The following is a 57,671-nucleotide window of genomic DNA, read 5'->3' on the forward strand; positions in this document are numbered from 1 at the left end:
ACCGTATAGACTGCCCGGTGTTTCCTGCTAACCCGGAAAGCGCTGAACAGGTGATTTGTGCAGCCAAAGATGTCGAACAGGAAACCGGATTACCTGTTCGTCTGATTGTACTTGACACCCTCGCCCGTTGTTTTGGCGGCTCAGACGAAAACACCGCTAAAGATATGGGCGCGTTTATTCAGGGTTGCGACTATATCAAAGCCAAAACAAAAGCCACCGTACTTGTTGTGCACCATTCCGGCAAAGACCAGGATAAAGGCGCAAGAGGCTCCAGCGCCTTTCGGGCAGCACTGGATGCGGAGTTTAATATCCGCCGTGAAAATGATAAAGAAGCGCTGATATTAAGCTGTACTAAAATGAAAGATGCTGATGAACCGCCACAAGTCGCTTATGACCTGCATCCGGTCAGCATTTGTATTGACGAAGATGGCGAAGAGATTACCTCTCTGGTGTTGTCAGATCAGCCCAGACAACCACGGGATGCCGCAGCCGGTGATATCGCACTGGCCCATGTCCGGCGTCTGTCAGGTAATCATCTAGCCCTATGGGAATCTGTTCGTAACCGAACAGCCCAAAGCGATTCCTGCACAAAATCACAGGTGCGGGATGACTTACGAGCAAAAGGCATCGATGTATCAAAGAAATTCAGCCGTTGGCTGGACAAACTGGAAAATGATGGCTTATTGACCGTATTGGGTGAAGATATCCGCATTAATCAACGCCATTCCAATACGGGGGAATAAATGGTAAATGTGGGGGATATTGTCAGAAATCCGGCAATACTCCCCACTTGCCACTTATTAAGTACACCTAAAAGGGGGAAGCACGTGAAACCCTTATTCTGTCTGACCTTAAGCGATTTTAATAATATCAATGTGGGGGCAATAAAAATCCATATATCGTGGGGGATAAAACGGGGGAAACATGGGTATATTTCTTCTATGAATACATCGTTATTTAACCCGTTCATAATATAATATCTAAAACAATCCTATTCAGTGACATTCAATAGAATATTTACATTGTTCTGTAATTATAAAAACGCCTTTTTTTATTTAAAGGGAATGAAATGGGTAATGAATGGGGGAGTTCCATTTAAACGGGGGAATAGTAAAATAATAGTATTTTTTAACTTTAACTATTTACAGATAGAGTCCATGAAAGGATAATTATTTTATGTCACCACTCAGGGGAATATAAAATATGATTCAACAAGATTGGCATCCAGCCGATATTATTGCCGGACTAAAAAAGAAAGGAATAACATTAGCTGCTTTATCAAGGAGCGCTGGATTAGCTTCATCTACACTAGCCAATGCATTGACACGTCGCTGGCCTAAAGGAGAAAGAATTATTTCTGATGCGTTAGAAATTTCGCCAGAAATTATCTGGCCTTCCCGTTATAAAAGGTAACAATATTAAAGTATCCATGTCAGAGAGATTTTATAACTCTTAAAAAAACATCACTAACTCAAGACATCTATTGCCCACTATTCAAAGTGGGCTTTTTTACACAGTGAATTAATATGTTTCTATATGACTATTTACTATTTTTATTTGAGAAAACGTAAGGAGCAATAAATTCTTTTTTACATTGATCCAAATAATCCGCCCACCACTGGATCATTAATCGCCGCTCCTCCAAATGTTCAGATGTATGGATATAAGCAGCTCGGACACCATTACGCTCTGTGTGGCTCATTTGTCTTTCAACTGCATCTTTTGACCATAGTCCTGATTCAACTAAAGCGCTACAAGCCATCGCTCTGAAACCATGCCCACATACTTCCGTTTTTGTATCATATCCCATTACTCGTAACGCATTATTTACCGTATTTTCACTCATGACTTTATTAGGATCATGGTCGCCGGGAAAAAGCAGCTCATTGTCCCCACTAAGCTCTTTAAGTTGCTGTAAAACATCTATTGCTTGATTACTGAGCGGTACAATATGGGCTGATTTCATTTTCATACCACGGTAAGAATAACGAACCCCTTCGATTGGGTTTCGTTGGCCGGGGATCTGCCACACAGAGATATCAAAGTCAATTTCATCCCATCGTGCAAAACGTAACTCACTAGAACGCACAAAAGTGAGTAAAGTCAGTACTACCGCTAAACGTGTAATTTTCCTGCCACGGTAACGATTTATACGTTCCAATAATTCAGGAAAGCAATTAGATGGCAATGCAGGATAATGTTTAGTTTTAGGCATGGTCAGCGCCCCGGCCATATCTATAGCCGGATTACTGTCGATAATGTCATTTTGTACAGCATAGCGCATGATAGCTGTTACCCGCTGCTGGAGCCGTTGAGCCACATCATGCTTTCCTGCATCATCAACCACTCGGATAGGAACTAATAGATGACTAGTCTTTAACTGACGAATATCAACTTTACCAATATGAGGAAAGATGTATTGTTCAAGGCTGCGCAGTACACGCGCCCGGTTATAGTCACCCCACCGCTTATTACTGGCGTGCCATTTCCTAGCAATAGTTTCAAAATTAAATTCGCCAGATACCTCAGCTTGTGCCTCTTTCTGTGTTGCTTTGGGATCTACACCACTGGCTATAAGTTTTTTAGCCTCATCACGTTTAGCTCTGGCATCAGCAAGAGAAATTACCGGGTAAACACCAAATGCTAACCTGTCTTCTTTTTTATCTGTTGGTCGGCGGTATTTCATACGCCAGTATTTTGAACCTCGCGGAGTAATTTCCAGATACAACCCTCCACCATCAGCGAGTTTATAAGCTTTATCTTTTGGCTTTGCTGTCTCTATTTGCCTAGCATTGAGTTTCATTTTGGGGGCACATTCTTAATCGAATCGGAAGATGCCCCTAATTATGCCCCCACAGATATGTGGATTGCAACGGACGATAATAGACCTTGATAGACTATTTTGTTTGATTTATAAGGAGTTTTCTTAGATAACTGGACTTTAATGAACTGCTATGAACATAGCAATGGTGCCGAAGGCCGGACTCGAACCGGCACACCCGAAGGCGGTTGATTTTGAATCAACTGCGTCTACCGATTTCGCCACTTCGGCACTGAAGTAGTATGCGGAGAACGGGGCTATTATACCTGTCAGTGATCTGTTAGCAATAGTTATCCTACTGATTTAGTTTAACCGCCGAAAAAAAGATCATTTCCATCCGTTCAATACAAATTCACGCTCAATTCTTAAACATAAAAACCCCAAGCGAGTATAAAGCATACTCAGCAATATCTTTTCAACCGGAAATTAATCTTCCTGCTCAGAACCAGCTCACAACCGAAAAAAAACCTAAAACAGTTTTATATCACTATAGTTGGCTGAAACACCTGACGCCGATAGACAACTTATAATCACCTTATATAATCTGGATGATAATTCACTATGAGGTAAATGGTTATGACGATTATTAGCTGGATTGGTGCCGGTATCTTTTTGGGCATTGTCATTGGCGCGTTGATGATGCTGTTTAAAAAGAATAAGTAACCGTATTTTGATATCTCTATCCTGTCCGTAAGTTCACTGGAAGTATGCCTGATTGGTTAATTCAAAATGAATAAACAGTTTTTTAAGATCTTCCCTGTTTCTGCCATGGTGTTGGCTCTCGCAGCCTGTTCTTCTTCCGATAAAACCTATTCGCCAAAGTTTCTGCAACCAAAGAAGCAACCATTGAAATGGGAGGTGTTTGAAGGAAACGCGAGAACTAAAAAGTTAGCTTCGCAATTGGTTGATCAGTACGCTCAGGATATTTTCAATGGCAGCAATGCCCAAGGCATGGCGATGGTGGTGATTGATAATAATCAGGTAGTTTACCGCAGTTTCGGTGAAACCCGTCCGGGAAACGGCATCCGTCCTAAGCCTGATGCCGTTATCCGCATCGCCTCGCTGACTAAGCTGATGACCAGTGAGATTATGATCAAGCTGGAAGAGGATAAGATTCTGCGTTCCACCGATCCATTGCAGGATTACAGCTATTATGGCGTGAAAGTGCCTCAATACAGCCCTCTTCAGCCTATCCGGTTGTTCCACCTGGCAAGCCATACCAGTGGTTTACCTCGTGAACAACCAGGGGGTCAATGGGCGCGCCCTGTTTTTGTCTGGCCTACACAAGCCAATCGCTGGACTTGGTTGAAAACAGCTCAATTAGATGTATCTCCAAGCACAACTGTATCCTATTCCAATCTGGCTTATGATTTATTAGCGGATGCGCTCTCTAAGGCCGCAGGTAAGCCATATACCCGCTTGTTGCACGATAAGATCACCGGCCCTTATTACATGAAAGACACCACACTGACACCAAGCCGCTCTCAGTGCGCCCGTCTGATGGAAAGTGATAAATCCAGCCCATGCCTTAACACTGTTGCAGCAGCGGGTAGTGGTGGAATTTATTCAACGCCAAGAGATATGCAACGCTGGATGCAGCAGTTTTTGTCATCAGACAGTCAGTTACGTAAGCAGACCGCCAGCCGCGAGCAGGGAGTTTATTTTAAGCGTTCCGATCTGGCTTCAATTAAAGGGATGGATGTTGCCGGTCAGGCAGATGGCGTCGGCCTTGGCTGGGTTTACATGAACGCCCGTGGTGATGTACCGGGCATTTATCAGAAAACCGGTGGTGGCGGTGGGTTCAATACGTATATGGCAATGATCCCCGAGCAGAATATCGGCGTATTTGTGGTGATTACCCGGAAGCAACGCAGTAAGTTCAGCAGTGTAACGACCGGGGTTAATCAACTGGTAACCGCGTTGTCAAGGAATCACAAACAAGTTTGAATCTGAGTTTTATAAATCGAGATACCTGGGATGGAGTTTCCCGCTTAGTTCTCCATCCCTGCTGCTCCTCTAATATCTGGTTCCCATCACCCACACCACAATTTCTAAAAGTTACTGTCTCTTAAGCAGTAAATAAACACTCACAGTAAGGAACAGAAAACTTGGTAGCAGCGCTGCCAAAACTGCCGGCATACTGTAAACCAGACTCAGAGGGCCAAAGATCTCGTTGAGGACATAAAATAAGAAGCCAAAACTAATCCCTGTTAATATCTTAATACCCATCGGTACGGTACGCAGCGGCCCGAAGATGAAAGAGAGCGCCATCAACATCATTACCGCAACTGAAAGTGGGGCAAATATCTTTTTCCACATATTCAGTTGATAACGCCCTGATTCCTGCTCACTCTGTTTGAGGTACTTGATGTACTGATACAAACCACTGATGGAAAGCGCTTCAGGGTCGAGCGCAACAACACCCAATTTTTGTGGTGTCAGCAGAGTTTTCCAGTCACCAGAGATACTCTGTGATCCCGTGATTTTTTTGTTGTCTGTCAGGTCAGATTCTTCCACCTGAGAAAGCTTCCACAAGTCACTATCTTCATCATAAACAGCACTGGCTGCATATCTTACAGAGAGTAGTTTTTTATCATCATCAAAATGATAGATATTGACACCTTTAATCTCTGTATCACTCGTTAACTGCTGGATGTAGATAAAATCGGCACCGTCTTTCGCCCACATACCTCTGGTTGTTGAAACCAAAGATCCACCAAATATCTTCTGAGCCCGGTAGTTACGTGCCATCTGTTCACCTTGTGGCGCAACCCATTCACCAATAACCATGGTCAGGATCACCAGCGGAATTGCCGTTTTCATGACTGAGCCAGCAACCTGCATACGGGTAAAACCAGAAGCCTGCATAACCACCAGCTCGCTGCGGGTTGCCAGCGTGCCAAGCCCCAATAAGGCCCCAAGTAAAGCGGCCATCGGGAAGAATATCTGAATATCTTTCGGCACACTTAGCAAAGCATAAAGACCAGCGGAAAGAGTGGTGTATTCCCCCCGCCCCACTCTTCTCAATTCGTCAACAAACTTAATAATGCCGGAGAGTGATACCAGCATAAAGAGTGTCATCAGAATAGTTTGTAGAATAGTTCGCCCAATATAACGATCCAATACACCAAACATCAGGCTACTCCTCTACCTTTGAAACGGGCCCGAATTCTGCGCATCGGTACGGTATCCCAGATATTGAGAATCAGCGCCAGCATCAGATAAGCCCCGTTAACCGCCCACATCCAGATCATCGGATCCAATTTGCCCTTGCTACCGTTAGAACGCAGGGAACTTTGCAGTAAGAAGAAGATTAGGTAAAGCAGCATCGCAGGCAACATACTGAGTACCCGGCCCTGACGTGGGTTCACCGCACTTAATGGTACAACCATCATGGTCATAATCAATACCGAGAGCACCAGGGTCAAGCGCCAATGGAACTCAGCGCGGGAATCTTTATCATCATTTTGCCATAATTGAGTCATGGACTTTTGTTCAATTTTATCACCATCTACAGTCGAAGCCTGATGCCCAATAACCGCTTGATAATCATTGAATTCGGTAATTCTGAAATCCCGCAGCATTGCAGTACCTTCGTAACGGGTACCGTGGTTAAGGACAACCATCTGTTTACCATCAGGCCGCTCCACCATATGACCGCCATCCGAGATCACAACTGAAGGGCGCTGGTTATCAGCCGGACGAAGCTGGGCAAGAAATACGTTTTCGAATTTGTCGCCGTGCACGTTGCCAATATAGAGCACCAAGTTACCGTCATTGGAAGGTTTGAATCTTCCTTCCATTATCGCCGCCAAGCTTGGGTTAGCCCTGGCGTCAGCCAGCACATGCTCCTGATATATTGAGGACCACGGCATTGCCCAAATGACATTCACCGCCGCCAGCGCGGAAGTCAACAATGCCAGAATAAGTGCTGAAACCACTAACACGCGTTTGCCCAAGCCACACGCATGCATAACAGTAATTTCACTTTCAGTATAGAGTTTGCTGAAAGTCATCAACACCCCGAGAAAAAGACTCAGGGGTAAAATAAGCTGCGCCATTTCAGGCACACCCAGTCCTAACAAGGATAAAACCAAATTTGCCGGGACTTTTCCTTCCACTGCTGCACCCAGAATTTCTACTAATTTTTGACAGAAAAAAATCAGTAAAAGGATAAAGAGTATCGCAACTTGGCTTTTCAGGGTTTCCCGTACCAGATATCTAATGATGATCACGCTTATTACGCCTGTGAAAACTTGTCTTTTTGCAGGAAAATGGCTAACTTCATTGTATATCTACTATTTATTATATGCATCAGTTTGGCTTCCCTATTGCTAAAATGTTCTCGAAGCATTTCATATTTATTTAGGTTCCCAATCAGAACATACTTAAATAGTTAGCTAAACAATTATTAAGTAGTGCGTTTAGCTTAACATAAAGAGTGAACTTTCTATGGGGTAGATTAATGCGGAACGCTATATTTTAACGATAGCGTCCGTCTTTGTCTTTAAGATTCAGGAGAACGCATGGAATTTAGTGTAAAAAGCGGTAGCCCGGAGAAACAGCGCAGTGCGTGTATCATTGTCGGCGTTTTCGAACCCCGCCGCCTTTCCCCTATTGCCGAACAGCTCGATAAAATAAGTGATGGTTATATCAGCGCCTTGCTGCGCCGTGGTGAACTGGAAGGCAAAGTTGGTCAATCTCTGCTGCTGCATCATGTTCCCAATGTGTTATCTGAACGTATTTTGCTCATCGGCTGCGGTAAAGAGCGCGAACTGGATGAGCGTCAGTATAAACAAATTGTCCAGAAAACGATCAATACCCTTAATGAAACAGGTTCAATGGAAGCGGTATGTTTCTTAACAGAGTTGCATGTTAAAGGCCGTAATAATTACTGGAAAGTGCGCCAGGCGGTAGAAACAGCCAAAGAGTCTCTCTATGTTTTTGACCAGCTTAAAAGTAATAAAAATGAGTTGCGCCGCCCACTGCGTAAAATGGTCTTCAATGTACCCACTCGCCGGGAGCTGACTAGCGGTGAACGTGCAATCCAACACGGTCTTGCTATTGCTGCCGGTATCAAAGCGGCCAAAGATCTTGGCAATATGCCGCCAAATATCTGTAACGCAGCTTACCTGGCCTCTCAGGCACGCCAACTCGCAGATTCTGCCAATAGTCATATTACAACCAAAGTCATTGGTGAAGAGCAGATGAAAGAGCTGGGAATGAACGCCTATTTGGCTGTTGGTCAGGGTTCTCAGAATGAATCTCTCATGTCAGTCATGGAATATAAAGGCAGTCCTGATAAAAATGCCAAACCCATTATCCTGGTTGGCAAGGGCCTGACTTTTGACTCTGGTGGTATTTCAATCAAACCTGCGGGTAGCATGGATGAGATGAAATACGATATGTGTGGTGCGGCAACAGTTTATGGTGTTATGCGTGTGGTTGCTGAGTTACAACTACCGCTCAATGTCATCGGTGTCATGGCAGGCTGTGAGAATATGCCAGGAGGTCGAGCTTACCGACCTGGAGATATTTTAACCACCCTATCTGGTCAGACTGTCGAAGTGCTCAATACGGATGCAGAAGGCCGATTGGTTCTGTGTGACACGTTAACTTACGTTGAACGTTTTGATCCGGAACTAGTCATTGATATCGCCACATTGACTGGTGCTTGCATCACTGCTCTTGGTAATCATTACAGTGGATTACTATCCAACCATAATCCACTGGCCCATGAACTACTAAATGCTTCTGAACAATCAGGTGATCGCGCATGGCGCCTGCCAATGACCGATGAGTTTTTTGAGCAAATCGATTCTAATTTCGCTGATCTGGCAAATACCGGTGGCAGTGGAGGTGGCGCAATTACCGCGGCCTGCTTCCTATCTCGCTTCGCCACAAAATATCACTGGGCACATCTGGATATCGCCGGTACTGCATGGCGTTCAGGTAAAGCAAAAGGTGCCACAGGCCGCCCGGTTGCATTACTGTCGCAATTCCTGTTAAATCGTGCAGGCAATGCCGGTATCAATAACGACGATTGATTTGATCTCCCCCGCTTATTAAAGGGCATTTACAATGCCCTTTTTTCGTAACAGAGACATTAATGAAAAGTGCCACGTTTTATTTACTGGAACAGCCATCACCTCAAGAGGATTTGCAGGCTCACGAATGGCTAGCATGTCAACTCACGGCTGACCAATGGCGAGCAGGAAAGCGGGTGCTGATTGCCTGTGAAGATCAACAACAGGCTGAAAAGTTAGATGAAGCTTTATGGCAACGGGAGCCTCATCAGTTCGTCCCGCATAACCTCGCGGGTGAAGGGCCAAGATATGGCGCCCCGGTTGAGTTATGTTGGCCACAAAAACGGGGAAACGCCCCCCGTGATATCCTGATAAATCTGCTGCCGCACTTTGCAGACTTTGCCACCGCTTTCCATGAAGTGATAGACTTTGTTCCTACAGATGAAAATTTGAAACAGTTGGCGCGTGAACGATATAAAACATATCGCAGCGTCGGCTTTAATTTGACCATGGCAACGCCGCCAACAGACTAAGTATCAAGATAAAATGGAAAAAACACCCGCTAACCAAACGCAATCCGAGCCATCTCTCGATAAAACTTACAATCCTAAAGAAATTGAGCAGCCTCTTTATACCCATTGGGAGAAAAGTGGTTATTTCAAACCTAATGGTGACACCAGCCGCGAAAGCTTCTGTATTGTTATCCCGCCACCAAATGTGACGGGCAGTCTGCATATGGGCCATGCGTTCCAGCAAACTATTATGGATACGATGATCCGTTATCAGCGGATGCAGGGTAAAAACACCTTATGGCAATCCGGTACTGACCATGCAGGTATTGCTACTCAAATGGTAGTTGAACGTAAGATCGCAGCAGAAGAAGGCAAAACCCGTCACGATTATGGCCGCGATGCTTTTATCGATAAAATCTGGCAGTGGAAAGCAGAGTCTGGCGGCACGATTACCAATCAGATGCGCCGTCTGGGTAACTCTGTTGACTGGGAGCGTGAACGTTTTACCATGGATGAAGGTCTGTCCAACGCCGTAAAAGAAGCTTTTGTCCGTTTATATAAAGAAAACCTGATTTACCGGGGCAAACGTCTGGTTAACTGGGACCCGAAACTGCACACTGCAATTTCTGATCTGGAAGTTGAGAACCGGGAAATTAAAGGTTCTATGTGGCATCTGCGTTATCCGCTGGCTGACGGCGTAACAACCGCAGAAGGTAAAGATTACCTGATCATTGCAACTACCCGGCCTGAAACTATGCTGGGCGATACCGGTGTAGCAGTTAACCCGGAAGATCCGCGTTATAAGGATTTAATCGGCAAACAGATCATTCTGCCATTAGTTAACCGCCGCATTCCTATTGTCGGTGATGAACACGCGGATATGGAAAAAGGCACCGGTTGCGTGAAAATCACGCCTGCCCATGACTTCAATGACTATGAAGTAGGTAAACGCCATGCTCTGCCAATGATCAATATCATGACACTTGATGGCAATATCCGTAATGAAGCAGAAGTTTTCGATACCAATGGCGAGATTTCTGATGCCTACTGTTCTGATATTCCAGCTGAATACCAAGGCATGGAGCGTTTTGCCGCCCGTAAAGCGATAGTTGCTGAGTTTGAAAGACTGGGTCTGCTGGCCGAAATCAAAGCTCATGATCTGACCGTTCCTTATGGCGATCGTGGTGGTGTGGTTATTGAGCCAATGCTGACTGATCAATGGTATGTCCGTACAGCGCCTCTGGCGAAAGTGGCTATCGAAGCCGTTGAAAATGGCGATATCCAGTTCGTACCTAAGCAGTATGAAAATATGTATTACTCCTGGATGCGCGATATTCAAGACTGGTGTATCTCCCGTCAATTGTGGTGGGGCCACCGTATCCCGGCGTGGTATGACGCTGAAGGTAATGTCTATGTAGGCCGCAACGAAGAAAAAGTTCGTCGTGAAAATAATCTGGGTGCAGATATCGCCCTAAACCAAGATGAAGATGTCCTGGATACTTGGTTCTCTTCCGGTCTGTGGACTTTTTCTACTCTTGGCTGGCCAGAACAAACTGAAGCACTGAAAACTTTCCATCCAACGGACGTGTTGGTGAGTGGCTTTGACATCATTTTCTTTTGGATTGCCCGTATGATCATGATGACCATGCATTTCATCAAAGATGAAAATGGCAAACCTCAGGTTCCATTTAAGACCGTCTACATGACCGGTCTTATCCGGGATGACGAAGGCCAAAAGATGTCCAAATCCAAAGGAAATGTCATTGACCCGCTGGATATGGTTGACGGTATTTCTCTGGAAGATCTGCTGGAAAAACGTACCGGCAATATGATGCAGCCACAATTGGCTGAAAAAATCCGCAAGCGTACAGAGAAGCAATTCCCGGCGGGTATTGAATCTCACGGTACCGATGCCCTGCGCTTTACACTGGCGGCATTGGCCTCTACGGGCCGTGATATCAACTGGGATATGAAGCGTCTGCAAGGTTATCGTAATTTCTGTAACAAACTGTGGAACGCCAGCCGTTTTGTTCTAATGAATACGGAAGGTCAGGATTGCGGCCAAAATGGCGGCGAAATGGCGCTGTCACTGGCTGATCGCTGGATCCTGGCTGAATTTAACCAGACAGTAAAAGCTTATCGTGAAGCACTGGATACCTATCGTTTTGATATGGCTGCCAATATTCTTTATGAATTCACCTGGAATCAGTTCTGTGACTGGTATCTGGAGCTGTCTAAACCGGCGATCAACAAAGGTTCAGAAGCAGAAGTTCGTGGTACCCGCCATACATTGATTGAAGTTCTGGAAGGGTTATTGCGTCTGGCTCATCCTATTATTCCATTTATCACCGAAACCATTTGGCAGCGGGTGAAAGTGGTTAAGGGGATTGAAGCAGATACCATTATGCTGCAACCGTTCCCAGAATTTGATCAGGCGAAAGCAGATGAACTCGCGCTAATCGATCTGGAATGGATTAAAGAAGCGATTATTGCGGTACGCAATATTCGTGCTGAAATGAACATCGCACCAGGTAAGCCGCTAGAAGTTCTGCTACGTAATGCTGATGCAGGCGCGCAACGTCGTGTAGCGGAAAACCTGAATTTTATTCAGGCAATGGGCCGCCTTTCTGCTGTCACTCTGCTGCCTGCTGGTGAAGAAGCTCCGGTCTCTGTAACCAAGCTGATTAATGGTGCAGAGGTGTTAATCCCAATGGCGGGCTTAGTCGATAAACAAGCCGAGTTGAGCCGTTTGGATAAAGAGATTGAGAAGCTGGATAAAGAGATTGGCAGCATTGAAGGTAAACTGTCGAATGAAGGCTTTGTCAGCCGTGCGCCCGAAGCCGTTGTCACTAAAGAGCGTGAACGCCTGGCAACCTGTAATGCATCAAAAGAGAAGCTGTTAGCTCAGAAGGAAACCATTGCTGCGCTATAATATTCTCAACAAGTAAATTTTCATCAAAGCCACTGCAATTCGTTGTCAGTGGCTTTTTAATTCAAAACGTAAACGATAAAATTTATAATAAAATGTAAATTCAGCCCATTCTATATAAACACCATCAAATATATTGAAAATAACAACAACTATTTCATTAATAAGGACACATATAATAAATATTTATTTTATTCATTTTTTCATATTTATATATCTGAAATTACAATATGATATAATTTTATTTTATATATAAATCATTAAATTTCTCATATTATATCTGGAATAAATTCACACAAATAAATATATTATTACCAGTAAAACATCAAATTATAATTTAATAGCTATAATAATCTGGAGAAATAAAATGAAAATAATTTTTACCCTGTTATTGGCAAGTACTGTGCAATTCGGTCTTGTACATCCTGCCAATGCAGAATCAACGTTTGATAAGATTCAATCCACCGGCATATTCAAAATTGCGACTGAAGGGGCTTATCCACCCTTTACCTATCGCGACGCTTCAGGCACTTTGACTGGTTTTGATGTCGATATCGGTCGTGAAATTGCCCATCGGCTGAATGTCAAACCGACATTTATTGAGGGAAAATGGGATGGGCTTATTGCCGGGTTGGATGCCGGGCGTTCTGATGCTGTCATTAATCAAATTGCGATTACTCCTGAGCGCCAGAAAAAATATGATTTTTCTATCCCATATATCACATCTCAAGCCGTACTTATCACCAATAAAGATAACAACAGCATAAAAACATTCAGCGATTTGCAAGGCAAAACCTCAGCACATACTCTGACCAACAACTTCGCTCAGATAGCAAGAAATAATGGCGCGGAAATCATCGGCACGAATGGATTTAGCCAGGAAATCGAACTGGTCAGTACCGGTAGAGCCGATGCCACTATCAACGATAGCCTCTCTTATCTGGACTATAAGAAGCACAAGCCAAATGCACCGGTGAAAATTGTTGCGTCGGATCCAAACGCAGGGCAAACAGCAATTTTACTCCGCCAAGGCGAGTCAGAACTAAAAACGGCTATTGATAAAGCAATCGTTGATATCAAAGCCGATGGTACCTATCAGCGCATCTGGGCTCAATACTTTGGCGACAATACTCCCGAATAAGTGAAACATACCTTACTCAAATAAACCAGTTCCCTCAACGTTAGATACAAACTCTAACCAGGGAACTTTATCGCTAATCCAGTTGAATTGAAGAATTAGGGAATATTTTCATCAAACATGAAATATATTGATTTATACAAACCCTTTTATATATCTAAAATGATCATATGATATAACTTTATTTTATATATATAAACTCCCAGCTTGCCATATGATATTTAAAACAATCTCATAAAAATAAATATATTTTTATATTACACAATAGGGAAAGTATATGGAGCCCTCCTGGTTTAATTTAGTACTCGATTCTTTCTGGCCTATGCTTTATGCGGGCTTTACTTTCACTATTCCGCTGACGCTTATTACCTTTACTCTTGGTATCATACTTGGGTTTATCGTTGCACTAATCCGGCTTTACGGGCCAAAACCGCTTATTGCTGTCGCCAAATTCTACGTATGGCTGATCCGTGGTACACCGTTACTTGTGCAACTGTTTCTTATTTTTTATGCCTTACCCAGCGTTGGTATTACGCTAGGCGCATTTACCTCAGCCGTTATTGGTTTCACACTGAATATTGGCGCCTATACCTCTGAGGTGATCCGCGCCACTTTATTATCTGTACCAAAAGGGCAGTGGGAAGCGGCTTATTCTATTGGTATGAGCTGGACACAATCATTACGCCGGATCATTCTGCCTCAAGCGGCGAGAATCGCTATTCCGCCACTCTCAAACACATTTATTTCTCTGGTGAAAGATACTTCATTAGCCTCAGTCATTACCGTACCGGAACTTTTCCTTGCTGCACAACGTATTGCGGCGGTGACTTATCAACCCCTCATTCTTTATACCGAGGCTGCAATACTTTATCTGATAATCAGTTCAGTATTGTCATCATTGCAAACCCGTCTGGAAAAGAAGTTCTCACAACAGAGTGATACAAAGGAATTAAAAGATGATTCAGCTCTCCGGCATTGAAAAAAGTTTTGACGGGCAAAAGGTCCTGAAAAATATTGATCTTAACATTGAGGAAGGCAGTCTTACCGCCCTGATCGGCCCATCAGGAAGTGGCAAAAGCACGCTGTTACGCTGCATCAACTTATTAGAAATTCCCCAAGCCGGGAAGCTGCAAATCGGCAGTGAAAGTATGACCTTCATCGGTAAAGAGCGCATTGCTCATAAGGATATACAACGGATCCGCCAGCAAACCGGCATGGTGTTTCAAAATTTTCAACTTTTCCCTCATCTGACGGTGATTGAAAACATTATGGAAGGGCTGATTTGGGTACAGAAATGGTCGCCAGAAAAAGCTAAAAAGCGGGCGCTTGAGCTGCTGGAAAAGGTTGGCATGTCACACAAAGTCGACGTCTTGCCTGCCACGCTATCCGGTGGTCAGCAACAACGTGTAGCAATTGCCAGAGCGCTGGCACCTTCTCCCAAAGTGTTATTGTGTGATGAGCCAACTTCCGCGCTTGATCCGGAATTATCGCTGGAAGTGGTTGCTGTATTGAAGCAGTTGGCTAAAGAAGGAACGACGATGTTGATGGCAACACACGATCTGCGTCTGGCAGCCAATCTTGCCTACAACGTCATATTTTTAGAATCTGGCGAAATTGTCGAATCGGGGACATCGAAAACGATTTTTACTCGTGCCCTCAAGCAGCGGACGGTTGAATTTGTTTCAACTTTAACGAATACCTTACCGGATTGGGAGATATAACCCACCGTTAAAAGCACCTTGCCGTAATTGTGCTTTGAATCCATCAAGTCAATTACGATTAAATAAATTTTCTGACAGGTTGGAGAAATAAAATGAAAGCATTCCTCACCGTATTATTGGCTGGCGTCATTCAATTTGGCATTGCATATTCTGCCAGTGCAGAGTCTGGTCTTGATAACATTAAATCAACCGGCGTATTTAAAATCGCTACCGAAGGAACCTATCCGCCATTTACCTATCACAATGCTTCAGGAGCCTTAACCGGTTTTGATGTTGATATTGGCCACGAAATCGCACGCCGTCTGAATGTCAAAGCGGAATTCACCGAAGGGAAGTGGGATGGGCTTATTGCCGGACTTGATGCCAAACGCTATGACGCAGTAATTAACCAAGTCGCTATTACACCAGAGCGTAAAAAGAAATATGACTTTTCCGCTCCGTATATCATATCTAAAGCCGTACTTATCACCCGCAAAAATAATGACAGTATTAAAACGTTCAGCGATCTAAAAGGTAAAACTTCAAGTCATTCCTTAACCAGTAATTACGCTCAATTAGCAAAACGTCACGGCGCAGAAATCGTCCCCACTGAAGGATTTAATCAGTCAATTGATTTGGTTGCTACAGGCAGAGCCGATGCTACTATCAACGATAATCTCTCCTATCTGGATTTTAAGAAACACAAACCCAATGCACCGGTAAAAATTGTCGCAACTGAACCCAATGGTGATCAGGTCGGTATTCTAATCCGGAAAGGCGAACCAGAATTACAAGCTGCTATCGATAAAGCGTTAGCCGATATCAAAGCGGATGGCACTTATCTGCGTATTTCTACTCAATATTTTGGCACCGACGTTTCTAAATAAGAAAATAACCGCTTCTTTTTGCAAGAAGCGGTTCTCTCTTAATTAAATTATTTTGAATTTCAATATCTGATTATTATCTATATAGAAACGCAAAGTTTTATTCCCTCCTCCTGAACTTGGCCCTTCTATATTCTTTGCATTGGCATAGCTAAAATCCTCTCCTTTATAATATTTCATTTGATCCTTATGAGGTGGATTCCAATAATCTTGAAAAACCCAAATAATCGCGGTGCTTGGTTCACCCACTATCGTTATACGGATAGCCTTATTACTCTCCTCTTGATTCCCAATCCATGGCACCTTAATGTTAGTTATCAATCCAGAGTTAGCATTAATAATATGAGTCCTGCCATTATTTTGACCTTCCACAATATAGATTTTTCTGGGAGTATCATTAATAACTTTCCTAATATGAGTTACGCTAGCCATTTGAAACACCTTTTTTAAGTTAATGTTATTTTCCTAAGGTAATTAATGTTAATATATATGACATTACTATTAACTTACTAATACAGAGTAAAATCATAATCAATAATATCAATGCGTTAGAAAAAAATTATAAAACTGAATTATTTTCTTCTGTTAATAAATTGGAATTATTCAAATACTTTACCAACACATATATTATAGACAATGGCAATAATTATTCTTAATTTATTTTACATCAAAGAGTTAATAGAAAAACCACCAAACTTTCTTATATATTTCATTTCAATATCCGCAAACAAATCTTTAATATCAAAAACAAATTAAACGATAAAAGACATTTTCAAAAAAATTTAAAATCAATCCAATTCAATATTATTGGTTTTTATATAAAAACATAATATAAATAAAAATCTTTATTTATATTATTAATCCAAAAAATAATATAATATTTATCGTCCATAAAAAATTTCAATGAAAATAATTTCTCTGCTCTTATACCATTCTATTTCTATCTATTGAAATATTAATTCCCATACTGTAAATTTCAAAAATTATCACACTATTCTGTTAAAGATTTATTCATTCCATAGTAAAGTCTCAGGTTGTTACTACCAAGTTGCCTAAACGAATTGAAACATCACAAGGAGCTAAAATATGATTGGTTACAATTCTGCAATTAACCGAAATACCCCATCTGTCAATGTACTGGATAACCGAGGGCTGAATGTACGTACTCTGGAATATCTGCGTACTCAAGCTGATGAAGAAAACAGTAGCGAATTAATCACTCGCTATGAGTTCAATACTCAGGGATTTCAAGTAAAAAGTACTGATCCACGGAGGTATAAAAACCAAAATGGTTCGAACTTTACTCGTGTCTTTAATCTGGCTGGCAATACACTGCGTGAAGAAAGTATTGATGCTGGCCGAACCATTACATTGAACGATATCGAAGGACGCCCAGTACTGAGCATCAATGCAATAGGTGTTCGTCAAACCAATCACTATGAAGATAACACTCTACCCGGCCGCTTACTCACCGTCACCGAGTTGGTGCAAGAAAACGAGAAAATCACAGAACGCCTTATCTGGGCAAGTCATTCAGATGCGGAGAAAAACCAAAATCTCGCCGGACAATGTGTACGCCATTATGACACTGCGGGGCTGGTACAACTGGAAAGCCTTTCCCTGACAGGAACCATTTTGTCGCAATCCCGTCAACTGATAGCCGACGATCAGGAAGCTGACTGGCGCAGTGACGATGAAAATAATTGGCGTACAAAACTGAATGACAACATATTCACGACTCAAAATAAAACCGATGCCATTGGTGCTCTGCTAACCCAGATCGATGCGAAGGGAAATGTACAACGGCTGTCTTATGACGTGGCAGGTCAATTGAAAGGGAGTTGGTTAACACTAAAAGGCCAGTCTGAAAAAGTTATTGTGCGGTCTCTTACCTGGTCAGCAGCCGGACAAAAATTACGTGAAGAACACGGTAACGGCGTTATTACGGAATATACCTATGAACCAGAAACCCTGCGATTAATCAACATCACAACCCGCCGAACTCAGGATAGCGCAAAACCACTACAGGACTTACGTTATGAATATGATCCGGTTGGCAATGTGATCAGTATTCGTAATGACGCAGAAGCAACCCGATTCTGGCGTAATCAGAAAGTGGTACCGGAAAATGCTTATGCCTATGATTCTTTGTACCAGCTAATCAAAGCAACCGGCCGCGAAATAGCTAACATTGGTCAACAAGGAAACCAACTTCCTTCCCCAGTTACCCCACTTCCTACTGATGACAACACCTATACCAACTATACCCGAACCTATTCCTACGACGATAGCGGCAACCTGACGCAGATCCGACATAGCGCTCCGGCAAGTAACAATAGCTACACCACGGATATGACTATCTCAAACCGCAATAACCGTGGCGTCTTAAGCACCCTGACCAAAGATCCCAATCTCGTTGATACATTCTTTGATGCAGGTGGTCATCAAACCAGCCTGTTATCAGGGCAATCTCTAAACTGGACATCACGGGGAGAACTACAGCAAGTCAGCCAGAATGGAAACACCGGAAGCGAGTGGTATCGTTATGGCAGTGATGGAATGCGGGTACTGAAAGTAAATGAGCAGCAAACAGCGAATGCCATGCAGCGGCGAGTCACTTACCTGCCCGGCCTGGAACTGCGTACCACACAAAACGGCGCCAATATAACGGAAGACCTGCAAGTTATTACTGTTGGAAAAGCGGGGCGGGCACAAGTACGGGTACTACACTGGGAAAAAGGCCAGCCAGCGAGCATAGATAACAATCAAGTCAGATACAGCTACGATAATCTGACAGACAGCAGCGAACTGGAACTGGATATGCACGGGGAAATTATCAGTTGGGAAGAATATTACCCCTACGGTGGGACCGCAGTATGGGCGGCAAGAAACCAGATTGAAGCCGGTTATAAAACTATTCGTTATTCAGGTAAAGAACGTGATGCAACGGGACTGTACTATTATGGCTACCGCTATTATCAACCTTGGGCAGGTAGATGGTTAAGCGCAGACCCAGCAGGAACAGTGGATGGTTTAAATCTGTACCGTATGGTAAGAAACAATCCAATGACAGGGATAGATGAAGATGGGCGCATATTTAAAACAGTAGCAACAGGCGCATTAGGTGTTGGAGGTGTAGCATATGAACTTTACAAGCATAGAAATCAACAAGCTGAAAGGCCGCAAATATCATCTCCCACATCTGAATCCTATGGTGATCAACAAATAAGTAAAATCACACAAAAAGCGAGCACTTTAAAAGCAAACTATGACCCGATTAAGCAGATGGCACATAACATAACGGGACGCAAAGAAGCGGCAGAACATCTCGCACACGGACAAGTCCCTGGTGTTCAAGCAATAAAAGAGGGAGCAAGTTTAGTCGCGACTGCCGGAGAATTTGCCGCAGCCGGCAATGTAGGTGAGTTAAACAAAACAGAGCTGACAAAAGCCGCAGGAACCGATGCAATTAATAATTTTAGCCTCACTTTTGCAGGGATAAAAAAAGTATTCAAAGCAGGTACCGCCACTGCTACCGTCACCCCAGAGAAACTGGAAGAATTGCAAAAAGCCTCCGATGATTTAAAGGAGGTTGCAACGGATACGTTAATTACAGGAGCATCACTGGGCGCGACTGTCGGCGCTACGCTAGATACAGCAGCAGCGATTGCACCACATCCAGCGGCTAAAATAGCATTAAAAGGCCTGTCTCTGGCATGGAAAGTGACCGGCGTTGTTCATACCGCAGAAGAGTTAGGAGAACTCGCAGAAAAACATAAGGATCTGGTTTCTAATGAGCTGGGACAAGAATTAAAACGGGAAATCACCGAAGCAAACCAAATCAGGAAAGGGACGATTCTTTCAAAGGTCAGAGAACATGGTTTGATAAGATAATCCAATAAAATACAATAGTCCTTATTCGCAAAAGCATATAAGGACTATTTTGCTTTAAATCACATGCATCAGCCACGACCAGGGCTAACACAAGATTTATAACGAACTGATTTTATTAATGAAGTCTGGTCTCACCCTGCTCTGGCAAATCATCTTCGCCGTCTTCATCTTGCTCATCAGGATCTTCGAAATAAGTGCCCCAGCCGTCATAATTGACGCCCATCTTCTGAGCCAGATTTACCAATTGTTCAACCTGAGCATCGATCAATTCAGCATTCAACCCACATTCGCTGATGACATCACAACACATCAGAATAGAACCATCTTCGATTTCCAATTCTTCCGCATCAGTCACTTCATAACCCAGCTTAAAGGCTTCAACTGCCGCCTTTTCCAACAGATTAAAATCTTCCGCAGAAAAGTGGTGTTCAATGGCATAAAGCGCATCTGGATCACTACCATCTTCCAGTAATTCTTCAATAATAAGGCGCGTTTCTTCGCGTTGTTCTTCTAAGTCTTTTTGATTTGCCATACCCAATACCCTCAATCAGTTGGCCGTCCCAACGTTCATTCTCCCACACCACAAGCAGGCTAACCACTGTTTACATCAAAGAAATCTAATGCGGAGTTGAAATTGAATTTTTATAGATATAAATTGAATTTAAATGCAAGAAATAACTGTGGAGATATCCAACAATGAATCCATTCTATCAACGTAATTTCCTAAGGTTGCTTGATTTTTCCTCAGCAGAAATCCATGTCTTCCTAAAACTGGCGGCTGAATTAAAATCGACTAAAAAATCCGGCACAGAAAAAGCCTGGCTAACAGGTAAAAATATTGTGCTGATTTTTGAAAAAGACTCCACCCGCACTCGCTGTTCATTTGAAGTAGCCGCTTACGATCAGGGGGCAAATATCACCTACCTTGGCTCCAGTGGCAGCCAGATTGGTCATAAAGAATCAATTAAGGATACCGCCCGTATACTTGGCCGCATGTATGACGGTATTCAATATCGCGGCTATGCTCAGAAAGTGGTTGAAGCCCTGGCAAAATATGCAGATGTTCCTGTATGGAATGGGCTGACGGATGAATTTCACCCTACTCAGTTACTGGCAGATTTGCTGACTATTCAGGAGCATCAACCAAAGAAACCGCTGTCAGAAATCAAATTCGCCTACTTGGGGGATGCCCGTAACAATATGGGTAATACTATGTTGGAAGCCGCGGCATTGACAGGCATGGATGTTCGGTTAATTGCTCCTGAACAGTACTGGCCAGATGCAACACTGGTTGCTGAATGTCAGAAACTGGCCGAAAAAACAGGCGGGAAAATTACGCTAACCGAAAATGTCCCTGAGGGGGTTAAAGACGCTGATTTTCTTTATACCGATGTCTGGGTTTCTATGGGAGAGCCAAAAGAAGTTTGGCAACAACGGGTTAACCTATTGAAACCTTATCAGGTGAATATGGATGTGGTGAACATGACAGGCAATCCACAGGTAAAATTCCTGCACTGCCTGCCCGCATTCCATGATGAAGAAACGACGTTAGGCAAGCAACTCGCCGCTGAATTTAATATGTATGGGGGGCTGGAAGTCACCAATGAAGTTTTTGAGTCAGAGCATAGCATTGTGTTTGATCAGGCAGAAAATCGTCTGCATACCATTAAAGCGATAATGGTAGCGACACTGGCAAGTGATCTTAAAATCTAATTAGTTATGATGTCCGCAGGGCTATGTCTGCAAAGAAGAGGTCCTGCGAATATCATTTTTCTTCGGGCAAACGCTTGCTGTGAGATTTTTCGCGAGTATAATGCGCCACAATTTGCCGGGAGAAATCATGAAAAACAGCACTTCTTTTCATCAAGCTAAAGTGCGGGTGCAACTGCCTAAAGGCGGCCAGCAATCATTGTTTTTCCCGTTGCTAAACCAATCATTTAATGCCCCTCATTGAGGGGCTTTTTTTTGCCCGGTAATCAATTGATGATCACCACCCCGGATGTCAGCATTAGAGGAGAGTGAAAAATGGCTAATCCGTTATATCGCAAACATATCATCTCAATAAATGATTTGAGCCGCGAAGATCTGGAATTGGTGTTGCGAACCGCTGCCACACTGAAAGCCAGACCACAGCCTGAATTGCTGAAACACAAGGTTATCGCCAGCTGTTTCTTTGAAGCCTCTACCCGTACCCGGCTCTCTTTTGAAACCGCAATCCACCGCCTTGGCGCTTCCGTGGTTGGCTTTTCAGACAGCAGCAACACCTCCTTGGGTAAGAAAGGCGAAACACTGGCAGATACTATTTCCGTTATCAGCCAATATGTTGACGCTATCGTGATGCGCCACCCGCAGGAAGGTGCTCCGCGCCTGGCGTCCGAATTTTCCGGTCATACTCCGATTATCAATGCTGGTGATGGTGCTAACCAACATCCAACACAAACCTTACTGGATCTGTTCACTATTCAAGAAACTCAGCAACGGCTGGATAGTCTGAATATCGCTATGGTTGGTGACCTGAAATATGGCCGCACGGTTCATTCACTGTCACAAGCGTTGGCGAAATTTAATGGCAACCATTTTTATTTTATCGCCCCGGAAGCATTGGCAATGCCAAATCATATTCTTCATATGCTGAATGAAAAAGGCGCCACCTACAGCCTGCATACCAATATAGAAGAAGTGTTGCCGGAACTAGATATTCTTTATATGACTCGCGTGCAAAAAGAGCGCCTTGATCCATCCGAATACGCCAATGTAAAAGCGCAATTTGTTCTGCATACTGCCGATCTGACGGGAGCGAAAGAGAACCTCAAAATTTTGCATCCATTGCCACGTATTGATGAGATTTCTGTTGATGTAGATAAAACCCCCCATGCCTATTATTTCCAACAGGCAGAAAATGGTATTTATGCCCGTCAGGCACTATTGTCTCTAGTTTTAAATGAGTGATTAAAGAAAATATTGAATGTCCTCAAATGGAATCGTTATCATTTACTTTTGAAATGACGTTCTACTTCTGTATATAATTGAATAGCAAGTCTATTTATTCACCTTCAAAATTAAAAGTGAACTCAGATAATACACTGGCAGACTTAGAGGTACAATTAACGCATATTTTATGCCTCCTGATGGAGGCATATCATTAACGTTCAAACGTCAATCAATTAAGGACATTAAAATGAGTAATGATTTTTTTGGGCTAATTGGAATGTATTTTATTAGCTATTATGCACTTAGATTTTTAAAACGTTATTCAGAAAAAACAGGTATCAAATGGAATAATCCCAGGAGGAATACATTAGGATTGATAATATTATCAGCGATTGCTTTTCTGACCGGTTATTGTATAGGACATACCGATGCATACACTAATTTATATAATTACTCTCATCTCTTAGCCAGGCTAGAATACCTATGGGTTACTTCTGCTTTATTATTAAGTGTTATTTTAAGCAAAGAGTATTATAAAGAATATTTTACGAATTTCTCAATACTATTTACATCATCACTAATATTCTTATTCGGCTTCCAAGGTTTTTATATAACCATTTAATAGAGATGATAACTAAACCCTATAAATACATCATAAGAATTCAATATATTCACAATTAATTTTAAAAGCACTAAATTTTTAACATCGATAAAAACTTAGTGCTTGAGAATATCATACAATTTCTGTAACAATAAAATAAACAATTGCGCCAACATAGTTACCAATCACATATCCTACTGTGCCAATAACCATAATAGGCCCAACTAAATTTACCCAACCTTTACTGATAGCTAACGCCGCAGCCGTTGTTGGACCACCAATATTTGCATTACACGCTAATATAATTTCCTCAAGATTAAATTTAAATAATTTCCCTACACCAAGAGTCAATAATAAATTAATCATTGCAACAATAAATACAAATAAAAACAACAAAGGCGCATTGATAATAATTAATTTTATAGAAGCAGGGATACCTATTACAACGAAGAACATATAAATCGCATAAGTTCCTAATTCCTGACTACCATTTAGATTATTAAAAGCCTTTTTGAATATCGAAACCATAGTGAAAGTTATTGTTGTTAAAATAAGATATTTATCTGATATCAAACTAAAAAATAACTCTTGATAGATATTTTCAGGTTGTCCTGAAAACGCTTTTAACCAAGCCGATAATTTAAACGAAATAACGACTATAAAGATAGACCATGCTAAAGATAATGAAATATCCTTCAGTGAGATATTCTTAGGTTGCCAATAGGATCCTGCCAAAGATTTCGATCTATCTGAATTGGGATCACTTTCTATCGCCTCAGAATAAGAACTTCGCCAAAACTTTCTTGCAAATGACCAGCCTGCCAAGGCTATTAATACTATGAAAAAACAAGCTACCACGAGATTATCAGCAACGATAGTTGATGCCGTCATATTTTGAGTGGGTTCCAGCTTGGCTGCCATTGCCGCAAAATTGACTCCACCACCAGTATATGACGCGGAAATCATAGCACTGATTTTATCCAATTCAGGGATATAATTCCTGAGAAGTTTAAATGCTAAAACCGCACCAATTATAGTCGCGACAGAAGACATTAAGAATAATATAAGCAGCCTCCCGCTTTCTTTAATAATACTCTGTAAATCAACCTTAAATAATAATAAAGGTATTGCCAGCGGCACTATATATTGCCAAACAGCATCGTATACTACCGATTCGGTCGGTATTATATATAAATTGGATGCAAAAATAGCAATAATCAATGCCATAATGGCACCGGGTACTTTCGATGCCCACTTATATCTCTGTTCCATTACAATCGCCAGTGTCGCGGCAATCATCACAAAGGCCCAAAGGAATAAAGTATCATTAGGATCAATCAGAGTATTATTCATTATTTTTCCTATCACCTCGTTTATCATCTCATAATAAAAACACACTCAGAAAAATAAATCATTAGAGTGGAGAAAATTTTAAATGGAAACCCTATTCTAAAGCAAAAAGATCAATATCCCTTAGAAGGGAATGTACCAAGATGTTAGGACTTTTAGGAGAATACACCAACTCATGAATCAGGCATTACCTTCATACTTTTATCAACAGCAGAATCAGCAATCTAACGTTAAAAGTACGCTAGAAGTTGCCCATCAGTTTAATTTATATGATATTTGTGGCCTCTTTTCCTTCAATTGTCGGCGGTTACGTTGTTTCCAACACATAGCTGGCAGTAGATACGAATATCTTCTTATCTGGATAAACAAGATGGCACCACCTAAAATGGAAGATGTGTCGATTCTTAACAATATCTCCGGAGGATGAATACAGAAATAGTTGTCACTAAGATGTATTCATACAGAACACTATGACCCAAGATCATCAACTACAAGTCGAAGCCATTAAATGCGGTACGGTGATTGACCATATCCCAGCTCATGTAGGTTTCAAGTTACTCTCTCTATTTAAGCTGACTGAAACCGATCAACGCATTACCATCGGCCTGAACCTGCCTTCCAATCAGCTAGGTAAAAAAGATCTCATCAAAATCGAAAACACATTTCTGACAGAACAACAGGCTAATCAGCTTGCTATGTATGCGCCAAATGCAACAGTGAACTGTATTGAAGACTATGAGGTTGTGAAGAAACTGCCAATTAACCTGCCTGAGCGTATTGATAGCGTGTTAGTCTGTCCTAATAGCAATTGCATCAGCCACAATGAGCCGGTAGAAAGCAGTTTTCGGGTCAAAGTCACATTTGAAGATGTGGTATTGACCTGCAAATACTGCGAGAAAGAGTTTGATCGCAATGTGGTGATACTCAGCAAGTAAAAACAATCTATGCCGGTTGCTGAGGCAGGTACGGGCACTATAATAGTCCCTTTGTTGAAATATTTATTCAGTTATTACATTAACAGGAGAACCTATGTCATACGAGATTAATACCGAGAAAGCCCCTGCTGCAATTGGCCCATATGTTCAGGGTGTTGATTTGGGCAGTATGGTAATCACTTCTGGTCAGATTCCAGTCAATCCAGAAACAGGTGATGTCGCAGAAGATATCGCTGCCCAGGCTCGTCAATCACTGGAAAACGTTAAAGCTATCGTTGAGAAAGCAGGTCTGACTGTCGGTGACATTGTTAAAACAACTGTTTTCGTTAAAGATCTGAATGACTTCGGCACGGTTAACGCGACTTATGAAGCATTCTTCAAAGAACACAATGCCGCTTTCCCAGCACGTTCCTGTGTTGAAGTAGCCCGTCTGCCAAAAGACGTTAAAATCGAAATCGAAGCGATTGCCGTTCGTAAATAATCCCTATCCATTTCCCATAAACCCTTGGTCAGTTCACCCATTGACCAAGGGTTTTTTACTTTTTCCCATCTCCCAGACATAGTTTTCTGTTCTTTGTTTTAGATCAAATCAGGTCGTTATTATTTTACTTTCACTTACTACATATTGTGCTTAAATATAAAAATACAAACCATATATAGCATCACCTCTATTTAAGCTGAATATTAGAACGAGAATGACTTATACCTTTGGATAACATTCTCAAGGAGTTATATTGTGAAAACTGTTGTGATAAAACGAGATGGTCGTCAGGTACCATTTAATGAAATCCGTATCAGAGATGCCGTCAAACAGGCCGCCTCTGCCGCTGGAGTCACAGATGATGAGTACTGTGCTCAAGTTGCATCCGCAGTAACGCAATTAATGGCTGACCATAGTCAAGTTGATATACGAAACATTCAGCACGCGGTAGAAAACCAATTGATGGCGGGCAACTACAAGCACCTTGCCCGTCTCTATATTGAATATCGTCATGACAGGGATCCTGCCCGGGAATCACGCAGCCGCCTTAATCAGGAAATCCGTGGTTTGGTCGAACAGAGCAATATTTCCCTGCTCAATGAGAACGCAAATAAAGACAGTAAAGTTATTCCAACCCAACGCGATCTACTGGCAGGAATTGTTGCCAAGCATTATGCCAAACAGCACATGCTACCGCGTGACGTGGTACTGGCTCATGAAAGAGGTGAAATCCACTATCACGATTTGGACTATTCACCCTTTTTCCCGATGTTCAACTGTATGCTGATCGACCTGAAAGGCATGTTAACTAACGGGTTCAAGATGGGTAATGCCGAAATAGAGCCCCCCAAATCCATTGCAACCGCAACAGCGGTAACTGCTCAAATTATTGCCCAGGTTGCCAGCCATATTTATGGCGGTACCACGATTAACCGTATAGATGAAGTATTGGCACCATTCGTTAAAGCCAGCTATGACAAACATTTGGCCATTGCTGAAGAGTGGGATATTGCCGATAAAAAATCTTACGCTGAAACACAGACAGAAAAAGAGTGTTACGACGCTTTCCAGTCACTGGAATATGAAGTTAATACACTGCATACCGCCAACGGACAGACACCTTTTGTCACTTTTGGCTTTGGTCTGGGGACTTCAAAAGAATGCCGTCTAATCCAGCAATCTATTCTGCGTAACCGTATTGCCGGGTTGGGCAGGAACCACAAAACAGCCGTATTCCCCAAACTGGTATTTGCTATCCGTGATGGCTTGAATCATAAGCTTGGTGACCCTAACTACGATATCAAACAACTGGCTCTAAAATGTGCCAGCAAGCGAATGTATCCCGATATTCTTAACTACGATCAGGTTGTTAAAGTCACTGGATCCTTTAAAACCCCAATGGGCTGCCGCAGTTTCCTCGGTGTTTATGAAGAAAATGGTGAGCAAATTCATGAAGGTCGCAATAATTTGGGAGTTATCAGTTTAAACCTGCCTCGGATTGCTATCGAAGCCAAACGAGATGAAAAATATTTCTGGCGATTGCTGGATAAGCGTCTGGCACTGGCAAAACAAGCATTGATGACCCGTATTGCCCGTCTGGAAGGTGTCAAAGCACGAGTTGCTCCAACCCTTTATATGGAAGGTGCTTGCGGTATTCGCCTGAAAGCCGATGATAATATCGCTGAAATCTTTAAACATGGCAGAGCTTCTATCTCTCTGGGCTATATTGGCATTCATGAAACCATTAACGCATTGTATGGCAATCAGATTCATCTATTTGATGACCAGCAATTACGAGTAAAGGCTCTCGCAATTGTTAACCATCTGCGAAAAGCAACTGATCAATGGAAAAAAGAGACGGGTTATGGTTTTAGCCTGTACAGCACACCAAGTGAAAACCTGTGTGATCGTTTCTGCCGCCTTGATGCCGCTGAATTTGGTGTTATCGAAGGAGTGACGGACAAAGGCTATTACACCAACAGTTTCCATCTTGATGTTGAAAAGAAGTCCAATCCTTACGACAAACTGGATTTTGAGGCATCTTATCCACCACTGGCAAACGGCGGTTTTATCTGTTACGGCGAATATCCCAATCTGCAACATAATTTGAAAGCACTGGAAGATATCTGGGATTACAGCTACTTACACACTCCTTATTACGGAACCAATACCCCCATTGACGAATGCTATGACTGCGGATTTACTGGTGAATTCTCCTGTACCAGTAAAGGGTTTCTCTGCCCCCGTTGCGGCAATCATGAACCCGCCAGAGTATCAGTAACCCGCCGTGTCTGCGGTTATCTGGGAAGCCCTGACGCCCGCCCATTCAATTCAGGTAAGCAAGAAGAGGTGAAACGCAGAGTAAAACATCTGACAAACGGACAATTAGATTCATTCAGGCAAGCTAAAAAATGAATTACCACCAATATTACCCTGTTGATGTAGTTAACGGTCCCGGAACCCGCTGTACGCTGTTTGTTGCAGGATGCGAGCACCAATGCCCCGGTTGCTATAACAAAAGCACCTGGCGAACAAATTCCGGCCAACTATTTACCCAGGAAATGGCAAACCATATTGTCGCTGATTTACAGGATAGCCGCATTAAACGGCAAGGGCTGTCTTTGTCTGGCGGCGATCCTCTTCATCCGCACAACATATCCGTGATCCTGAAACTGGTAAAACGAATCACGGCAGAGTGCCCTGAAAAGGATATCTGGCTGTGGACTGGCTATCTGCTAAGTGAACTCAGCAAAGCCCAACAGGAAGTTGTTAGCTATATTAATGTGCTGGTAGATGGCAAGTTCATACAGAATCTTTATGATCCCGGCTTATTATGGCGCGGCAGCCGCAACCAGATTATTCATCGACTTAGATAATTTTATCGCTGCCAACAGATTTTCTTACCAAATCCCAGCGTGTTATCAGTCATTTTTATTTCACTGAGATCCAGTTGCCAAATAGGTGTTTTGGCCGCTATTGCCACAGGAAAACGGCGGCAATAGCGCGCTCTGGCAACTTTATCCTCTTCTCCTTCCAGACGAATGGCTTCCCCTCTGAACTGAATACCTTTTATCTGTGCAATATTACGAATCTGCCCGGCAACAGTCCCTGCCACCTGTGAATTTATCTGCATCATTTCACCATGACGGGTATGAGGCTCAGTCATAAACCACAAGGCTATTTTATCGGCATCAAAAACATAGAAACAACTTGCACACCAGATATCATTTTCTGCTGTTGTACAAAGCGTGAAAACGTGCTGTCTTGCGAAGTATTGGCGGATAATCTGAAAGTTTTCAGTGGTATTCACACTCCCTCCATTGACATCCTCCCCCACCTTCGCACTTCGTGACTCAGGAGGGGGATCCCCATTATTTGTAGGCTTTCAGGATGAGCATGAGTATTCAGTGTGGAGTCAATTGACTCACTATCTTACTGTCTATTGGGTTAATTTCAATGCAAAAATACAAAATCAACCGTTCAAGACATGCCGCTTTTCTTTAGCATGTACATCTTGTTTTCGTCACCAAATACAGGCGGAAAATACGCAGTGATTGACACTCCGCAGCCTTTCATCAGTATGCAGGCGAGGTCTGCCACGATTTTGGTACTGAAGCCACGGCGCATCTGCTCATGTCCACATGCTGATTGAATACCCACCCACAATTAAACTCTCACCGGTGCGGTGGTCACGTTCTTATTTTGCGGGTTCGTGCGGAGGTGCTCCGTTGGAAGTCGTAAAGCAATACATTCAGCATCAACATGGCTGAGGGTTTTTCGGGCTTTTCAAGCCCGTCCAAATTCCCCTCCCGCCTTGTATCGGCGGGAGTACCCTTTGGAGGATTTTTTATTGGCCTGGAAACCCAGAACCACGCCGGGATAAACATCATCCTACGGCGTGTTCTGACATCTCCCGACAGAGTCAGGGTTCAGTGTGTTCTACTATAAATTAGTTATAGATTTCAGCAACACCTGACAGTTGGTTCTTACCACTGGTAGATATAATACGGAAAGAAGATGCACCAGCTTCGTCAGCTTTTTTGGACAATTCAGCACTCAAGCTTTCCAAGGTATCAGCACCGGTTACAGAAACCACGCCAACCTTGGTAGATGAAGTAGTTTGCACCTCTGTTGCTGCCATACTACCGAAAGAGATAGCACTTAAAGCCAAAGCAACAGCGATATATTTTACGTTTTTCATAACATGATCCTTGATCAATTTTTAATGGAATGAGTTACTCTCTGTGATGTGGATCATAGTATGCTCTAACGACCGGAATAAAAATTAGCAATTATTGCTATTTTATTTCAAATTTTTTGAATAAAAACAGTTAATATAGGAATTTGATATGTAACTAATTTTGATAAAATTGTTATATTATAATGACTTAAACTAAGTTATTCAGAAAAATAATATAGAAAAAACGTCTTACTAAAATACAAAAATAAAAAATTAAGAAAAATTATATGGCTAAAAATCAATGGGTTCTTTACTTACTGAAAACAAAAGCAGGAATGCTGTACACAGGGATAACGACAGATATCAACCGCCGTTTTGCGCAACATGCAAATGGTAAAGGAGCAAAAGCACTGAGAGGGAAAGGACCATTACAGCTGGTTTTCAGCAGTCACGCCGGAGACAGATCCCGTGCCTCACAACTGGAATATCAGGTAAAGCAATTGAGTAAACAACAAAAAGAGAGGCTGGTTATTTGCCAGCCCATCTGTATAGCAAAATATTTGGCATCAATCAGAAACGGTCAAAATGGGGAGAATAAGTAACCAGCCCAGTATAATCAGCCAAGGAACTGTCAGCTAATTCATATACCTGAAAATAGGGTTCACACTTTGACCACTGGCAATGTAACTGGTGCTCACTGGCAAGCGTAAAACCAAACCGGCGATAATAGTGCGGATCACCTAAAACAACGACTACGCCGTAACCAAATTCATTCAGGCTATCCAGACCTTCATAAACCAATTTTTCACCAATTCCCTGCCGACGATATTCTTCAGCAACCGCTAACGGCGCTAAACCAACCCATTGGTGATCCTCTCCATTAATATCTACCGGACTGAATGCCACGTAACCAATGACCTGACCTTCTTCATCCGTAGCAACCATACCCAACGTAAGTAATCCATCTTCCCGCAATTGTTGTACCAATTCCGCTTCCGCCGGGGTGTCAAAAGATTTCCGCAGTAATTGATCTATTCCCGCTGCATCTACTGGAATTTCTACCCTGATCAACATGATAATCGCGCATGTTCTGCGCCCTCCGGTAAACTGACTTTAATAAGCTCAACCAATCGCAATAAACCGGTACGAAGAACAGCAGGCATAGGCTTCAGTGCTATCGCATCTACCCAATTTCTAACATACAACCCTGATTCTGCATTCCCTGCAATACACAAACGACAACGACACAGGAAAAACAAAATATCCAGTTCTTCTTTGCGGATAGCTATTAAAATCAGATTATTGGCTTCGCCGATGAAATTAACCCCTTTCTGCTTATGCTGGCTGACAACTAAATGATTATCACGGACAGTAGTAAACCAGCGCAGATTAAGATCGCGGATTTTTCCTAACACAGCTCAAACTCCTTACTTGATAAAGTAGCATAGCTATTCAACCAGAATATATCGGTATTTCTCCGATCCTACATCAAGAATCCAATACAGAACCAGTTGTAAATTTTACCTTTCAACTATTGGGGTAATATCCGCCTATAAACTGCTCTAAATCAAAACATCTCACCATTCAGTTAATTACAATTGTTAATTATTATTACTTTATTCCAGTATTTCATATAGAACAGACTTGCCCCACAAAAAGCTTATTTATGTGGAGCATAGTTGTTGTAGATAACGGGGTGGATGTCATTTATATCGGACCGAAACATGACATCAAGGCCCATTACTTTTCAATCAAAAACATCAGACAAACATACAGTTATGAAAGAAAATGTAAACATAAGTTGCATACTGATATTTAAATTTACACATCCTGATTATAGCGGATTGCAAATTTTTGGCTTAACGTATGGCGCTGGTCGATACGTATTTCTTACGGCTACCTGCTAAAAAGCACGTATAGACTTTATTAAGATTTACTTTTGGATTTATTATCCTTGGATTGGATTGTTACAAACGCATATTAGTTTAATCTTTATACAATAAATAGGAATGACGTATGGAAGGCCAAGATATCTATTCAAAATTCATTGGTAAGAGGATAAAGCTATGGATGGATGAGCGTTTCCCGCTACAAAATGCACCGCTTTTCTTTATTTTTTATATCATCAGCTATTCCGTAGCTTTTTATTCAATAGGGGAAAAGCCTGTTTTGTCATGGGAAATCCTGCTCGGTTGCCTGATGGCCTTCTCCTATTTTTTACTATTACGGATATTCGATGAGCATAAGGATTATCAACTGGATTGTGAACACCACCCACAGCGGATCTTACAGCGCGGTATTATTACGCTGAAAAATCTACGGGTACTCGGTATCTGTTGTATCGCATTGCAATTGGGTGGAAGTCTATTTTTAGATCAAGGCGTTGGTTCAGTCACTTTTGCCTGGCTATTAGTCTTTATCTGGACCTGCCTTATGGGGAAAGAGTTCTTTATCGGTGAATGGTTAAACCAACACCTCACTTGGTACGCCATTTCCCATATGCTGGTAATGCCGCTCATTATCTGGTGGTTGGGCAATATCGCCAGCCCTAACGTTGCACTCACTTTCCCAATATGGGTTTTGATGGGATTGTGCTTTTTCTCTGGATTCAGTTTTGAAATTACACGCAAATGTAAAGGTCCGGATGAAGAGCGTCTGGAAATACCGACTTATTCATCTATTTTCGGCAGAAAAATAGCCGTCGCTATTATCGCATCATTACTCACCGTAATGTTGGCGTTACAGATTTGGCTAATCAATATCACCACTGATGGTATAGCGTTATGGGCGTTAATTATCTTGGTCGTTTGTTATGCATTATGTCTATGGCAATTAGGCAAATTCCTTCATCGCCCCACTATCCAGAATCGCAAACGCGATGAGGCTGTAGTGGGAATATTTATGGTACTGGGTTACTCAGTTTGCACTGCCAGCATCTTAATAAAGCTTGGGTTTGCTTAGGTATTAAAGGAAATATAGTTATGTTGCAAAAAGAAATCCAATCATGCGTATTTGATGTCTCAGATAATACCACTGCTCACATAAAAAACTGTGCGCGAGATTCTATTCTCGAATTATCACGTGACATATTCAGCATTAAACACCAAGAAGCATCTGCCGTCCGCACAGAAGCAACCCAAGTAGAATTATTGCCCCGCCGCCACCTCTATACATATACCGAGGAAGCCCGGCAAAAGCGCCTGGATTATCTGATAAAACATACTGGGCATCCACTGGAACACGTAGCCGCTACCCATCTGGATGCGACAAAACTAACAAAAACCATTGAAGGATTTATTGGTTCAATAGAAATCCCTGTGGGGATCGCTGGCCCTCTCTTGATAAAGGGACAATACGCTCAAGGGGTATATTATGCACCGCTCGCCACCACAGAAGGCGCTTTAATTGCGTCAATATCCCGTGGCTCCTCCGCCATTATGCAATCAGGTGGCACCACTACCCGTGTGCTCGGCCAACGCATGATACGAGCACCCCGTTTTGAATTTCATAGCGTAACACACAGCGTCATGTTCAGTGATTGGATTAACGAGCATCTCAGCGAAATACGGCATGAAATTGGCCGCCACTCCAAACACGCGCAATTGCTGGAAATAAAGCCTCAAATCATTGGGCGCAGCGTCCATTTGCAGTTCATCTACAATACAGCGGCAGCAGCAGGCCAAAATATGACTACCGTCTGCACCTGGCATGCATGCCAATGGATCCAACAACAACTCGCCAAAATGGCGTTTATACCCCTGCGCCACTTTATGATAGATGGTAATACTTCTGGCGATAAAAAAGTCTCTTATAAAACGTTTATTGAAGGACGTGGGACACGTGTCGTTGCCGAAGTTTATCTCAGTGCTGAATCCTGTCAGCAAATCCTGAGAGTCACTCCGCAGCAACTTGTTACGGCTTATCATCATATCAGCGAGGGGGCTATCGCCTCAGGGATGGTCGGCGTAAATATTAATGCAGCAAATGTTATCGCCGGTATGTTTACTGCCCTCGGTCAAGACATCGCCTGTGTGCATGAATCATCAGTCGCGCATTTACACATGACATTAACTGCCGATAACCGAGTCTATTGCAGTGTCACACTGCCCTCGCTAATCGTAGGAACAGTCGGTGGCGGGACCTATTTACCACACCAACGTGAATGTCTGAACATGCTGGGCTGCACCGATGAAAACGGCACTGCCCGCCTGGCTGAAATCATCACCAGTTATTGCCTGGCTCTTGATATTTCAACACTGTCAGCTGTTGCAGCGGATGAGTTTGCTCAATCACATGAAAGACTTGGCCGCAACCGCCCAACCCACACTAGCGATATTATTCCGCACACCCTACAGGAGCTTGATCTGTCATTTTTCCAGCAAGCAAACTTTAATCCTGTGTTACAGGGAACTCACCTAACCACGATCAACCCTGAATTTTCTAGCAATGATGAGCACAGCCTGCTGACACATCTGAGCTCGAATTATGCAGAACGCTTAATTGGTTTATTTCCCTTTGCGATGACGACATCCGCACAACGTACTCTGCCAGTGATGCTGAAACTGAAACCGTTGGGGAGTGAGATCGTTAAAATGGTCCTGGATATTGCCAAGCACTGTTCCCCTGAATTGTTTGCTGTTTTCCAGGATTTTGCCCACCATCTTGAATTTAACCAAAGTCATAGCCGTGAGCTGGCTATTATGAATCAGCAAAATCCACAGTTGATGCGCTATATACCCGTTATCTATGGTGTGATTGAAAATGAGGCAACCGGAACTTATGCCCTGATTGAAGAATTACTCCAGGATATGGTGCTAATGAACAATATTAACCTGGAAACACCGTGGGAACAGCACCATCTTGAAACCGCTATCAGAGGGGTAGCCGATATTCATTCCATCTGGTTAGGGCGGGAAGGCGAGCTTATGTGGAAATTCCCACAACTGCAAATTCCTGATGCCGATACCGTTTCACAGATGAATCCCCTGTGGCAAAAACTAGGCAATTTTATTCACCAGACATTCCCTGAGTTGTTCACCGCCGAAGAACAACAAGATTTTCAGCACTGGGTAGATAACACCGCCACCTGGTGGCAAGAAATCGAACAAATGCCCAGGACATTGATCCATGGCGATTTCAACCCTAGGAATATTGCCTTCCGGCAGCAGGAAGAAGGATTGCGTTTATGCGCCTGGGATTGGGAGTTGTCTACTTTGCATCTACCACAGCGCGACCTTGCCGAATTACTGGCCTTTAGTTTAGACCAGCATAGCGATGCGGACAGTGTGGCCTATTGTATTGAACTGCACCGGGTTGAACTTGAACAAAAATCGGGACTCTCTCTCGATCCAATAAGTTGGCAACGTGGCTATGAGCTCGCATTACGTGATTTATGGATGAGAAGAATACCGCTTTATATGATGGCGCATAAGGTTGTTGGCTATCCATTTATGGAACGCACAATGAAAACTATCCGCTGGCTTATTTCATTAACGCGGAACTAATAGTAACCCAAATAAATTATTTAATTTACTCTTCCTCTAAAATAAGGGTGCGGCAATAGTTTGTAATACATTCGTGTCTTATTGATTGACCTACGCCAATATTATTACGCGCAGATAGGGCCATGATGTAAGCAAGGTGTACTATTGCTGCATTGGTGGAACAACATGAAATATCTCTATACTCAAGATAGCGCTATTGAATTAGCAGAACATTCCTTAGGCGGTAAAGCGGCTAATTTATTATGGCTTACGCAAAACGGTTTCCCTGTACCTGATTATTGGGTCATCAGCAGCGAGGTACTGAACCGTTTATTAATCAACGATACGTTTGCGATTAACATTGTGGAACAATTAGCTGCCGTGCCACATGATATTAGCCAGGAAAAACTCGACGCCATCGCCGCTCCTCTGCGCCAATGGCTACAGTCGATTCCGTTGCCTACTGAGTTAGAAGAAGAATTAGCTCTTTTGTCAGAGAATTACCCGGATGCGTTTTTTGCTGTTCGCTCATCAGCTATTGGTGAAGATGCAGCCAACGCGTCCTTCGCCGGACAGATGGACAGCTATCTGTTTCAGCGTGGCAAATCCGCCCTTGCCGACAGCTTACGCGCCGTGATGGCCTCAGCTTTTAATACCCGCGCGTTACAATATCGTTTACACAAACAGCTGCCGATGGGCAATATCCGTAGCGCTGTCATCATTCAGAACATGGTTGCCGGCGAGGTTTCTGGTGTCATGTTTACTGCACATCCAGTGACCGGCAGCAGACAACATTGCCTAATCTCATCCGCCTGGGGCACAGGAGAAGGTGTGGTTTCCGGCGAATGTGATACCGATGAATTTTCCGTTCACCTCACCACACCTGAAATCGAACGCCATATCACGCAAAAAGGGACAGCAAGTGTTTTCGATACCACCAGCGGCAGCGGTACGGTAACAATGCCCGTCGCGGAAGAAAAACAGTGGAAACCGACTTTACCCGATAGAGAAATCTATGCATTGCGGGATATTGGCAAAAAAATCGCCGCGGCACGGGGATGTCCACAAGATATTGAATGGACAATTCAAAACCACCAAATCTTTATTCTACAGACTCGGCCAATCACTCGGTTACCCCGTCTGAATGATAAAAGCGAACGCCATATTATTTTCGATAACTCCAATATTCAGGAATCTTATTGTGGAATAACAACGCCGCTGACTTTCTCTTTTGCCCGCGCAGGTTATGCCACTGTTTATGAACAGACAATACGTGCCTTAGGCTGTTCGGATAAACAAATTAATCAGCATCGTTCCATGTTGGAAAACATGCTCGGTTTAACTAAAGGCAGGATCTATTACAACATCAATAATTGGTACAAAGGACTATTATTACTGCCCTCTTTCCAAACCAATAAAAAAGATATGGAAAGAATGATGGGGCTGGAAGACCCCGTTGATTTTATTGAAGATAAAACACCTTCACTGAGCGATAAAATAAAAAAACTCCCACAGATGGGGTGGGCACTCCTGCGCCTGTTATATGCTTTCAGAACAATGGATCAGCGGGTAGAACTTTTCTTAGAACAGTTTAAACAGCATGCTGCCGCCATAAGGCGAACTGAATTGCACATCTGCAACAGCAGCCAACTGATCGAGAAATTGAAATATCTGGATGAACATCTGCTACAACGCTGGACGACGCCTATCCTGAATGACTTCTATGTGATGATGTTCAATGGCCGGGTACACCGGGGACTGACCGCTGCGGGTATTGAAAACTCGTCCGCATTATTAGGCGATCTTCTTTCCGGGGATGAAGATATAGAAAGCACCCAGCCGACTAAAGTGTTGTTGAAAATGTGCCAGTACGCACGCCAGAATTCAGCATTATGCACCCTGCTAACACATGGAGATGCACGTACCCTGTTAACTCAGGTACGCAAACTCGATACATCATTCCACCAACAGTGCATTGATTATATTGAAAAATATGGCGATCGTACTATGGGTGAGCTAAAGCTGGAGACCATTACGCTAAAACAAGATCCCAGTTTTCTATTTCTGATAATAAAAAACTACCTTGCGATCGATACCCTCACACCAGAAACCTTGTCCAGCCGAGAAAGAAAGTTGCGTACTCAAGCTGAAAACACGGCATTTCAGCAAATACGCGAGCAACTTGGTTCCAAGCGTATGGAAGCCTTCAAAAAAAATCTGCGTAAATTACGTCAGGCGATACGCCACCGGGAAAATATGCGCTTCACCCGAACCCGTATGTTTGGGCTATACCGGGATATTTTCATACAGCTCGGCCAGGCATATGCATTAGAAGGACTCCTCGCAGAACCCCGCGATATTTTCTATCTGACGTTAGAGGAGATCTACAGCGGTTACGAAGGAACAGCAGTACAGACCCAGCTTAAGCCTTTAGTCGCTATACGCAAACAGGAATACGCCAGCTACGAAACAGAGGATGAGCCTGCTCACCACTTCTTTATCAGAGGCTCACTGTATCAACAGCAAGATTACAGCTATCCCTATCAGGAGCGACAGACCCCAACCGATAGCGGCATGCTACAGGGCATAGGCTGTTATCCAGGGGTGGTTGAAACAACCATCCGCTTAATTAAAAACCCACAGGATGAGATGTCATTGGCAGGGCAGATCCTTTGTACCGTCCGTACCGATCCCGGTTGGGCACCACTATTCCCTACCGCAGGCGGGTTATTGATCGAACGCGGTTCCACCCTCTCGCATTCTGCCGTCGTTGCTCGTGAACTGGGGATCCCCGCCATTGTCGGCATTCCGGCGATCACCCAAATTTTAAAAGATGGCGATCGGGTACGCATGGATGGCGCAACCGGGAGTGTTATCCGCTTGCACGACACCACGACAGAAGAATTACCTTCAAGGAACGAACATGTCTGATATCTTCATGGGTGAATGGTCCCCGGCCACCCCATTACCTGAAAGTTTTCTCGATCTTCCGGCAACAATCTACCGTGACTGGCCGCTCTGGCCTGGCGAAGACCGGGAGAAAGTACAACAACAGTTCAGTCTGGAGAATCCTTGGTTTAATCACAGCAAAGCCTGGATTGGCTGTATTACGGGGAAAACCCGTCTTGCCGGTTTTTTAGTGCCCCACGCCGTTGATGGTCAATCCGCCGCATTTTTCGGTTTTTGGGAAACCGATAATGATATGGCAAGCAACACCATGCTGTTTAACGCCCTGGAACAATGGGCCAAGAAAAATGGCGCACACAATCTCTACGGGCCGATTAACTTCTCAACCTTCGGGCATTACCGCGTCCGGCTTGATCATTTTGATGTTCCCCCCTTTGAGCATGAACCTTACAACCCGCCTTATTACTCCCTATTGTTAGAAGGATTAGGGTTCGATACTCGTTACCGCTACACCTCGATATTCGATGATACTCAGGCAGTAGCAAACAATTTTCGGCTGGACTATCAGCGTGGGCAAAAGCTCCCTGATACTCAGGCGACGTTACTGCCGCTAACGCCGGAATTATGGATACAGGAACAAGTTAGATTATATTCCTTTATTGATTCAGTCTTCGGCGAAAATTTCGCTTACACCACACCGTCATGGGCAACATTTCAACAGTATTGCGGTGAGGCGTTTATTAAACCTTTTTGCCATTATCCTGCATCATTCCTGGCTAAAACCGACAGTGGTGAGATTGCCGGGTTAATTCTTAGCTTATCCGTGAGCCAAAACGGTCAGCCCGCTATAGGCTTGTTGAAAACCGTAGCAGTCGCGCCGCAATACCGGGGAAGTCGGCTATATCACGCGCTGTATCACTCATATCAGCAGAGTGCCAGCCGTATTCATCCCCGTCTGGGGGGTGCCCTGATGCGCGAAGATAATAAATCATTAAAGACCGCACAACGGCTTTTCAATACACCTGCCTCCACCAGACATCAATACGCGCTTTATTACAGGAGGCTCGCATGACAAATATTTGTCAGCCAATTGTCGATGCGGCCCAAAAATACCCTGAGCATTTAGCCCTGCAAGCACCACACGGCAGTAGTTTAAGTTTTCGGGAATTTTTTTCTCATGCATCCCACTTCCAGCATCTGTTAACTCAGGCCGGATTCGTGGCCGGCGATCGCTTGTTAGTGATCGTTCAGCCAGGCTTAGTTCTTTACCCATTGCTTATCGCCATTCTGGGATTGGGGCTGGTTCCGGTGATGCTTGAACGGGGGCTTTCCAGAAAACAGCTCCGGGAGACACTACGACACAGCAAATTATCGGCGGTTATCACCCAACCTGCGTTAGGAAAATTCTGGTTTCTGATCCCCGAACTGTGGCGACTGCGCCGTTTTGTTATCGGACAGCCAATCTGGGGCATGAAAGTGTTGAAAGCCCCCAGCCAACATTCATCAATGAATAGCTTTATCTGTCAGGATTTACCGCCGGATACGACTGGATTAATTACTTTTACCTCAGGTTCTACCGGTATGCCTAAAGGTGCAAACCGTACTCATGACAGCCTGTTAGCACAACTTTATGCCATAAAAGCGATTTTTCCCGGGGAAAAGAGCGAGATCGACCTGCACAGTTTCCCCGTTATGGTGCTGCATTCATTGTGCTGCGGCAACAGCAGTATTCTGCCTGATTTTGACTTTGCCCATCCTGCAACTGTTGATGCGCAGAAGATTGTCGGGCAGTTGCAAGATGAGGGCATCACCTGCCTCAGCGGTGCCCCCGCCTATATGAGCAAAGTCACTGATTACGCCAGAAACAAGAGATTGTCATTCCCTAACGTGCGGACTGTCATCGTAGGCGGTGCACCTGCCAATAAGGAACTGCTTGAAAACTGCCAGGCAGTCTTCCCACATGCTCTGCGTCTGGTGGTCTATGGTTCCACCGAGGTTGAACCGATCAGTACGGTCGAAATGACAACGCAATTAAATCACTGGGTAACCCATGATGGTTATCTGGCCGGGAAACCCGTCACACAAGCGGAAATATGTATCAGAGAGATAACCGCTGATCCCCAGCAAATTACTCCGCTGGCTACCGGTGATATAGGTGAAATTCTGGTTGCCGGACCTCATGTGCTCAAAGACTATATTGATAATCCACAAGCAACAAAAGAAAACAAACTCCCGCGTAAACAGGGAGGGATATGGCACTGTACCGGTGATGTTGGCCGCCTGGATACCACAGGACAGCTCTGGTTGCTTGGACGGGTAAAAGACCAGGTGCTGTTAGATGATGGGCGCATTATCCATCCCTATGTGGTGGAAAAAAGGATCAATGAACTGCCAAACGTCGCACGGAGCGCATTCGTATTGCATCCTTTGGGTGGAGCCGCGTTGATATTGGAAAGTACCACCCTGCTGACAGGTTTATCCACCATTTTAGACGAACTGGATCTCACTCTGGTTACCCGAATTTATTATGTCAATCCTATTCCCGTCGACATTCGCCATAACAGCAAAATAAACCGCATAGCACTGATAAATATGCTCAGGAAAGGCCAATTATCCTCCTTTCCATACAAGGAAAAATTATGAACAGTAACCATTTCATCATCCAGCTAAACAGAGCGGACTATATCACTATTGGTGGAGCAGTATTTAGCGCTCTCTCCGTGGCAGCCGCATTACAGCATTGGTATTATCTTGCCATTGCGTTCTTATATCTTGCCATGCTTGGCGATGCACTCGATGGCATCATAGCCAGAAATTTACACATTGACCGTTCCTTTGGTCGCTATCTCGATGGCTTTATGGATCAACTGATTTACTTGGTTTCACCAGCCATTATCCTATACCTTTCCGGTTATCAATCTTGGTATTCCCTGTTTATTATCTTAATGATAATCAGTGGTTGTCTGCGATTATCTGTCTTCAATGAAGTTGGGAATATTAAGAATGAAAGTAAGCTCTCCTATCTTGGTATGCCCGTATTCTGGAGTTTATTTATTATTAGCGGTTACGCTTTGGTCGGCTTAGTGGCAACGCCGAAGCTGGCTCAGCTTTTACTAACGCTAGCGCTTCTTGCATTCAGTATCGCCATGCTATGGGATCGTCCGTTTTATAAGTTCAAACATCTCAGTACTATCGTCAGTACAACACTTGCGGGGTTTGTTTTATTTACAGGTCTTCATTTCTGGAGTCTCTATGTTCAATAGTTTTTATCACGCGGGGATTTTACTTATCCCCGTTATCCTTGGTGGTTGTTTACACATGGTGATTGTTACAAAAAACTATTTTTCCTACTGGGCTATCCCGGTACATCAACGTTATTTCGGCTACAACAAGACCTGGCGTGGTTTTATTGCTGTACCGATTATTACCGCGCTATTTTCACCGCTGTGGTTAATACTCTGTACCGAAACACAGGACACCATTATTCCACGGACCATTGCCTCCTGTTTATTTACCGGGTTCCTGGCGGGTTTAGGTTACGTTCTTTTCGAGTTGCCAAACTCCTGGTTGAAAAGGAGACTCGGCGCACCACCGGGACAACATCCGAAGCAAAATAAGCAGCTGTTTATTTTATTCGATCAGCTTGATTCCGCCATTGGTATTACAATGGCCTATTTCATTTGTCTTAATCTTACTTATATTGATACGTTTTTCATTTTCCTCTGGTTTTTAATCAGCGCTTTTATCGTTAAAAATATGCTGTTTTTATTTTCGCTGAAAAAGACGAGATTCTAGGTGGGAATACCACAGCAAAATGGCTTCCCAATAAGGAAGCCATTTTAGATTATTAACAAAGCTCTGTTTTTTTATCCGTCACTCTATTTTAATCAAAAAACAGGTAGAAACTTTAATCATCAAAGGCAAAAAACCGTGATTAAAGATTTTTTAAAGTGGGTAAAAGATTCGATGTTATACTGACATTGGAAGAGAAAACAGGCTTTAATTTTAATACTATTGATATCTCTTTTACCCTCTCTGGTTTTAAACCTGAAAAATCAAATACAGAAAAAGTAAAAACGAGAAAACCTGAATATCAATTTAATGAAAATGGGAAAGTTTAAATACGTGACGTGAAACGGAAAAAATACTAACTTGCCATAACTATTTAAAAACACAAATAGAGAGATTAAAGCTCTTATATAAAAGTCAGATTTAACTCAATAAACGTGCTTTTCAACAGGATAGTGAATTGCGTTTAATCGAAGTCCATTAAACATCAACAGAAAGTTGAAAACAAATCAGCATATAAAAGAATATTATCTAAACAGACTGATATTCAGGTGCTTTATCACCATCATTTAACGAAGCAAGCCATAAAAATAACGCAATAAAAAAGGGATAACATGGTTAAATAACTATATGGACACCGATTCAATTCAAGTGGGTGTCCATATAGTTATTTAGGTTGTTATTATTAAGCATAGGATAGATTTACTGGCTTAAATAGAGGGGTTAATCTTGAAACATCAACCACTTTTTCTGCCTTATCAAGGCCATACGCAATTTCACCAGGGTGAGGGGGGGTTAAACATCTTCTTCATTAATAATAATCCTCATAGTTAACGATATATGCATCACCATCAATAAACTCGAATGTCACGCGCCAACTGGGTTTTTGTGAGCAACTCTTCATTCGGGCTAAATGTTGGCATAGCATACCTGTCATGAACTTAGTTGCTGGACGCTGCAAGCATGACGTTATATCGGAAAGTAACAGCTCAACGCAGTTACTTTCCGAACATGCATAAAAAGCAGCAATATTTACCTAAATGTTTCAGACAATTAGCATGCTTTTCTTGCTCAAATAGATCTTAACGTGTCTACGATATTCGGATTTTTCTCTATTAAAAATAGCATTTTCAATGCGATCCCTGATGGTGTTCGCTGGTTTTGTTCCCAGCTTTGCACCAGTCTAATGCTCACCCCTACCATTTCCGCAAACTTGGATTGTTTCATACCGAAATTTTTGCGGATTAATTTAACATTAGGGATAGCATGACGATGAACATGTTCAGGCTTAGGCTGAAATTCACCGTTTTCTATAGCGACCATCTCATTTACACTACTCAAAAGCTCTTTAAACATGTTTTCTTCCATAATTTATCCTCAATACGTTAGATCATTCCCTGAAAATTTAGATATAAAACTGGAGAAGTTAACCGCCCAAGGGCGGCATTTTATTTCATATGTTGAACAGAATTTTTCAATTGTGCTTTCTGATCTTGTGTCAGGTCTTCTTGTACATTTTTCGGATAAACAAACAACAAATACAATCGACCGCTTAACGTCCTAACATAGTAAATAACTCGTACCCCACCGCTCTTACCCATCCTTTTGCGGCCCCAGCGAATCTTTTTACACCCACCAGTTTGACTAATCGTGTCGCCATGTTCGTGATACTTCAACAAGTAAATTTGAAGCTCTGAAACTCATCATCTTCTATGAGTTCTGCTCTAACCTTACTGAAAGCGGTAGTTTCGATAAACTCCAAGTAATCCATCGTAACTTCTCCATGTTATCTATGATGATATTACACTAACACACCGTGTTACTTTTCAAGTGAAAAATGACACAGTGTGTTATTTTGGCTAAATTTAAATCTTTTCAATATATAATATGTATGGCTTATATTAGACCTTCATTAATTAACTTCTTTTGGGTGTTTCTCCCTTTTTAACTTTTACCAGGCGCAAGAATCACTGCGCTGAACAGCCGCTAAATAGCTTTCCATAATACCGATACACCTATGCATTTTGTTTTTTCTTGAACAATATTGGTTTTATAGCCTATCTCATTATTTCCACGGGTCGCTTGGATGAAAAGGCTGTATGTCTTGGTACACAAGGGCTGGTTGAAAGTAGAGCGTAATTATGAAAACTTATTTAATCCGGCAGGATTTAAACCCTGAATAAAGAGTTGATTATCCGAAAAAACATAAAAGGGTATCTTTACATTATCAAGTTAATTTACTGTCTGAAAACACGATATCCCATGATGATTAAACTTACAAAAAACAGACGTTAAAAATGGTAAAAACAACCGTTAAAAGAGACTGTAATTTAAACAGGTTAATCAGGCAATATATTTTCCAAAAGGAACAGAATTTAATAACGTTTTCAACCGGGAATAAACTTTTTCATAAACCAATTAAATCATCGAAAATAAAAATTTCCATGAAAAACCACGATACCTTAAATATGCCAATTTAAACTTGCTTTACCCTGTTTTAACCCGTCCAGTCGCATTGCTTTTCTACGGTTTGATTTAACGCGACAGATTAGTTCCCATCCGATTACGCACCATCCCGATCAGAATCCCCAGCAGCGTATAAACCACGCCAAGGATCAGCATCATGGCGATATCGCCCAGTACATTCTGTAATGGCAGCCCCATCTGGTTAACACCTGCAATCGCTTTTGTCGCCCAAGTGGATGGTAAGGCAGAAGAGATTGCCCTCACCCAATCAGGCATCGCCTGTACTGGCCAGATTGTGCCGGAAATATAGAACACAGGCGTTGTGCTAAGGGCGAGCGTCAGATAGATCATTTCCACACTGCGCATGCATTCTGTCACCAGCTTTCCTAATCCGAACACCGCCAGCATAAACAGGAAAGTCAGCATTAATAACAGAGGAATAGACGCTTCCTGCCGGTATCCCAATACCCACGGCCAAAGAACAAAAAATAGAGTGGAGAGGAAAAGCCAGATTGGTAATAACGCCGATAATGCACCTAAATAGACGGGTAATGGTGGTTTACCTTTCGGCGTACTGCGCATCGTAATACTGACCCGCACACAAGATATTAGCAAAGAGTGTTGCAACAACATCACCAACAAACCAGGGAAGGTAATTGCAGCAAAGCTAACTCCTGGGTTGAACAGCCCAACAGTTTCACTACGAATTGGCATCAGTAGTAGCTTTACCTGTTCAGGACTGAAACCATATTTCAAGAGTAATTTGCTGTTATATTCACTCAGCAATTGCCGGTGGGCAGAGGTCAACTCTTGCTGAATTTGCCCATTGGCAAGACGACTCGTTGCATCTCCATAAATCGGGAAGGTGATATTTTTTCCATTAAGGATATTTTTCTCCAGATCCGCCGGTATGATAATAATCGCAAAAATTTCACGTAACAGCAGATCGTGACGAGCATCAGCCAGATTGTCATAGCTGTGGACAGCAATTTTAGCCGTGGAATTAAGCTGACGTATCAGAGCACGACTGGCGAAGCTGTGATCCTGATCGATCACGGCAACGGGCAGATCCCATACTGTTGGCCGGACATACACCAAACTCATCAGACACAGGGAAGCCAGCATCAACATCCACATGGGTTTTTCCAGCATTCCCATTAACACCCGGCGAAAAGTCTGCCAATACATCTGCATCATTCACCGCCTTGTGGCAGACTAAGCCGTTTCAATAACCGGTTACGCACCAGCAGGGAACAAACGACCGGATAAGTCAGTAACGAAGCACAAACAGATAAAATACCCAGTAAAGAAACCTCACGCAGAAAAATATCAAACATCGCATTCAAGGCATGGGTCAAAGGCTCAAGATTGGCAATTATCCTCTCCGGCAATATCATTGATAATTCGGGTACTGACATACCTGAAAAGGTCATCGCAATACTCACCAACACCCCGATAAGGCTATACGCTGTCAATGCGCTATTGGTGAAAGTAAATAGCAACAGGCCAACACTTTGGGCGGCAATCACATAGAAGAAACCGACTACCACCATATATATTGGATTACCATTCACTTTTGCATCAAATACCCCAATCAGCGCCGCCAACTCCACGATCAACAACAGAGTAAAAAACAAGGTATAAGGCATCAATTTTCCCAACAGGGCGAAGGTAAACGGTTTCATTGTCATCAGCGTACTGCCACGGGCCATACTGTAAATCGTGCAAGTCACAACAAAAAGCTGCAACAAATGGATAGTGGCCGCAAACTGCTGATAATAAATGTAACTACCACTGGCATTGAAAAGACTGTCATAAGCGAGTGTGACACTGGCTAACGGAGGTAACTGGCGCTCCATCTCCGTTGCCAATATGGAACGGTATTTGGCATTGATTTCCGCCATGACTCCACTGAAGTCCTGAATAGAATAACTTCCGGCACCATAAAACAATGCGTTGTAATACATACGAACGGTTGGCTGGTCCCCCCGGAGAGCATCAGCCTCAAAATCATTCGGGATATAAAGCAGAGAGTAATCCTTAGCGTTGCCAAGCCGTTCAAGAGATTCATGCAATCCACCATCGTAGGATTTAATATGCGCATGAGAAGCGCCATCCAGATTACGGATCAGACTACGTGACAACGAGCTATGATCATTATCCACTACCGAGACCGGCAGATTGAGCAACGTCCCTTCTGAAAAGTTAGCGCTGATTAGCACAAACAGCATCAAAGGGAATAACCAACTTAGCCAGTGAAAAACCGGACTACGGATCGTAGCCCGAATCTCTTGACTAAAAGCGCGTTCGAACCCACGCCATGCAACCTTGCTCCTCATCAGCAAATCACCTATTTATCCCAACGCCACAAGGCGCTCATACCAGGGCGTAAACCTTCAACCGGCTGTAAGGGAAATAAACGAACTTCAAAGGTTCTCAGGTCAAAATCACCGGTCGCACGCGTCGCGCGTTTGGTTGCGTAATCTCCCATCGGGGCGATATAACGTATTTCTGCTTCGATCTCTTTATCACCCAGCGCAGGAACACGAAGGTTGACTTTATCCCCTTTACGCACTTTCGCCAGAATGTCTTCCCGCAAGTTATAAATAAAATAGGCTTCCGGTACACGAACTAATGTCACCAGCGGGCTGTTGGCATTAAATAGTTCACCAACCTCTGCCGGAATCGGCCCAACTTCACCCTCGACTGGCGCTTTAACCTGTAAATCATCCTTCTGGGTTTGTAACTCAATGAGTTGCTGTTCAGCCTGACGCAGAGCCGCCGCATATTTCTGGCGTAGCTCAATCCTGTCACCATGCACACCTTCATCTAACGCAGCTTTTGCTCCCTGCATTTTTTGATAGGAAACATCCCTGCTCCTGCGGGCGTTATCCAGTTCATTTCGTGAAACATAGCCTTTAGACGCGATGTTCTGAATACGGTTATATTCACGTACCGCATTATCATATTCAGCCTGAGCCTGTGCTAAACCCGCTTCCAGATTCCGGATACTTTCTTCACGCGTACCATGCAGAGATTGCTCTAACTGAGCTTTAGCCTGATCACGGACAGCTTCCAATGAAGCGACTTGAGCTAGTAATTCAGGGCTTTCAAGTGTGATCAGGAGCTGACCTGTTTTGACATCATCTCCCCGCTCGACGTGGCGCGCGATCACCCGGCCTTTGGCTTTAGATGCCACAATCACTTCCGGCGCATCAACTTCACCCTGTAACAATAAATATTGGTTATGAGAACGAAATAACACAGCCATTGCTGTGAGCAGGATAACCAGTAAGATCGTAAAAAGTGTTGTTTTTTTCATTATGTCTTACACACTCAAAATTGCTCAACCTGAAACTAATAGCATCTTCGCATTATTTCACGGAAAATTTCTTATATATTTGTACGTATAATCACTGACGGAAAGAATAAGTCTTTATAATAGTGTAGTGGTTTATGATTCTTGTCAAATATTGAACTACTTGAAATAAACTTTTGATAATCTTATTTAACTATTTCTGTAAACTAGCAACATTCGCCATCCTTCCGGAAAACCCATGTACGAATTTAACCTTGTGTTGTTATTACTACAGCAGATGTGCGTCTATTTGGTAATCGCCTGGCTGCTAAGTAAAACACCTCTGTTTATTCCACTGTTACAAGTTACAATACGTTTACCTCATAAATTGCTGTGCTACGTCATTTTCTCTATTTTCTGCATTATGGGGACTTATTTTGGTCTGCATATCGGTGATTCCATTGCCAATACCCGTGCTATTGGCGCTGTACTTGGCGGGCTTCTGGGCGGGCCAGGCGTCGGAGCTTTAGTTGGCTTAACAGGGGGGCTGCACCGCTATTTTCTGGGAGGGATGACTGCTTTCAGTTGTATGATATCAACCATTGTTGAAGGTTTAATCGGTGGCATTATTCACCGCTATCTGATGAAACGTGGTCAAATAAACCGACTGATTAATCCCTGGACAGCCGCTATCGTCACGTTTTGTGCTGAAATGATACAGATGGGCATTTTACTGCTACTTGCCCGCCCATACAGTGAAGCATTAGCGTTGGTAAAAAATATTGCCTCCCCGATGATTGTCACCAATAGTATTGGTTCAGCCATGTTCATGCGTATCTTACTTGACCGGCGTGCTATATTTGAAAAATACACCAGTGCATTTTCTGCTCAGGCACTGAAAATCGCTGTCTATACCGAAGGTATTTTGCGAAAAGGATTTAATGAAAATAACAGTATGCGGGTAGCAAAAGTTATTTATCAGCAACTGGAAATTGGTGCCGTCGCCATTACAGACAGGGAAAAACTGCTGGCATTTATCGGTATCGGTTCAGATCATCACCTTCCTGGAACACCTATTTCCTCGGAGCACTCCCGCCGGGCAATTGAAAATAATGAAGTGGTTTATGCCGATGGCAATGAAATACCTTACCGTTGCTCAATCAATCCAACTTGCAAACTAGGCTCCACCCTGGTCATTCCACTACGGGGAGAAAATCAGCAAGTTATCGGAGCAATTAAACTTTACGAAGCCAAAAACCGTCTGTTTAGCTCAATCAATCGCACCCTGGGGGAAAGTATTGCCAGCCTGTTATCTGCCCAAATCCTTGCCGGACAATATGAACGTAACAAACAATCACTGCTCCAGTCAGAAATTAAGCTGCTTCACGCGCAAGTGAATCCTCACTTTTTATTTAATGCCTTAAATACCCTGCAAGCAGTGATACGGCGAGACAGTCATCAGGCTGGTCAATTAGTACAATATCTCTCAACCTTCTTCCGTAAAAACTTGAAACGGTCAGAAGAGATCGTCACTCTGTCTGATGAAATAGAGCATGTGAATGCTTACTTACAAATTGAGAAGGCCCGTTTCCGTGATCACCTGCAAATAACTATTGAACTGCCGGAATCTCTGCTTCACGCCAAACTGCCTGCTTTTTCTCTCCAACCAATAGTAGAAAATGCGATCAAACACGGCACATCACAATTACTGGAAACCGGTAGGATTACCATCCGAGCTCATCAACAGGATCGATTGCTGATACTGGAAGTGGAAGATAATGCGGGTCTTTATAAGTCAGTTTCTATGGGAGATGGACTAGGAATGAGCCTAGTGGATAAACGGCTGCGACTTCGCTATGGTGAAAATTATGGTGTGCAAATAGATTGCCAGCCAGAACAATTTACCCGCGTAATTTTATGTTTACCATTAAATAAAGAGGCTGATAAAACTGTGTGAGCATGAATATATTAATTGTTGATGACGAACCGCTGGCACGGGAAAACCTGCGTTGTTTGCTGGAAGAAGAACGGGATATCCAAATTATTGGCGAATGTGCCAACGCCGTTGAGGCTATTGGGGCCATACATCGCCTGAAACCGGATGTTGTATTTTTGGATATCCAGATGCCACGTATCACCGGATTAGAAATGGTAGGTATGCTCGATCCAGAGCACCGCCCCTATATCGTTTTCCTGACTGCATTTGATGAATATGCAATACAAGCATTTGAAGAAAGCGCATTTGATTATTTATTAAAACCACTGGAAAAAAACCGTCTGACCAAAACCTTACAACGATTACGACAAGGGCATCATAAACAGGATATTTCCATACTGAAAGCAGAAGAGCCGCTGAAATATATCCCATGCACAGGCCACAGCCGGATCTGGCTGGTTCAACAGGATGAGGTTCTTTATGTCACCTCCCGCCCAAGCGGAGTCTATGTTATGTGTACCAATGGGCAGGAAGGATTTACTGAACTGACTCTTCGCACACTGGAAACCCGTACACCACTGATGAGAAATCATCGTCAATATTTGGTCAATATGACCCATCTGCGCGAAATCCTGTTTGGTGATAACGGACAAGCCGAATTGGTTTTACGTAATGGTCAAACTATTCCTGTCAGCCGCCGCTATCTGAAACCGCTGAAAGAGGCATTAGGGCTGAAATAATGCGTGATATTCATCACATCTTCAGCAGGTTAGTAAATTTCGACTCACCGCTTACCTGCTGAATCTAACCACTTAACCCGCCATACAACCACTCACTCAGACACTTCCTGATAGCTTCCTTTAGCTGTGACAAGATAGGAGTAAAAAATTATAGCCCTCAGGAGAAGAGAAATGCAGCACGCTCTCACATTTGTTATTGCGACGTTGTGTATTCTGGTTATCTGCTACCGTTTTTACGGCGTATTCTTCGTTAAGAAAGTATTGAAAGCTGATGACAGTGAAGTGACACCTTCGCATTTACTGGAAGACGGTAAAGATTATGTACCTACGAAAAAATGGGTGAATTTCGGTAGCCACTTCGCGGCAATCGCAGCCGCAGGACCGCTGGTTGGCCCAGTATTAGCCGCTCAATACGGTTATCTGCCCAGTATGTTATGGCTGTTAATCGGCTGTGTTATCGGCGGTGCTGTACACGATACAGTTGTTTTATTCGCCTCAATGAAACATCGTGGTAAATCGCTGTCAGAAGTTGCCAAAGCAGAACTTGGCCCAGTTGCAGGCTGGTGTACCGGCCTTGCAATGTTGTTCATCATCACGATTACCATGGCAGGTCTGTCTATGGTGGTAGTTCACGCATTAGAACGTAACCCCTGGGGAACGTTTGCAGTATTTATGACCATCCCGGTAGCCATCGGTGTCGGCCTGTGGGAACGCTTTACCGGCAATATGCGCGGAGCAACCTGGGTAGGTATTATCACCATTATGGCCTGTGTGCTCATCGGCCCTTATATCCAGGAATCGGCTTTCGGTGAGTGGCTGAGTCTGCGTACATCCACCGTCAGCATGGCACTGCCAATCTATGCATTTTTCGCAACCGCCCTGCCTGTCTGGATGCTGCTGACTCCACGTGGCTATCTCTCCAGCTTTATGAAAATTGGTGTATTCGGTGCGCTGGTTGTGGGTGTGATCTTTATTAACCCAGAGATCCAATTCCCGGCAGTGACTGAATTTATTCATGGTAATGGCCCTGTGCTGGCGGGTCCGGTATGGCCGTTTATCTCTATCACTATCGCTTGTGGTGCAATTTCTGGCTTCCACGCATTTATCGGTTCTGGTACGACACCTAAACAGATCGATAAGTGGAGTGATATTTTGCCCGTTGGCTTCGGCGCAATGTTGGCAGAATGCGTTGTTGGCGTAATGGCGCTGATTGCAGCCACTTCCCTGTATCCTGCTGACTATTTCGCTATTAACTCCGCCCCGGAAGTCTTCGCCACACTGGGTATGGATGTTGTCCACCTGCCAACACTCAGTCAGGAAATTGGCTTGGATCTGTATGGCCGTACTGGTGGTGCAGTCACCCTGGCAGTGGGTATGGCGGATATCTTCACCCGTATCCCCTGGTTCAGCCAATTGGCATCCTATTTCTTCCAGTTCGTCGTCATGTTCGAAGCGGTGTTTATCCTGACAGCAGTTGATTCTGGTACGCGTGTTGCCCGCTACCTGCTGCAAGATTTTCTAGGCGATATCTGGGCACCTCTGAAACGCCTCGACTGGTTACCGGGTTCGGTCGGTTGTAGTGTCATTGCCTGTTTATTGTGGGGTTATCTGTTGAATTCCGGTGATATCAATTCAGTTTGGGCACTATTCGGTGTATCCAATCAACTGATGGCATCTATCGGCCTGATGATTGGTGCAACAATTATCCTGCGTTTGTCTGAAAAACGCTGGTATATGCTGACCTGCCTGATCCCACTGGCTTACCTGTATGTTACGGTGAACTACGCTGCCTATTGGATGGTGAAAAATGTCTATTTCAACTCCGCAGCAAAAGGTTTCAACATCTTCAACGGAACTATCTCCATTGTGATGGTTATCCTCGGCGTAGTGATTATGGTTTCTTCTATTATGCAATGGCTGAAACTATGGCGCGCACGCAGTGCAAACAATCCGGTTGAAGTATTGAGTAACTGATTCTTCTTAGTATTAAAGATCAAAGCTGCCTCTTTATGGGGGCAGCTTTTTTGCTATAAAAATAAATGCATATTTAATCCATTATATAAGGGACTCTATACTCCACTTATTTTACATTTACCTAACCTGCCATAATTATTTAAAAACGCGAATACAGAAGCATTAAAGACTTTATATAAAGGGTGGATTTACTCAATAAATACAACTTTTCAAAAGAGAGTTAATTACATTTAATCGAAAATTATTAACCATTAATAGAGAGTTGAAAAGAAATCTGCGCGTAAAAAATATTATCCGAACAGATGAGTATTAAAGCGCTTTTTCGCCAGTCATTTTACGAAAAAAAACTAAAAATAACGCAATAAAAAAATGGATAAAACGATTAATTTGACAGGATTTAAGCCCTGAAAAAGGGGTTGATTATCCAAAAAAACAGAAAGGGGTATTCTTATCTCATCAGGCTATTTACTTACCGATTTACCAGACCGGGATTCCATTTTGTGCAAGAATAAACCAATAAGCGAATATTGATAATCTTGTCCATTCAATACGGCTTTATCAATAGTCTTATAGATATTCAGTATATTCTTAAAGTTAAATGAGATTTATTTTCAAACAAAAAAACCATTCTAAAAATATAAGATCTCGCTCTGATATTCATTCTTTTAAATAGTTATTACACATTAGGGAAATGTAAAACAAATGGGGGGTAATATCGCTAACAAATACATTAAACTGATAATTAAGTTTTCTCGTTTTTCTGTATTTGATTTTTTTATATTTAAAACCAGAGAGAGTAACAGACATATTAAGGGTATTAAAAACAACACTCGTTTCTTTAATGCTTTTAAACTTTTCCATGCTTTTTCGCTGATAATTTTATTAATCCTGTTAAATGTTTCAATATAATCTTATGTTTTTGCTATTGGATTAATGTTGTCATTTTGCCACCTGATTAATCAATTTAAAACCCGTTTTTCCTGCTGCTTTCTCTTTCTATGTCAGCAAAGCATCGAATCTTTGACCCATCTTAAAAAATCCTCAATCACTGTTTTTTACTTTTCATGATTAAAGTTTTTACCTGTTTTTTCATGATGAGCTTGTTCTTTTTTTCCAGACTTTAAAACCAGATTGACGGGTGAAAAATGGCTTTTTTTAACCGCTGTTTTATCACATTTAGATAAAGCGTGTGAAATACCGCCCTGGTTCATCATAAAACCCAGAGCATTAATGTCGAGGCATCTAAAAAAACTCATAAGTATCTCGGTTTTAAATTCACTATTATCACTGATAAGCGATAAAATAATTATCATTCTTGGTTATATCCTATGAGGATTATGGTTTTTCCTCAATGAATCTATTCTCATTCTCATCACTTTATTGATAATTATTCTCTTTTTTACCCGCGTCTTAACGTGGTGTTTTTATTATCTACCTGTTTGAAAAATAATATAAATTATAGAATAACGGCAATGTTATATATAGTTGAATTACTCTATCTATTATAGAATAATAGATAAGTCGCTATCATTTTATAAAAACAAATACAATCTTCTTGTACAAAAAACGTTGAATCGTTTAGGTTTGGTTTATATATTATGTGATTTTTCTATCATATTCCAGACTTTATGACTCATTAGTCTTAAACAAAAAGTGCTATTTGATAAAAAATGTCTTGACCTTATATAAAACTGTTTACAAAATCGCCTTGGCTAGGAAATGGTCTGTCTGGTAAATGTGTTTATTTATTATGGCAGGCGTTGTCGGTGTTCTCTTATTTTCTGCTCGGTTAACTGCCTGTCCTGAAATACCTGAATCCGGTTTTGCATTCCTGAAATTTATTATGGCATGGCTCATGTTATTGAGTTCTTTCTTATTGTTGAGGAGCCGCTTGTGGCCCAGCGTTTTCAAAACGAGATCCCCAAAGCGGGGGGAAATATTAAATTGAATTTGTGTACCAGTGGTGCACAGAAAAACGTTGAACTCCCGCTGAAATTATTGGTGATGAGGAATCACCTTCATGGCTGGGATAATCGTCCACTGCCCCTAGGCATTTTCACGCCGAATTGCCTCGAATGACATTGAAGAAAATGACCTGCAACTTTAATTGATGATCCATAAGAAACCCATTACGGAGATTTTATTGTGATAAACCCTGGCTGTAGTTTTTGTACCCGTAAGGGACTGCCTGTTTTACTTGTCCGCCCTGCCATCAAGGCGCAGGGTGATGGTGTACCGAATTTGCCTGCGAGCATTCAGATGCCGCCGGTAGAGAAAAAAGGCGAAACCGGCTATACCACTCGTCTGCTGCGTGAAGGCTTTCTGTATATCTGGGATGAGTTGGTCAATGGCTGGATCAATTATTACATCACGGAAGAGGGGTACTACTATCCCTTGCCTGAACATGACAAAGTTCCGCCCCGTTTAGCCAGTGGTGAAATGAAACCTTGCATTAATAAGCCCGATGAATTGGCGCGTGCTTCGCTGGTGACGTTGCCGGTGTTGCCGCCAGGCTTTACAAACCGTGCCTTTTGGTTTGCCTGGTCTGGGGTGGAGTGGACGGAAGCGGTCCGTAAAAAGCACGAAGATCCGGCCTACCGTGCGCGATATATGCAACGTTTTGATATGGAAAAATGGCTCAACCGTGGAGAGGAGGAGAATGCACTGCCGTTCTCGTCACTGACGGACACCGTAGCGGAATATCACACGAGAATAGACACCAACCGGCGTATCGCAGATTACACCAGCTCTCATTGGAATGGGAAATTTCTATTTGATCAGAATGACCTATGGTGGGCAGCTAAAGAATTAATGCCCGACAAAGGGGTCATCCTGTTCCTGCCTGATCCGGTTGCGATGGTGCAGGACATTACCGCCCTGGCTAATTACCGGTTAAAGACTCAGTTTCATGAAAATCCGCACTATACCCGGGGGATTGCACTTTCGACTTCTCTGAGCACGTTGAAAGAGGCGTTGTGCCGACAGTTTGAGCGTGATCAGTTAACTAAAGATGAAACGGAAGAGAATGAAGCCCGGTACGGCAGTTTTGATAGCGAATATTACATTCCTGGCTCTGAAAAACGAGCGGACACCGCGCATTACTTAAATGATGCGGCATTAAAGCCGCTGGTACAAAAACATTGGGCGGATTACGAGAAATACATCGACCGTGATAAAGAAAAAGCGTTTATGGATCGATTTACTACTGACCTGACGCGGTATGACAATACCATTATCTCCCCGATGACCGAGATGTATCTGGACTGGCTGAAAAGCCAGACCCTGCTGGACTATTTTGACCATAACTTTGATAGTACGGACGATTACAGCGGCGCTCTGTTTACCCAGTCAGTCCATGATTGTATTTACGGGATGCAGGACAAACTGGGGGCCTCGCATTATTTTCAAGAGCAGATGATGTGCGCCACCATCACGCCGGATAATCTGCTCTTACGTGCGCTGATGATGAACCGCGATAAAAAAATCGCGCAAATTCACGCCGTACTGGAGACCGGCAGAGACTACGGCGAGATTGCCTGGGATAAAATACCCGATGGGCTGAAAGACATTGCTGAACACTTCGATGAACCCGTTTCCATCACGATAGAAAAATACCTGAATGAACTGAGCAGTACCTTGTTTGCGGTGGTCAATAAAGCGGTGGAGAAAGCGCCGCTTCCCGCACTGGTCATGCTAGCTAAACTGCATGGCAAGGAATTAAAAGTCATCAAGTTTGTCGGAAAACGTAAACATTTTCTCAGTGCGGTGGTCACGCAAATGAGCTTGATGGCGGATCTGACACAGCCTGCGTCCTCAGATAAGCTGCGTCACCATGTTGACATTGAAATGCGTCGTTTGGAGATTAACGGCCTGCCGATGGAGGGCGAGCAGGAGTTCCAATTTATTACCCTGGCAAACGCAGGTGAAGCGGAAAAGACCCGAGCGTTACCGGAGGCGGAACGGACTCGGCCGTTGGTGAAAACCTTGCATTCTGTCGATGAGATCCGTGCGGAGCTGTTTCCGGGGATGTTACGCACCAAACTGGTTCAGTTACAGGGTAGTTCTGCTAAAAGCCTTGCCAATTCGTTAACAAAAGGGCTGCCTTTTTTCGGCTGTACCTTCTCTCTGGTGTGGCAGATCTCCGCACTGCGCAGTGCTGGGTGGCCTAAGGAAAAGACCGAAGCGTGTACCCGGTTTGCGGCGGATCTGGTCTCCGCAATGGGGGCTCTCGCTGAAACCTGTGAGCGGTTGCTGAATAATTTTCAGGTACTCAGGTTAAAGCCTCTGGTGCGTTTAATATTGGGGCGAGAAGGATTAGTCAAGTTAGTTAAATGGATTCGGATAGTAAAATTCCTTGGCGTCCGAGCCGGGATCATTGGAGTGGTCTGGGATAGCTATCATGCGATAGATGAGCTCAGGAAAGGCGATATAGGCTTAGGATTGGGTTATTTGGTTTCAGCGGTGAGTGGGTTTTTACTGATTTTTGGTGCCTTAGGTCCGTTAGGGATGTTTGTTGCTTTGGTGCTGTACTTTGGTGCCAATATCTATCTGGCGATGAAAAAGAAAAATGAGATCCAAAAATGGCTGGCCTCCTGCCTGTGGCGCAAGATCCCGGCAGGTGAAGAGGATATTCCCGCTATTTGGCCCGATAGCAGGATGGAAGTGGATGCGTTTAATAAATTAATGACTGCGGAGG

General features: G+C 43.1%; 47 protein-coding genes, 1 tRNA gene and 2 pseudogenes (2 of these 50 cut by a window edge). 33 read left to right on the forward strand and 17 right to left on the reverse strand.

The window, feature by feature from the left end; translation table 11 throughout:
- Positions 1 to 743, forward strand: the 3' portion of a protein-coding gene (locus ACGF63_RS03645; protein WP_387629014.1) for a helicase RepA family protein. The gene continues 340 nt to the left of window position 1, outside the view; only the last 743 of its 1,083 coding nucleotides appear in the window; its start codon lies beyond the left edge, outside the window; the stop codon is at positions 741 to 743.
- Positions 744 to 1,203: 460 nt separating this feature from the next.
- Positions 1,204 to 1,413 (forward strand): helix-turn-helix domain-containing protein, encoded by a 210-nt coding sequence (locus ACGF63_RS03650; RefSeq protein ID WP_387628870.1) that lies wholly within the window; start codon positions 1,204 to 1,206, stop codon positions 1,411 to 1,413.
- Between the two features lie 127 nt (positions 1,414 to 1,540).
- Here the strand turns inward: ACGF63_RS03650 and ACGF63_RS03655 are convergent, their stop codons facing one another.
- Positions 1,541 to 2,803, reverse strand: coding sequence for a tyrosine-type recombinase/integrase (locus ACGF63_RS03655; protein ID WP_387628872.1), 1,263 nt, complete (start codon positions 2,801 to 2,803; stop codon positions 1,541 to 1,543).
- 164 nt (positions 2,804 to 2,967) lie between these two features.
- Positions 2,968 to 3,052: transfer RNA gene (locus ACGF63_RS03660), tRNA-Leu, on the reverse strand.
- A gap of 498 nt (positions 3,053 to 3,550) precedes the next feature.
- Here ACGF63_RS03660 and ampH point away from each other — a divergent pair.
- Positions 3,551 to 4,768, forward strand: coding sequence for a D-alanyl-D-alanine-carboxypeptidase/endopeptidase AmpH (gene ampH / locus ACGF63_RS03665; RefSeq protein WP_387628875.1), 1,218 nt, complete (start codon positions 3,551 to 3,553; stop codon positions 4,766 to 4,768).
- Positions 4,769 to 4,879: 111 nt separating this feature from the next.
- Here ampH and lptG read toward each other — a convergent pair whose 3' ends face one another.
- Both lptG and lptF read right to left on the reverse strand, forming a co-directional pair.
- Entirely contained in the window at positions 4,880 to 5,956 is a 1,077-nt protein-coding gene (gene lptG, locus ACGF63_RS03670; RefSeq protein ID WP_132352987.1) for an LPS export ABC transporter permease LptG, read from the reverse strand.
- Entirely contained in the window at positions 5,956 to 7,056 is a 1,101-nt protein-coding gene (gene lptF / locus ACGF63_RS03675) for an LPS export ABC transporter permease LptF (RefSeq protein WP_036844008.1), read from the reverse strand. The genes lptG and lptF overlap by 1 nt, the downstream gene beginning before the upstream one ends.
- Positions 7,057 to 7,347: 291 nt before the next feature.
- Here lptF and pepA point away from each other — a divergent pair, with 291 nt between their 5' ends.
- The 7 genes from pepA (at position 7,348) to ACGF63_RS03710 (ending at position 16,013) form a co-directional block, all read left to right on the forward strand.
- Positions 7,348 to 8,868, forward strand: coding sequence for a leucyl aminopeptidase (pepA, locus tag ACGF63_RS03680; RefSeq protein WP_132352983.1), 1,521 nt, complete (start codon positions 7,348 to 7,350; stop codon positions 8,866 to 8,868).
- Between the two features lie 62 nt (positions 8,869 to 8,930).
- On the forward strand, positions 8,931 to 9,380 hold the full coding sequence (locus ACGF63_RS03685; protein ID WP_152963381.1) for a DNA polymerase III subunit chi: 450 nt from the start codon (positions 8,931 to 8,933) through the stop codon (positions 9,378 to 9,380).
- 13 nt (positions 9,381 to 9,393) lie between these two features.
- Complete coding sequence (locus ACGF63_RS03690; protein WP_387628881.1) at positions 9,394 to 12,291, forward strand: valine--tRNA ligase; 2,898 nt, start codon at positions 9,394 to 9,396, stop codon at positions 12,289 to 12,291.
- Positions 12,292 to 12,655: 364 nt separating this feature from the next.
- Entirely contained in the window at positions 12,656 to 13,429 is a 774-nt protein-coding gene (locus ACGF63_RS03695) for an amino acid ABC transporter substrate-binding protein (protein WP_036844015.1), read from the forward strand.
- A 274-nt stretch (positions 13,430 to 13,703) separates the two neighbouring features.
- Positions 13,704 to 14,405, forward strand: coding sequence for an amino acid ABC transporter permease (locus tag ACGF63_RS03700; protein WP_036844016.1), 702 nt, complete (start codon positions 13,704 to 13,706; stop codon positions 14,403 to 14,405).
- Positions 14,383 to 15,147, forward strand: coding sequence for an amino acid ABC transporter ATP-binding protein (locus tag ACGF63_RS03705; protein ID WP_036844019.1), 765 nt, complete (start codon positions 14,383 to 14,385; stop codon positions 15,145 to 15,147). The genes ACGF63_RS03700 and ACGF63_RS03705 overlap by 23 nt, the downstream gene beginning before the upstream one ends.
- 92 nt (positions 15,148 to 15,239) lie before the next feature.
- The gene (locus ACGF63_RS03710) at positions 15,240 to 16,013 is read left to right on the forward strand and encodes an amino acid ABC transporter substrate-binding protein (RefSeq protein ID WP_036844021.1); all 774 of its coding nucleotides are present in this window, start codon (positions 15,240 to 15,242) and stop codon (positions 16,011 to 16,013) included.
- A 42-nt stretch (positions 16,014 to 16,055) separates the two neighbouring features.
- Here ACGF63_RS03710 and ACGF63_RS03715 read toward each other — a convergent pair whose 3' ends face one another.
- Positions 16,056 to 16,442 carry a hypothetical protein gene (locus ACGF63_RS03715; protein WP_152963384.1) on the reverse strand — a complete coding sequence of 129 codons (387 nt, stop codon included), beginning with the start codon at positions 16,440 to 16,442 and terminating at the stop codon, positions 16,056 to 16,058.
- 654 nt (positions 16,443 to 17,096) lie between these two features.
- Between ACGF63_RS03715 and ACGF63_RS03720 the strand changes: the two genes are divergently transcribed.
- Positions 17,097 to 19,904 (forward strand): RHS repeat domain-containing protein, encoded by a 2,808-nt coding sequence (locus ACGF63_RS03720; protein WP_387628887.1) that lies wholly within the window; start codon positions 17,097 to 17,099, stop codon positions 19,902 to 19,904.
- Between the two features lie 115 nt (positions 19,905 to 20,019).
- Here the strand turns inward: ACGF63_RS03720 and rraB are convergent, their stop codons facing one another.
- Positions 20,020 to 20,436: a ribonuclease E inhibitor RraB gene (gene rraB, locus ACGF63_RS03725; RefSeq protein WP_023045479.1), complete on the reverse strand. Its 417-nt coding sequence runs from the start codon at positions 20,434 to 20,436 to the stop codon at positions 20,020 to 20,022.
- A 164-nt stretch (positions 20,437 to 20,600) separates the two neighbouring features.
- Between rraB and argF the strand changes: the two genes are divergently transcribed.
- The 3 genes from argF (at position 20,601) to ACGF63_RS03740 (ending at position 23,457) form a co-directional block, all read left to right on the forward strand.
- Complete coding sequence (gene argF, locus ACGF63_RS03730) at positions 20,601 to 21,617, forward strand: ornithine carbamoyltransferase (RefSeq protein ID WP_152963386.1); 1,017 nt, start codon at positions 20,601 to 20,603, stop codon at positions 21,615 to 21,617.
- A gap of 312 nt (positions 21,618 to 21,929) precedes the next feature.
- Positions 21,930 to 22,853: an aspartate carbamoyltransferase gene (gene pyrB, locus ACGF63_RS03735; protein WP_036844030.1), complete on the forward strand. Its 924-nt coding sequence runs from the start codon at positions 21,930 to 21,932 to the stop codon at positions 22,851 to 22,853.
- A 229-nt stretch (positions 22,854 to 23,082) separates the two neighbouring features.
- On the forward strand, positions 23,083 to 23,457 hold the full coding sequence (locus tag ACGF63_RS03740) for a hypothetical protein (protein ID WP_387628891.1): 375 nt from the start codon (positions 23,083 to 23,085) through the stop codon (positions 23,455 to 23,457).
- Positions 23,458 to 23,568: 111 nt separating this feature from the next.
- Here ACGF63_RS03740 and ACGF63_RS03745 read toward each other — a convergent pair whose 3' ends face one another.
- On the reverse strand, positions 23,569 to 24,789 hold the full coding sequence (locus ACGF63_RS03745; RefSeq protein ID WP_152963388.1) for a DUF819 domain-containing protein: 1,221 nt from the start codon (positions 24,787 to 24,789) through the stop codon (positions 23,569 to 23,571).
- 467 nt (positions 24,790 to 25,256) lie between these two features.
- Here ACGF63_RS03745 and pyrI point away from each other — a divergent pair, with 467 nt between their 5' ends.
- The 4 genes from pyrI (at position 25,257) to nrdG (ending at position 29,078) form a co-directional block, all read left to right on the forward strand.
- Positions 25,257 to 25,721: an aspartate carbamoyltransferase regulatory subunit gene (gene pyrI / locus ACGF63_RS03750; RefSeq protein ID WP_036844037.1), complete on the forward strand. Its 465-nt coding sequence runs from the start codon at positions 25,257 to 25,259 to the stop codon at positions 25,719 to 25,721.
- Positions 25,722 to 25,815: 94 nt separating this feature from the next.
- The gene (gene ridA, locus ACGF63_RS03755; protein ID WP_132352963.1) at positions 25,816 to 26,202 is read left to right on the forward strand and encodes a 2-iminobutanoate/2-iminopropanoate deaminase; all 387 of its coding nucleotides are present in this window, start codon (positions 25,816 to 25,818) and stop codon (positions 26,200 to 26,202) included.
- A gap of 255 nt (positions 26,203 to 26,457) precedes the next feature.
- Positions 26,458 to 28,617, forward strand: a complete 2,160-nt coding sequence (nrdD, locus tag ACGF63_RS03760; protein ID WP_387628894.1) for an anaerobic ribonucleoside-triphosphate reductase — start codon at positions 26,458 to 26,460, stop codon at positions 28,615 to 28,617.
- The gene (gene nrdG, locus ACGF63_RS03765) at positions 28,614 to 29,078 is read left to right on the forward strand and encodes an anaerobic ribonucleoside-triphosphate reductase-activating protein (protein ID WP_387628897.1); all 465 of its coding nucleotides are present in this window, start codon (positions 28,614 to 28,616) and stop codon (positions 29,076 to 29,078) included. The genes nrdD and nrdG overlap by 4 nt, the downstream gene beginning before the upstream one ends.
- A 2-nt stretch (positions 29,079 to 29,080) precedes the next feature.
- On the opposite strand, the gene ACGF63_RS03770 is transcribed toward nrdG, so the two are convergent.
- Positions 29,081 to 29,512: a YhbP family protein gene (locus ACGF63_RS03770; RefSeq protein ID WP_036844338.1), complete on the reverse strand. Its 432-nt coding sequence runs from the start codon at positions 29,510 to 29,512 to the stop codon at positions 29,081 to 29,083.
- Positions 29,513 to 29,658: 146 nt separating this feature from the next.
- Here ACGF63_RS03770 and ACGF63_RS03775 point away from each other — a divergent pair.
- A pseudogene (locus tag ACGF63_RS03775) lies at positions 29,659 to 29,972 on the forward strand (transposase).
- Positions 29,973 to 30,151: 179 nt separating this feature from the next.
- Here the strand turns inward: ACGF63_RS03775 and ACGF63_RS03780 are convergent.
- Positions 30,152 to 30,403 (reverse strand): DUF1471 domain-containing protein, encoded by a 252-nt coding sequence (locus ACGF63_RS03780; protein WP_036844044.1) that lies wholly within the window; start codon positions 30,401 to 30,403, stop codon positions 30,152 to 30,154.
- Positions 30,404 to 30,669: 266 nt separating this feature from the next.
- Between ACGF63_RS03780 and ACGF63_RS03785 the strand changes: the two genes are divergently transcribed.
- Complete coding sequence (locus tag ACGF63_RS03785; RefSeq protein WP_132352955.1) at positions 30,670 to 30,984, forward strand: GIY-YIG nuclease family protein; 315 nt, start codon at positions 30,670 to 30,672, stop codon at positions 30,982 to 30,984.
- On the opposite strand, the gene ACGF63_RS03790 is transcribed toward ACGF63_RS03785, so the two are convergent.
- Positions 30,953 to 31,456, reverse strand: coding sequence for a GNAT family N-acetyltransferase (locus ACGF63_RS03790; RefSeq protein ID WP_036844047.1), 504 nt, complete (start codon positions 31,454 to 31,456; stop codon positions 30,953 to 30,955). The two genes, ACGF63_RS03785 and ACGF63_RS03790, sit on opposite strands and share 32 nt — an antisense overlap.
- Complete coding sequence (locus tag ACGF63_RS03795; RefSeq protein ID WP_051477215.1) at positions 31,450 to 31,797, reverse strand: hypothetical protein; 348 nt, start codon at positions 31,795 to 31,797, stop codon at positions 31,450 to 31,452. Before ACGF63_RS03795 ends, ACGF63_RS03790 begins: the two co-directional genes overlap by 7 nt.
- A gap of 601 nt (positions 31,798 to 32,398) precedes the next feature.
- On the opposite strand from ACGF63_RS03795, the gene ACGF63_RS03800 reads away from it, so the two are divergent.
- The 8 genes from ACGF63_RS03800 (at position 32,399) to ACGF63_RS03835 (ending at position 42,893) form a co-directional block, all read left to right on the forward strand.
- Positions 32,399 to 33,343, forward strand: a complete 945-nt coding sequence (locus tag ACGF63_RS03800; protein WP_036844048.1) for a prenyltransferase — start codon at positions 32,399 to 32,401, stop codon at positions 33,341 to 33,343.
- 20 nt (positions 33,344 to 33,363) lie between these two features.
- Positions 33,364 to 35,886: a phosphotransferase gene (locus ACGF63_RS03805; protein ID WP_152963390.1), complete on the forward strand. Its 2,523-nt coding sequence runs from the start codon at positions 33,364 to 33,366 to the stop codon at positions 35,884 to 35,886.
- 165 nt (positions 35,887 to 36,051) lie between these two features.
- Positions 36,052 to 38,796 carry a phosphoenolpyruvate synthase gene (locus tag ACGF63_RS03810; protein WP_387628905.1) on the forward strand — a complete coding sequence of 915 codons (2,745 nt, stop codon included), beginning with the start codon at positions 36,052 to 36,054 and terminating at the stop codon, positions 38,794 to 38,796.
- Positions 38,789 to 39,844: a hypothetical protein gene (locus ACGF63_RS03815; protein WP_036844050.1), complete on the forward strand. Its 1,056-nt coding sequence runs from the start codon at positions 38,789 to 38,791 to the stop codon at positions 39,842 to 39,844. The genes ACGF63_RS03810 and ACGF63_RS03815 overlap by 8 nt, the downstream gene beginning before the upstream one ends.
- Positions 39,841 to 41,415 carry a fatty acid CoA ligase family protein gene (locus ACGF63_RS03820; protein WP_387628908.1) on the forward strand — a complete coding sequence of 525 codons (1,575 nt, stop codon included), beginning with the start codon at positions 39,841 to 39,843 and terminating at the stop codon, positions 41,413 to 41,415. The genes ACGF63_RS03815 and ACGF63_RS03820 overlap by 4 nt, the downstream gene beginning before the upstream one ends.
- Entirely contained in the window at positions 41,412 to 42,035 is a 624-nt protein-coding gene (locus tag ACGF63_RS03825) for a phosphatidylcholine/phosphatidylserine synthase (RefSeq protein ID WP_036844053.1), read from the forward strand. The genes ACGF63_RS03820 and ACGF63_RS03825 overlap by 4 nt, the downstream gene beginning before the upstream one ends.
- The gene (locus ACGF63_RS03830; protein WP_152963393.1) at positions 42,025 to 42,567 is read left to right on the forward strand and encodes a CDP-archaeol synthase; all 543 of its coding nucleotides are present in this window, start codon (positions 42,025 to 42,027) and stop codon (positions 42,565 to 42,567) included. Before ACGF63_RS03825 ends, ACGF63_RS03830 begins: the two co-directional genes overlap by 11 nt.
- Before the next feature lie 155 nt (positions 42,568 to 42,722).
- Positions 42,723 to 42,893 (forward strand): hypothetical protein, encoded by a 171-nt coding sequence (locus ACGF63_RS03835; RefSeq protein ID WP_152963394.1) that lies wholly within the window; start codon positions 42,723 to 42,725, stop codon positions 42,891 to 42,893.
- 739 nt (positions 42,894 to 43,632) lie between these two features.
- Here the strand turns inward: ACGF63_RS03835 and nadS are convergent.
- From nadS to ACGF63_RS03860, 5 genes are all read right to left on the reverse strand, one after another.
- The gene (nadS, locus tag ACGF63_RS03840; RefSeq protein WP_152963395.1) at positions 43,633 to 43,929 is read right to left on the reverse strand and encodes a NadS family protein; all 297 of its coding nucleotides are present in this window, start codon (positions 43,927 to 43,929) and stop codon (positions 43,633 to 43,635) included.
- An 80-nt stretch (positions 43,930 to 44,009) separates the two neighbouring features.
- Positions 44,010 to 44,162 carry an addiction module toxin RelE gene (locus ACGF63_RS03845; protein ID WP_387628913.1) on the reverse strand — a complete coding sequence of 51 codons (153 nt, stop codon included), beginning with the start codon at positions 44,160 to 44,162 and terminating at the stop codon, positions 44,010 to 44,012.
- A gap of 934 nt (positions 44,163 to 45,096) precedes the next feature.
- On the reverse strand, positions 45,097 to 46,221 hold the full coding sequence (locus ACGF63_RS03850; RefSeq protein WP_152963468.1) for an ABC transporter permease: 1,125 nt from the start codon (positions 46,219 to 46,221) through the stop codon (positions 45,097 to 45,099).
- A complete protein-coding gene (locus tag ACGF63_RS03855; protein ID WP_387628916.1) occupies positions 46,221 to 47,366 on the reverse strand; it encodes an ABC transporter permease in 1,146 nt (381 codons plus the stop codon). The genes ACGF63_RS03850 and ACGF63_RS03855 overlap by 1 nt, the downstream gene beginning before the upstream one ends.
- Positions 47,367 to 47,377: 11 nt before the next feature.
- Positions 47,378 to 48,349, reverse strand: coding sequence for an HlyD family secretion protein (locus tag ACGF63_RS03860; RefSeq protein WP_152963397.1), 972 nt, complete (start codon positions 48,347 to 48,349; stop codon positions 47,378 to 47,380).
- Positions 48,350 to 48,584: 235 nt separating this feature from the next.
- On the opposite strand from ACGF63_RS03860, the gene ACGF63_RS03865 reads away from it, so the two are divergent.
- The 3 genes from ACGF63_RS03865 to ACGF63_RS03875 all read left to right on the forward strand — a co-directional run bounded on the left by ACGF63_RS03865 (position 48,585) and on the right by ACGF63_RS03875 (position 52,975).
- On the forward strand, positions 48,585 to 50,282 hold the full coding sequence (locus ACGF63_RS03865; RefSeq protein WP_152963398.1) for a sensor histidine kinase: 1,698 nt from the start codon (positions 48,585 to 48,587) through the stop codon (positions 50,280 to 50,282).
- 2 nt (positions 50,283 to 50,284) lie between these two features.
- On the forward strand, positions 50,285 to 51,001 hold the full coding sequence (gene btsR, locus ACGF63_RS03870; protein WP_387628920.1) for a two-component system response regulator BtsR: 717 nt from the start codon (positions 50,285 to 50,287) through the stop codon (positions 50,999 to 51,001).
- 171 nt (positions 51,002 to 51,172) lie between these two features.
- A complete protein-coding gene (locus tag ACGF63_RS03875) occupies positions 51,173 to 52,975 on the forward strand; it encodes a carbon starvation protein A (protein ID WP_036844067.1) in 1,803 nt (600 codons plus the stop codon).
- 1,055 nt (positions 52,976 to 54,030) lie between these two features.
- On the opposite strand, the gene ACGF63_RS03880 is transcribed toward ACGF63_RS03875, so the two are convergent.
- Complete coding sequence (locus ACGF63_RS03880) at positions 54,031 to 54,288, reverse strand: hypothetical protein (RefSeq protein ID WP_387628923.1); 258 nt, start codon at positions 54,286 to 54,288, stop codon at positions 54,031 to 54,033.
- 580 nt (positions 54,289 to 54,868) lie between these two features.
- On the opposite strand from ACGF63_RS03880, the pseudogene ACGF63_RS03885 reads away from it, so the two are divergent.
- A pseudogene (locus tag ACGF63_RS03885) lies at positions 54,869 to 55,018 on the forward strand (type VI secretion system contractile sheath small subunit); the annotation flags it as partial.
- 102 nt (positions 55,019 to 55,120) lie between these two features.
- Positions 55,121 to 57,671, forward strand: the 5' portion of a protein-coding gene (locus tag ACGF63_RS03890; protein ID WP_387628926.1) for a T6SS effector BTH_I2691 family protein. The gene runs 8 nt beyond the window's last position; only the first 2,551 of its 2,559 coding nucleotides appear in the window; the start codon lies at positions 55,121 to 55,123; its stop codon lies off the right edge, out of view.

Source organism: Photorhabdus sp. RM322S (assembly GCF_042879395.1).
Lineage (GTDB): Bacteria > Pseudomonadota > Gammaproteobacteria > Enterobacterales > Enterobacteriaceae > Photorhabdus > Photorhabdus khanii.

Excerpts from the sequence above, each read along its gene's own strand:
- ACGF63_RS03875 (WP_036844067.1), top strand. The coding sequence starts at position 51,173 with ATGCAGCACGCTCTCACATTTGTTATTGCGACGTTGTGTATTCTGGTT.
- ACGF63_RS03850 (WP_152963468.1), bottom strand. The coding sequence starts at position 46,221 with ATGCAGATGTATTGGCAGACTTTTCGCCGGGTGTTAATGGGAATGCTG.
- ACGF63_RS03690 (WP_387628881.1), top strand. The coding sequence starts at position 9,394 with ATGGAAAAAACACCCGCTAACCAAACGCAATCCGAGCCATCTCTCGAT.
- btsR (WP_387628920.1), top strand. The coding sequence starts at position 50,285 with ATGAATATATTAATTGTTGATGACGAACCGCTGGCACGGGAAAACCTG.
- ACGF63_RS03785 (WP_132352955.1), top strand. The coding sequence starts at position 30,670 with ATGGCTAAAAATCAATGGGTTCTTTACTTACTGAAAACAAAAGCAGGA.
- pepA (WP_132352983.1), top strand. The coding sequence starts at position 7,348 with ATGGAATTTAGTGTAAAAAGCGGTAGCCCGGAGAAACAGCGCAGTGCG.
- ACGF63_RS03700 (WP_036844016.1), top strand. The coding sequence starts at position 13,704 with ATGGAGCCCTCCTGGTTTAATTTAGTACTCGATTCTTTCTGGCCTATG.
- ACGF63_RS03830 (WP_152963393.1), top strand. The coding sequence starts at position 42,025 with ATGTTCAATAGTTTTTATCACGCGGGGATTTTACTTATCCCCGTTATC.
- ACGF63_RS03695 (WP_036844015.1), top strand. The coding sequence starts at position 12,656 with ATGAAAATAATTTTTACCCTGTTATTGGCAAGTACTGTGCAATTCGGT.
- ACGF63_RS03790 (WP_036844047.1), bottom strand. The coding sequence starts at position 31,456 with ATGTTGATCAGGGTAGAAATTCCAGTAGATGCAGCGGGAATAGATCAA.
- rraB (WP_023045479.1), bottom strand. The coding sequence starts at position 20,436 with ATGGCAAATCAAAAAGACTTAGAAGAACAACGCGAAGAAACGCGCCTT.
- lptG (WP_132352987.1), bottom strand. The coding sequence starts at position 5,956 with ATGTTTGGTGTATTGGATCGTTATATTGGGCGAACTATTCTACAAACT.
- ACGF63_RS03685 (WP_152963381.1), top strand. The coding sequence starts at position 8,931 with ATGAAAAGTGCCACGTTTTATTTACTGGAACAGCCATCACCTCAAGAG.
- ridA (WP_132352963.1), top strand. The coding sequence starts at position 25,816 with ATGTCATACGAGATTAATACCGAGAAAGCCCCTGCTGCAATTGGCCCA.
- ACGF63_RS03855 (WP_387628916.1), bottom strand. The coding sequence starts at position 47,366 with ATGAGGAGCAAGGTTGCATGGCGTGGGTTCGAACGCGCTTTTAGTCAA.
- ampH (WP_387628875.1), top strand. The coding sequence starts at position 3,551 with ATGAATAAACAGTTTTTTAAGATCTTCCCTGTTTCTGCCATGGTGTTG.
- ACGF63_RS03705 (WP_036844019.1), top strand. The coding sequence starts at position 14,383 with ATGATTCAGCTCTCCGGCATTGAAAAAAGTTTTGACGGGCAAAAGGTC.
- ACGF63_RS03860 (WP_152963397.1), bottom strand. The coding sequence starts at position 48,349 with ATGAAAAAAACAACACTTTTTACGATCTTACTGGTTATCCTGCTCACA.
- ACGF63_RS03715 (WP_152963384.1), bottom strand. The coding sequence starts at position 16,442 with ATGGCTAGCGTAACTCATATTAGGAAAGTTATTAATGATACTCCCAGA.
- ACGF63_RS03825 (WP_036844053.1), top strand. The coding sequence starts at position 41,412 with ATGAACAGTAACCATTTCATCATCCAGCTAAACAGAGCGGACTATATC.
- ACGF63_RS03720 (WP_387628887.1), top strand. The coding sequence starts at position 17,097 with ATGATTGGTTACAATTCTGCAATTAACCGAAATACCCCATCTGTCAAT.
- ACGF63_RS03845 (WP_387628913.1), bottom strand. The coding sequence starts at position 44,162 with ATGGGTAAGAGCGGTGGGGTACGAGTTATTTACTATGTTAGGACGTTA.
- ACGF63_RS03740 (WP_387628891.1), top strand. The coding sequence starts at position 23,083 with ATGAGTAATGATTTTTTTGGGCTAATTGGAATGTATTTTATTAGCTAT.
- ACGF63_RS03745 (WP_152963388.1), bottom strand. The coding sequence starts at position 24,789 with ATGAATAATACTCTGATTGATCCTAATGATACTTTATTCCTTTGGGCC.
- ACGF63_RS03780 (WP_036844044.1), bottom strand. The coding sequence starts at position 30,403 with ATGAAAAACGTAAAATATATCGCTGTTGCTTTGGCTTTAAGTGCTATC.
- ACGF63_RS03805 (WP_152963390.1), top strand. The coding sequence starts at position 33,364 with ATGTTGCAAAAAGAAATCCAATCATGCGTATTTGATGTCTCAGATAAT.
- pyrI (WP_036844037.1), top strand. The coding sequence starts at position 25,257 with ATGACCCAAGATCATCAACTACAAGTCGAAGCCATTAAATGCGGTACG.
- pyrB (WP_036844030.1), top strand. The coding sequence starts at position 21,930 with ATGGCTAATCCGTTATATCGCAAACATATCATCTCAATAAATGATTTG.
- argF (WP_152963386.1), top strand. The coding sequence starts at position 20,601 with ATGAATCCATTCTATCAACGTAATTTCCTAAGGTTGCTTGATTTTTCC.
- ACGF63_RS03865 (WP_152963398.1), top strand. The coding sequence starts at position 48,585 with ATGTACGAATTTAACCTTGTGTTGTTATTACTACAGCAGATGTGCGTC.
- ACGF63_RS03800 (WP_036844048.1), top strand. The coding sequence starts at position 32,399 with ATGGAAGGCCAAGATATCTATTCAAAATTCATTGGTAAGAGGATAAAG.
- ACGF63_RS03710 (WP_036844021.1), top strand. The coding sequence starts at position 15,240 with ATGAAAGCATTCCTCACCGTATTATTGGCTGGCGTCATTCAATTTGGC.
- ACGF63_RS03655 (WP_387628872.1), bottom strand. The coding sequence starts at position 2,803 with ATGAAACTCAATGCTAGGCAAATAGAGACAGCAAAGCCAAAAGATAAA.
- ACGF63_RS03820 (WP_387628908.1), top strand. The coding sequence starts at position 39,841 with ATGACAAATATTTGTCAGCCAATTGTCGATGCGGCCCAAAAATACCCT.
- ACGF63_RS03650 (WP_387628870.1), top strand. The coding sequence starts at position 1,204 with ATGATTCAACAAGATTGGCATCCAGCCGATATTATTGCCGGACTAAAA.
- nadS (WP_152963395.1), bottom strand. The coding sequence starts at position 43,929 with ATGGAAGAAAACATGTTTAAAGAGCTTTTGAGTAGTGTAAATGAGATG.
- ACGF63_RS03815 (WP_036844050.1), top strand. The coding sequence starts at position 38,789 with ATGTCTGATATCTTCATGGGTGAATGGTCCCCGGCCACCCCATTACCT.
- ACGF63_RS03880 (WP_387628923.1), bottom strand. The coding sequence starts at position 54,288 with ATGATAATTATTTTATCGCTTATCAGTGATAATAGTGAATTTAAAACC.
- nrdG (WP_387628897.1), top strand. The coding sequence starts at position 28,614 with ATGAATTACCACCAATATTACCCTGTTGATGTAGTTAACGGTCCCGGA.
- ACGF63_RS03810 (WP_387628905.1), top strand. The coding sequence starts at position 36,052 with ATGAAATATCTCTATACTCAAGATAGCGCTATTGAATTAGCAGAACAT.